53 protein-coding genes (2 of these 53 only partly in view) are annotated in these 57,671 nt (G+C 43.7%); 25 read left to right on the top strand and 28 right to left on the bottom strand.

Annotated features, from left to right (window positions below; translation table 11 throughout):
* Positions 1–102, bottom strand: the 5' portion of a protein-coding gene (locus tag ACE38W_RS16115; RefSeq protein WP_375832276.1) for an MbnP family protein. 717 nt of this gene lie to the left of the window's left edge; only the first 102 of its 819 coding nucleotides appear in the window; its start codon is at positions 100–102; its stop codon lies off the left edge, out of view.
* A 169-nt stretch (positions 103–271) separates the two neighbouring features.
* A complete protein-coding gene (locus ACE38W_RS16120; RefSeq protein ID WP_375832277.1) occupies positions 272–616 on the bottom strand; it encodes a hypothetical protein in 345 nt (114 codons plus the stop codon).
* 292 nt (positions 617–908) lie between these two features.
* Here ACE38W_RS16120 and ACE38W_RS16125 point away from each other — a divergent pair, with 292 nt between their 5' ends.
* Positions 909–2,531, top strand: coding sequence for an NADP-dependent glyceraldehyde-3-phosphate dehydrogenase (locus tag ACE38W_RS16125; RefSeq protein WP_375832278.1), 1,623 nt, complete (start codon positions 909–911; stop codon positions 2,529–2,531).
* A 133-nt stretch (positions 2,532–2,664) separates the two neighbouring features.
* On the opposite strand, the gene ACE38W_RS16130 is transcribed toward ACE38W_RS16125, so the two are convergent.
* A complete protein-coding gene (locus tag ACE38W_RS16130; protein WP_375832279.1) occupies positions 2,665–3,321 on the bottom strand; it encodes a DUF2306 domain-containing protein in 657 nt (218 codons plus the stop codon).
* Between the two features lie 129 nt (positions 3,322–3,450).
* Here ACE38W_RS16130 and ACE38W_RS16135 point away from each other — a divergent pair, with 129 nt between their 5' ends.
* The gene (locus ACE38W_RS16135) at positions 3,451–3,816 is read left to right on the top strand and encodes a winged helix-turn-helix transcriptional regulator (RefSeq protein WP_375832280.1); all 366 of its coding nucleotides are present in this window, start codon (positions 3,451–3,453) and stop codon (positions 3,814–3,816) included.
* A gap of 20 nt (positions 3,817–3,836) precedes the next feature.
* Here the strand turns inward: ACE38W_RS16135 and ACE38W_RS16140 are convergent, their stop codons facing one another.
* From ACE38W_RS16140 to ACE38W_RS16155, 4 genes are all read right to left on the bottom strand, one after another.
* The gene (locus ACE38W_RS16140) at positions 3,837–4,637 is read right to left on the bottom strand and encodes a helix-turn-helix transcriptional regulator (RefSeq protein ID WP_375832281.1); all 801 of its coding nucleotides are present in this window, start codon (positions 4,635–4,637) and stop codon (positions 3,837–3,839) included.
* Positions 4,638–4,893: 256 nt separating this feature from the next.
* Complete coding sequence (locus ACE38W_RS16145; RefSeq protein ID WP_375832282.1) at positions 4,894–6,309, bottom strand: aldehyde dehydrogenase family protein; 1,416 nt, start codon at positions 6,307–6,309, stop codon at positions 4,894–4,896.
* Between the two features lie 113 nt (positions 6,310–6,422).
* Positions 6,423–6,971, bottom strand: a complete 549-nt coding sequence (locus ACE38W_RS16150) for a serine O-acetyltransferase (RefSeq protein WP_375832283.1) — start codon at positions 6,969–6,971, stop codon at positions 6,423–6,425.
* Positions 6,972–7,161: 190 nt separating this feature from the next.
* Positions 7,162–9,336: a TonB-dependent receptor domain-containing protein gene (locus ACE38W_RS16155; RefSeq protein ID WP_375832284.1), complete on the bottom strand. Its 2,175-nt coding sequence runs from the start codon at positions 9,334–9,336 to the stop codon at positions 7,162–7,164.
* A gap of 140 nt (positions 9,337–9,476) precedes the next feature.
* Between ACE38W_RS16155 and ACE38W_RS16160 the strand changes: the two genes are divergently transcribed.
* Entirely contained in the window at positions 9,477–10,502 is a 1,026-nt protein-coding gene (locus ACE38W_RS16160; protein ID WP_375832285.1) for a sensor histidine kinase, read from the top strand.
* Positions 10,499–11,200 carry a LytR/AlgR family response regulator transcription factor gene (locus tag ACE38W_RS16165; RefSeq protein ID WP_375832286.1) on the top strand — a complete coding sequence of 234 codons (702 nt, stop codon included), beginning with the start codon at positions 10,499–10,501 and terminating at the stop codon, positions 11,198–11,200. The genes ACE38W_RS16160 and ACE38W_RS16165 overlap by 4 nt, the downstream gene beginning before the upstream one ends.
* 49 nt (positions 11,201–11,249) lie before the next feature.
* On the opposite strand, the gene ACE38W_RS16170 is transcribed toward ACE38W_RS16165, so the two are convergent.
* The 7 genes from ACE38W_RS16170 to ACE38W_RS16200 form a co-directional block, all read right to left on the bottom strand.
* Positions 11,250–11,621 (bottom strand): hypothetical protein, encoded by a 372-nt coding sequence (locus ACE38W_RS16170; protein WP_375832287.1) that lies wholly within the window; start codon positions 11,619–11,621, stop codon positions 11,250–11,252.
* A 243-nt stretch (positions 11,622–11,864) separates the two neighbouring features.
* Entirely contained in the window at positions 11,865–12,464 is a 600-nt protein-coding gene (locus ACE38W_RS16175) for an FMN-dependent NADH-azoreductase (protein ID WP_375832288.1), read from the bottom strand.
* A 177-nt stretch (positions 12,465–12,641) separates the two neighbouring features.
* Entirely contained in the window at positions 12,642–13,571 is a 930-nt protein-coding gene (locus ACE38W_RS16180) for a glycosyl hydrolase family 18 protein (protein ID WP_375832289.1), read from the bottom strand.
* 43 nt (positions 13,572–13,614) lie between these two features.
* Positions 13,615–15,246 (bottom strand): SusD/RagB family nutrient-binding outer membrane lipoprotein, encoded by a 1,632-nt coding sequence (locus tag ACE38W_RS16185; protein WP_375832290.1) that lies wholly within the window; start codon positions 15,244–15,246, stop codon positions 13,615–13,617.
* 39 nt (positions 15,247–15,285) lie between these two features.
* Positions 15,286–18,699, bottom strand: a complete 3,414-nt coding sequence (locus ACE38W_RS16190; RefSeq protein ID WP_375832291.1) for a SusC/RagA family TonB-linked outer membrane protein — start codon at positions 18,697–18,699, stop codon at positions 15,286–15,288.
* A gap of 190 nt (positions 18,700–18,889) precedes the next feature.
* Positions 18,890–20,077 carry a FecR family protein gene (locus tag ACE38W_RS16195; protein ID WP_375832292.1) on the bottom strand — a complete coding sequence of 396 codons (1,188 nt, stop codon included), beginning with the start codon at positions 20,075–20,077 and terminating at the stop codon, positions 18,890–18,892.
* Positions 20,078–20,186: 109 nt separating this feature from the next.
* Positions 20,187–20,735, bottom strand: a complete 549-nt coding sequence (locus tag ACE38W_RS16200) for an RNA polymerase sigma factor (protein WP_375832293.1) — start codon at positions 20,733–20,735, stop codon at positions 20,187–20,189.
* Positions 20,736–21,184: 449 nt separating this feature from the next.
* On the opposite strand from ACE38W_RS16200, the gene ACE38W_RS16205 reads away from it, so the two are divergent.
* The 5 genes from ACE38W_RS16205 to ACE38W_RS16225 are packed head-to-tail and all read left to right on the top strand — an operon-like array spanning position 21,185 to position 23,176.
* Positions 21,185–21,640, top strand: a complete 456-nt coding sequence (locus tag ACE38W_RS16205; protein ID WP_375832294.1) for a DUF6265 family protein — start codon at positions 21,185–21,187, stop codon at positions 21,638–21,640.
* 50 nt (positions 21,641–21,690) lie between these two features.
* A complete protein-coding gene (locus ACE38W_RS16210) occupies positions 21,691–21,924 on the top strand; it encodes a hypothetical protein (RefSeq protein WP_375832295.1) in 234 nt (77 codons plus the stop codon).
* A 59-nt stretch (positions 21,925–21,983) separates the two neighbouring features.
* The gene (locus ACE38W_RS16215) at positions 21,984–22,355 is read left to right on the top strand and encodes an ArsR/SmtB family transcription factor (protein ID WP_375832296.1); all 372 of its coding nucleotides are present in this window, start codon (positions 21,984–21,986) and stop codon (positions 22,353–22,355) included.
* Entirely contained in the window at positions 22,352–22,957 is a 606-nt protein-coding gene (gene merTP, locus ACE38W_RS16220; RefSeq protein ID WP_375832297.1) for a mercuric transport protein MerTP, read from the top strand. The genes ACE38W_RS16215 and merTP overlap by 4 nt, the downstream gene beginning before the upstream one ends.
* 3 nt (positions 22,958–22,960) lie before the next feature.
* The gene (locus ACE38W_RS16225; protein WP_375832298.1) at positions 22,961–23,176 is read left to right on the top strand and encodes a GDCCVxC domain-containing (seleno)protein; all 216 of its coding nucleotides are present in this window, start codon (positions 22,961–22,963) and stop codon (positions 23,174–23,176) included.
* 31 nt (positions 23,177–23,207) lie between these two features.
* Here ACE38W_RS16225 and ACE38W_RS16230 read toward each other — a convergent pair whose 3' ends face one another.
* Entirely contained in the window at positions 23,208–24,698 is a 1,491-nt protein-coding gene (locus ACE38W_RS16230; protein ID WP_375832299.1) for a S41 family peptidase, read from the bottom strand.
* A 180-nt stretch (positions 24,699–24,878) separates the two neighbouring features.
* Between ACE38W_RS16230 and ACE38W_RS16235 the strand changes: the two genes are divergently transcribed.
* Entirely contained in the window at positions 24,879–25,997 is a 1,119-nt protein-coding gene (locus ACE38W_RS16235) for an acyltransferase family protein (RefSeq protein ID WP_375832300.1), read from the top strand.
* Here the strand turns inward: ACE38W_RS16235 and ACE38W_RS16240 are convergent.
* The 3 genes from ACE38W_RS16240 to ACE38W_RS16250 all read right to left on the bottom strand — a co-directional run bounded on the left by ACE38W_RS16240 (position 25,981) and on the right by ACE38W_RS16250 (position 28,953).
* Positions 25,981–26,862, bottom strand: coding sequence for a helix-turn-helix domain-containing protein (locus tag ACE38W_RS16240; protein ID WP_375832301.1), 882 nt, complete (start codon positions 26,860–26,862; stop codon positions 25,981–25,983). The genes ACE38W_RS16235 and ACE38W_RS16240 overlap by 17 nt on opposite strands.
* A gap of 68 nt (positions 26,863–26,930) precedes the next feature.
* Positions 26,931–27,599: an ankyrin repeat domain-containing protein gene (locus tag ACE38W_RS16245; RefSeq protein ID WP_375832302.1), complete on the bottom strand. Its 669-nt coding sequence runs from the start codon at positions 27,597–27,599 to the stop codon at positions 26,931–26,933.
* Between the two features lie 22 nt (positions 27,600–27,621).
* Complete coding sequence (locus tag ACE38W_RS16250) at positions 27,622–28,953, bottom strand: amidohydrolase (RefSeq protein WP_375832303.1); 1,332 nt, start codon at positions 28,951–28,953, stop codon at positions 27,622–27,624.
* A gap of 122 nt (positions 28,954–29,075) precedes the next feature.
* On the opposite strand from ACE38W_RS16250, the gene ACE38W_RS16255 reads away from it, so the two are divergent.
* Complete coding sequence (locus ACE38W_RS16255) at positions 29,076–29,636, top strand: GNAT family N-acetyltransferase (RefSeq protein WP_375832304.1); 561 nt, start codon at positions 29,076–29,078, stop codon at positions 29,634–29,636.
* On the opposite strand, the gene ACE38W_RS16260 is transcribed toward ACE38W_RS16255, so the two are convergent.
* From ACE38W_RS16260 to ACE38W_RS16270, 3 genes are all read right to left on the bottom strand, one after another.
* Complete coding sequence (locus ACE38W_RS16260) at positions 29,637–30,305, bottom strand: sigma-70 family RNA polymerase sigma factor (protein ID WP_375832305.1); 669 nt, start codon at positions 30,303–30,305, stop codon at positions 29,637–29,639.
* A 280-nt stretch (positions 30,306–30,585) separates the two neighbouring features.
* The gene (locus ACE38W_RS16265) at positions 30,586–31,092 is read right to left on the bottom strand and encodes an RICIN domain-containing protein (protein WP_375832306.1); all 507 of its coding nucleotides are present in this window, start codon (positions 31,090–31,092) and stop codon (positions 30,586–30,588) included.
* A 74-nt stretch (positions 31,093–31,166) separates the two neighbouring features.
* Entirely contained in the window at positions 31,167–31,634 is a 468-nt protein-coding gene (locus ACE38W_RS16270) for a hypothetical protein (protein WP_375832307.1), read from the bottom strand.
* Between the two features lie 110 nt (positions 31,635–31,744).
* Between ACE38W_RS16270 and ACE38W_RS16275 the strand changes: the two genes are divergently transcribed.
* From ACE38W_RS16275 to ACE38W_RS16295, 5 genes are all read left to right on the top strand, one after another.
* The gene (locus ACE38W_RS16275) at positions 31,745–32,329 is read left to right on the top strand and encodes a Crp/Fnr family transcriptional regulator (protein WP_375832308.1); all 585 of its coding nucleotides are present in this window, start codon (positions 31,745–31,747) and stop codon (positions 32,327–32,329) included.
* A gap of 71 nt (positions 32,330–32,400) precedes the next feature.
* The gene (locus tag ACE38W_RS16280) at positions 32,401–32,955 is read left to right on the top strand and encodes a cysteine hydrolase family protein (RefSeq protein ID WP_375832309.1); all 555 of its coding nucleotides are present in this window, start codon (positions 32,401–32,403) and stop codon (positions 32,953–32,955) included.
* A gap of 110 nt (positions 32,956–33,065) precedes the next feature.
* Positions 33,066–34,598, top strand: a complete 1,533-nt coding sequence (locus ACE38W_RS16285) for a sulfatase (protein ID WP_375832310.1) — start codon at positions 33,066–33,068, stop codon at positions 34,596–34,598.
* A gap of 131 nt (positions 34,599–34,729) precedes the next feature.
* Positions 34,730–35,698, top strand: a complete 969-nt coding sequence (locus tag ACE38W_RS16290; protein ID WP_375832311.1) for a dimethylarginine dimethylaminohydrolase family protein — start codon at positions 34,730–34,732, stop codon at positions 35,696–35,698.
* Between the two features lie 198 nt (positions 35,699–35,896).
* Positions 35,897–37,519 carry a glycoside hydrolase 43 family protein gene (locus ACE38W_RS16295; RefSeq protein ID WP_375832312.1) on the top strand — a complete coding sequence of 541 codons (1,623 nt, stop codon included), beginning with the start codon at positions 35,897–35,899 and terminating at the stop codon, positions 37,517–37,519.
* Between the two features lie 51 nt (positions 37,520–37,570).
* Here the strand turns inward: ACE38W_RS16295 and ACE38W_RS16300 are convergent, their stop codons facing one another.
* Complete coding sequence (locus ACE38W_RS16300; RefSeq protein WP_375832313.1) at positions 37,571–39,016, bottom strand: sulfatase-like hydrolase/transferase; 1,446 nt, start codon at positions 39,014–39,016, stop codon at positions 37,571–37,573.
* 61 nt (positions 39,017–39,077) lie between these two features.
* On the bottom strand, positions 39,078–39,470 hold the full coding sequence (locus ACE38W_RS16305) for a winged helix-turn-helix transcriptional regulator (protein ID WP_375832314.1): 393 nt from the start codon (positions 39,468–39,470) through the stop codon (positions 39,078–39,080).
* A 91-nt stretch (positions 39,471–39,561) separates the two neighbouring features.
* On the opposite strand from ACE38W_RS16305, the gene ACE38W_RS16310 reads away from it, so the two are divergent.
* A complete protein-coding gene (locus tag ACE38W_RS16310; RefSeq protein ID WP_375832315.1) occupies positions 39,562–40,071 on the top strand; it encodes a dihydrofolate reductase family protein in 510 nt (169 codons plus the stop codon).
* Between the two features lie 42 nt (positions 40,072–40,113).
* Here ACE38W_RS16310 and ACE38W_RS16315 read toward each other — a convergent pair whose 3' ends face one another.
* Positions 40,114–40,524 carry a DUF1348 family protein gene (locus ACE38W_RS16315; RefSeq protein ID WP_375832316.1) on the bottom strand — a complete coding sequence of 137 codons (411 nt, stop codon included), beginning with the start codon at positions 40,522–40,524 and terminating at the stop codon, positions 40,114–40,116.
* Positions 40,525–40,536: 12 nt separating this feature from the next.
* The gene (locus tag ACE38W_RS16320; protein ID WP_375832317.1) at positions 40,537–41,061 is read right to left on the bottom strand and encodes a TetR/AcrR family transcriptional regulator; all 525 of its coding nucleotides are present in this window, start codon (positions 41,059–41,061) and stop codon (positions 40,537–40,539) included.
* Between the two features lie 206 nt (positions 41,062–41,267).
* Between ACE38W_RS16320 and ACE38W_RS16325 the strand changes: the two genes are divergently transcribed.
* From ACE38W_RS16325 to ACE38W_RS16360, 8 genes are all read left to right on the top strand, one after another.
* Positions 41,268–42,068: an alpha/beta fold hydrolase gene (locus ACE38W_RS16325; RefSeq protein ID WP_375832318.1), complete on the top strand. Its 801-nt coding sequence runs from the start codon at positions 41,268–41,270 to the stop codon at positions 42,066–42,068.
* A gap of 101 nt (positions 42,069–42,169) precedes the next feature.
* Complete coding sequence (locus ACE38W_RS16330; RefSeq protein WP_375832319.1) at positions 42,170–43,189, top strand: hypothetical protein; 1,020 nt, start codon at positions 42,170–42,172, stop codon at positions 43,187–43,189.
* Positions 43,190–43,369: 180 nt separating this feature from the next.
* Positions 43,370–43,984, top strand: a complete 615-nt coding sequence (locus ACE38W_RS16335; protein WP_375832320.1) for an RNA polymerase sigma factor — start codon at positions 43,370–43,372, stop codon at positions 43,982–43,984.
* A gap of 66 nt (positions 43,985–44,050) precedes the next feature.
* Complete coding sequence (locus tag ACE38W_RS16340) at positions 44,051–45,196, top strand: FecR family protein (RefSeq protein WP_375832321.1); 1,146 nt, start codon at positions 44,051–44,053, stop codon at positions 45,194–45,196.
* Positions 45,197–45,321: 125 nt separating this feature from the next.
* Positions 45,322–48,624: a TonB-dependent receptor gene (locus ACE38W_RS16345; protein ID WP_375832322.1), complete on the top strand. Its 3,303-nt coding sequence runs from the start codon at positions 45,322–45,324 to the stop codon at positions 48,622–48,624.
* 17 nt (positions 48,625–48,641) lie between these two features.
* Positions 48,642–50,099, top strand: coding sequence for a RagB/SusD family nutrient uptake outer membrane protein (locus ACE38W_RS16350; protein WP_375832323.1), 1,458 nt, complete (start codon positions 48,642–48,644; stop codon positions 50,097–50,099).
* Positions 50,099–50,641, top strand: coding sequence for a tyrosine-protein phosphatase (locus ACE38W_RS16355; RefSeq protein ID WP_375832324.1), 543 nt, complete (start codon positions 50,099–50,101; stop codon positions 50,639–50,641). Before ACE38W_RS16350 ends, ACE38W_RS16355 begins: the two co-directional genes overlap by 1 nt.
* A gap of 211 nt (positions 50,642–50,852) precedes the next feature.
* A complete protein-coding gene (locus ACE38W_RS16360; RefSeq protein WP_375832325.1) occupies positions 50,853–51,572 on the top strand; it encodes a DUF1028 domain-containing protein in 720 nt (239 codons plus the stop codon).
* Positions 51,573–52,115: 543 nt separating this feature from the next.
* On the opposite strand, the gene ACE38W_RS16365 is transcribed toward ACE38W_RS16360, so the two are convergent.
* From ACE38W_RS16365 to ACE38W_RS16375, 3 genes are all read right to left on the bottom strand, one after another.
* Positions 52,116–55,739 carry a cadherin domain-containing protein gene (locus tag ACE38W_RS16365; RefSeq protein WP_375832326.1) on the bottom strand — a complete coding sequence of 1,208 codons (3,624 nt, stop codon included), beginning with the start codon at positions 55,737–55,739 and terminating at the stop codon, positions 52,116–52,118.
* A 372-nt stretch (positions 55,740–56,111) separates the two neighbouring features.
* On the bottom strand, positions 56,112–56,960 hold the full coding sequence (locus tag ACE38W_RS16370; protein ID WP_375832327.1) for a class I SAM-dependent methyltransferase: 849 nt from the start codon (positions 56,958–56,960) through the stop codon (positions 56,112–56,114).
* 183 nt (positions 56,961–57,143) lie between these two features.
* Positions 57,144–57,671, bottom strand: partial view of a DUF6597 domain-containing transcriptional factor gene (locus tag ACE38W_RS16375; protein WP_375832328.1) — the 3' portion only. 261 nt of this gene lie beyond the right edge of the window; only the last 528 of its 789 coding nucleotides appear in the window; its start codon lies off the right edge, out of view; it ends in the stop codon at positions 57,144–57,146.

Below are 57,671 nucleotides of genomic sequence, written 5' to 3' on the forward strand. Positions count from 1 at the left end.
TGTGCTGCTGCTGGATGGCGCAGGTGCATCATCTTTACTGCAGGCGCTTAAAGCGAAGAGGGCGAATAAGGCAATCGAGGCAAATTTATTGATATGTTTCATGAGAGGTAATGTTGAATAGTAAAGGCAATAGCAAGCCCTTATCTGCAGTTGCATGCAGATTTCAATAGTTTGTAAATAGATTGTATGCGTTTAGTATGCGCTGAAATACAGCACAGGTAAATGTTTGCAGTAGATTATCTGCAAAAGATGAAATAATATAGGAAGCTGCTTAAGCAATAGGAGGGCGGAATACAGCGGAAGGCTGATCTATGGGGAAGCCTATTGATTGCGGATGATATGGTATATCTGGATGGATGTTAATGGCAGGTTGCAGGTGGAAGTCGGAAGGCAATACCATACAGTATTCCAGCTTATTTTCCAGTCTGCGTTCAGGATTTTCCTGGTCTTTACGTTCCTCTTCATGCATTTTTTTTGCAAGATGACATTTACCATTACAATGCATTTGCGGCTTGTTCCTGTTTTCGCAAAGATTGCTGGCAATATAATCCTGGTTGAGGTAGTAGTCGAGCAGCACAAAATAACGGCCTGACAGCTGGCAAAGCCAGACTATCATAAAAAGCGCTGTTATTAATAGTTTCCGCATGACTAGCTAAGTATTGCTACCAGTTTAATGATGACTCCTTACTACTTGTAAAGATAATGCTGATGGGTGTAAACGTAATTGATGGCGCAAATGTAGGATCATTATGATAAAAACCCTGAAATAAAAGCGGACAATAATTTTGATAAACGGGAATTTTCTGTGGTAGTGATCTGCTAGTCAAATATCTTCTCTATTGGCCTATCGATATATTCTATTTTGTTAATAAAACATTTTGTGTACTTTGTACAATAAATTTAATCACATGAGTTTTCAAGATGACCTAAAGCAACTTTTTGTTGAGGAGCAGGAGATACCGGAGGAGTTCCGGATTTCAGAGATCCATCAGCGTGAGTACCTGGTAAATGGTGAAATGAGGCAATGGGATGGCCCGGTGAGTGAAGTATATTCTCCGATTAACATCCCTGGCGCTGCGGGCTTGCAGCGCAAGCTGATAGGCACTTACCCGCTGGGTACCGAAAAGGAAGCCTTTGAAGCGCTGGATGCAGCCCTGGCGGCATATGACAACGGCCGTGGCGAATGGCCTACCATGCGTCTGGACGATCGTATCGACTGTTTATCGGTTTTTGCACGAAAGATGACCGAGCAACGTACGCTGATTGTTAAATTAATCATGTGGGAGATTGGAAAATCCTATGCAGACTCTATCAAGGAATTTGACCGTACCATCGAATACATAAATGCCACCATAGATGCGCTGAAAGAGATAGACCGTAGTTCTTCCCGCTTTGAGATCAGAGAAGGCACTATTGCACAGATCCGTCGCTCTCCGCTGGGAGTGGTGCTTTGTATGGGCCCATTCAACTATCCGTTGAATGAAACCTTCACTACCTTGATACCAGCATTGCTGATGGGTAATACCATCCTTTTCAAACCACCGAAACACGGCACCTTATTGCATTATCCTTTGCTGCGCGCCTTTATGGAATCATTCCCTAAAGGAGTTGTAAATACGATCTATGGCCGTGGCGCCGCAGTGATACCTGGTATCATGGCCACCGGCAAAATCAACGTGCTGGCCTTTATTGGTAGCAGCAAAGTAGCCAACGACCTGCGTAAACATCATCCTAAATTAAACCGCCTGCGCGCAGTATTGAGTCTGGATGCTAAAAACGCCGCTATCATCACTGAAAATGCAGATATACAAGTAGCGGTGAACGAGTGTATCCTCGGTGCATTATCGTATAATGGTCAACGTTGTACGGCCATCAAAATCCTTTTCGTGCACCGCGCTGTTGCCGATGAATTTAACGCCCGACTCAGCGAGGCTATTGGCAAAATGAAATATGGTATGCCTTGGGAAAAAGGTGTACAACTGACGCCAGTGGCGGAACCTGGCAAACCGGCATATATCCGCGAAGTGCTGGACGACGCCATTAAATATGGTGCAAGGATCGTAAATGAAAATGGTGGTGCTACCGCCGAATCATTTGTATTCCCGGCAGTTGTATATCCTGTAAATGACAAAATGAAACTTTACAGAGAAGAACAGTTTGGCCCGGTGATCCCTATTGTACCTTACGACGATGTGGAAGAAACGATCGCGTACCTGATAGAATCACCACATGGACAACAGGTGAGCATCTTCAGTAATGATCCGGAAGAAGTAGCGGCCCTCATCGATCCGCTGGTTAACCAGGTGAGTAGGGTAAATATCAATTGTCAATGTCAGCGTGGACCGGATGTATTTCCGTTCACAGGCCGCAAAGACAGTGCAGAAGGGACTTTATCAGTACACGATGCACTTCGTTCTTTCTCCATCCGTTCATTGGTAGCTACTAAAATGAATGATACCAATAAACAATTGCTGGAAGATATTTTGAAAGAGCATAGCAGCGATTTCCTTAGTACGAATTATATTTTCTAATAATTATAAGGAAGAGATGCAGTGATGCATCTCTTCCTTATTGAGCCACAGTGGCCTGCCTTGATGAGTATCCTTTCCTGCTGGTGGCCTATATTTTGTCTATATCTTGAAAAAAAACAGAACAGCAATCGTTTTATCTCGCGCTGGTCTTCTTCTTAAAACCGCTACTGCGGATAATTTCATAGGTATATAACGGTATCGCCCATCCCATCCAAAACAAAGGAACACTTACTTCTGCAAAGGTACCCAGCTGCTGCATGACAGGCAACCTGTTTGCAAATCCTGATATCAGGAAGGCAATAGTGACGATATAACTTCTGATCATCCACTCTTTGTGTAGTTTAAACTGTTTCCTGATAGCCGTCCAGAAGGCGATAAATGTAGCGCTGATCCACACCGCGGCCCATACCTGCAACGTGAACGCATAGGCCCAACTTAGGGCGTAAGCCGCTGTAGAAGCCAATACCAGCGCACAGATGCTACTTACTAATACTGCCAGCAAATAAATATAACCTACGCCTCTGTGCAGCAGAGGACTATAGTTCCTTAGTTTAGGCCAGAACTGTACAATGCCGCTGAGCAATGCTCCGCCACCACTGGTAATATGCGCAATAAGGAAGTAGCGCACCGGGAAATACCGGCCCAGCGCTTCCCGCGTCATAGCAAGGTATGGATCTGCAGGATGCATAAACAGCCAGGCCATGAAAAATACGCTAATCCATATAAGTAATGGGATAATATCGGTAAAGCTGAATTTGAACGGTTTCTTAAGAGTCATTTCTTTTTGCATAGCCAATCGGTTTTTGTCTGCACAAATGTCCTGCTATACCGTTAACCAGACAATAACCGAAAAAAGATTCGGTATGATTTGAAATGGCATTAAATAGGATATCGTACCTTTAATGCTAACCTAAACTGTATGTATACACGAAAAATTGAAATTGACCAGGAATGTGGCATCTTTATGGCGATGAAAGCGTTAGGAGGTAAGTGGAAACTATGTGTCCTGGATGCAGTAGCCAAGGGCATTTCCCGCCCAAGTGAAATAGCCCGCTTTATTCCTGATGCCTCTGCAAGAGTAATAGAAATGCAACTCGCAGAAATGTTGCAATATGGTCTTGTAGATAAGTTTACGGCAGATGTTTACCCGAAGAAAAGCGAATATAGACTAACCCCATTCGGCGAAAGTTTCTTGCCTATTCTCAATTCCATTGACAAATGGGGTATGGAGCACGCCGCCAGGCTCAGCGATCGTATGGCTGGTCAGGAACCTAATGCAGCATAGCAGTGCCGCTGCTTGCCAGCCTAGCTTTTAAGCAATTCCGTAGGACTATGCCCATATTGTTTTTTGAAGGCATAAGAGAAATGTGATAAATCTTCAAACCCAAGATCCAGATAAAAATCATTCGGGCGTTGCTGTTTTTTGGTGATGAGAAAATAGGCCTCCTGCAAGCGGCGATGCTGTAACCAGCTACGCGGCGAGGTATTGAAGATCTTTTGGAAGTCGCGCTTGAAAGTAGCCAGGCTACGCCCAGTAAGATACGCGAAGCGTTCCAGCTTTACATTGAAATGATAATTCTGCTGCATAAACTCTTCCAGATTGATTTTATGTGGGTCTGTAAAATCAAATAATACTCTTTTCAGATTTTTATCATAAGCAAATAATAACATCAACGCTTCTTTCTGTTTTATCTGCAACAGTTCTGGCGCTTTGTTTTCCAGCAGATCTTTGTACTGAAGTAATGACTCCATAAAAAAACGCAGGTGCTGCGCTCCTGATAAGTCAATGTATGCAGGTGTTTGCAGCTTTTCTTCCAGTACGTAATCTTCCTGGTCACGGGCTTGTTGGAGCAACTCATCGCTAAACCAGATAGACAACGACTTGTACTCTTCCTGTTCAAGCGGTTTTTTTATGAATTTAAGCAGATGATTTTTTCTTGCCAGATATACATCTCCCTTATGTAATATCTTACGTTCTGTACCATCGTTCAGTTCCATTTCTCCTGATATGACCATGGACAGGCTCTGGTGCTGTACAAATTGTTCACCTTCGCGGAATGCGTTGAAATGACAGGAGTAGTTGATATATTGATTGTTGTCAGCCATATGTTTTTTATTTCAGATTAGTGCCTGCGGCGCTTTTTGTTCCGCCTCCTGCGGGCACGCAAAGCATCGTAAGAAGCAAAGCAGCAAAGGTCTGCATTCTATGGTTTACCAAAAATAGACCCTTTAATTGGTAAAGATGTTATAATAAAGTATAGCTGAACTAATAAAGTACAAACAGCATAACACAGGTCTTTGCTGCTTTGCTTCTTATGTTGCTTTGCGAGAAAAGCGCCGAACGCGCCTCTCTACGGGATTTCTAAACCAGTATAGATTTAGGTTCCAGGTATTCTTCGAGGCCGAAGGCGCCGAATTCCCTACCCAGACCGGATTGTTTGAAACCGCCGAAAGGCGCCTGTGGATCATGTTTGAAACCGTTCACGCAAACCCTTCCTGCTTCAATTTGTGCGGCCACTTTTACAGCTCGACTTTCATCCGCAGAGGTAACGTAGGCTGCCAGACCGTAAGTGGTGTTGTTGGCGATGGCGATGGCGTCATCTTCGTTTTCATAAGGAATGATAGAGAGTACCGGTCCAAAAATTTCTTCTCTGGCAATACGCATATCATTGGAAACATTGGTGAAAATGGTAGCTTTTACGAAGTTGCCATTTTCGAGTCCTGCTGGTTTGCCAGGGCCTCCGGTTAGTAGTGTAGCGCCTTCTTCCATGCCGATTTTAATATAGTTCTGTACACGTTCGTACTGCTTTTCAGAAACCATAGGACCTACGTTGGTAGCATCATTGGTGGGATTACCCACTACTACGTTTTCAGCAGCGGCCTTGGCTAATTGGTTCACAATATCCAGTTTTGCTTTTGGTACGAGCAGTCGGGTAGGGGCTACGCAAGCCTGGCCGCTGTTCATATAAGCGCCAAAGACAGCCTGTGGAATGGCCTTTTCGAAGTCGGCATCCTCCAGGATGATGTTAGGAGATTTACCACCCAGTTCCAGTGTTACACGTTTGATAGTATCTACCGCTGTTTTAGCGATTTGTTTACCAGTAATAGTAGAACCAGTAAAGGAGATCTTAGCGATATCAGGATGTGTGGTAATGGCGGTGCCAACAACATTGCCTAGTCCGTTTACAACGTTAAACAAACCTTTTGGTAGTCCTGCTTCATGGATAATGGCAGTGAGTACTTGTGTTTGCAGTGCGCTCATTTCACTGGGTTTCACCACCACTGTGCAACCTGCCGCGATGGCGGTAGCCAGCTTACTGCAAATAAAACCATTGCTGGCGTTCCACGGTGTAATAATACCCACTACGCCAACAGGAGTCATTTGTACGAGTGTATTGCCTGCTTTGCGCTCAAATTCGAAATGTTGCAGCGTTTCGATCAGGCTATCGAAATTAGAGAGCGACATCATGGTGCTCATGGTACAGAACTGGCGCGTGCCGCCATATTCCTGTATCATTACCTCTGTCAGCTCCGTTGTATTTTTGCTGACAGCTTCCTTGAGCTGCTGGAGTAGCTGGATACGTTCTGCTATCGTTGATTTACGGAATGATTTAAATGCTGCCTTAGCGGCAGTTACTGCCCGCTCAACATCTGTTTCATCGCCTAGTGTCACCTGTCCGATCAGCTGATGATCGGTAGGGCTGATCAAATCAAAAACCTGTGTGCCATGTAATGTTACAAACTCGCCGTTGATGTAACCTTTATCTATACTTTTCATATTCTTTTGTTTTTACAGGTACAAAGTTCAGGTAGAAACAAAAAATCTGCTTTGTTGTATAGCTCAAATTTACTTTGTTATACGGCTCATTTTTTGACGGCAAGCAGTGTGTTTTAATTTAATATGTTATTGATATATCCTTCGCAGGGGTTGTCTTTGGGCACTACCTTACAAGGATTACCCATGACCAGCGAATATTCAGGAACATCTACATTGACATATGCATTAGGAGCGATCAGTACATTGGAGCCTATATTTATATTTCCTACAATCACGGCGCCGGTGCCTATCCATACATTATCACCAATGGTTGGGAAGCCTTTCAGCTTACCTCTGTTGGCCTGGCCAATAGTAACGTTGTGTGCGATGTTGCAGTTTTTGCCGATAGTAGCTTTTTCATTGATAACGATGGTGCCGAAATGCCCTATATAAAAGCCTTCACCGATCTGTGTGGCAGCGGGGATTTGTATGCCGAATTTGTAGGAATACTTTTTTCTCAGCATACTAAAGAATAATCTTTTCGGAGAGAATTTATTGCCTTCAGCAGCTTTCCGCATGACGTACATGTACCTGAAACCCGGAATGCGCAGGCCTTTGATGAATCCTTTGGTGCCTGATAATCCGCCGTAGCGGAAAAGGTCAGCTTTGATTTTTCTGTTCATGGTTTTTCAATGCCCTTTCGTTGGGGCGAGATGGTTAAGATATGGTATTGGTAAATATAGGATAATCTGTCTTGTTCTCCTATTTACATCCATCTTCTTCTCTTAAATTTAATTTTATTTTTATAAAGACAATCAGCTGGAATGCCTGTTATTACAGGTGCTCCAGCTGATAGCGGACAAAAGCATATCATTAATTCGCTCTGCTTCTTTCTTCCTCGTTACCGAAATTTCTCTGTTTAAACTGGAGGATATTATTACCCAGCTTATAGGTTAAAGCTACCCGGAAACCTCTGGTATCGCCATAGCTGCGCACTGTATTCTTTATGCCATTGGAATAGTAGGCTATCAGCGGCTTTTGCGCGTTGAGCAGGTCTTCGCCGGTGACGGTGATAGCCAGCTTTTTCTTAGCTACCAGGAATTTCATAGAAACATCCAGTATGTTGAGCGTGCCAATCTGGAAGATCTGGTAGCGGCCAGGCAGCTGCAATGCATAGTTCAGACTGAAGAAAACGGTTTTGGATTTGTTTAAGGTGAAATCATTATTCGTATAGATATACCCGTTATATCCATCAATGGAAGCAATGCTGCTAATCTTTGAATTCACACGCTGATAATTTACATTGAAACCGGTATAGCTGCTCCACCAACTCCATCTGTTAAAATTATAATAGCTGGAAATGCCTGTCTGGCTGGTGTTTGCATAGTTTAGCGGCGTTTGCCTTGTTACGTTGTTGCTGCTATCAATGAGCGAAAGTTCCTGGCTGAAATTGCTGACCGCGGAATGATACACGTTGACAGTCCAGCGTTGCTGCAACATATACGAAAACTCGAGGTTGTTGATATAGGAAGGTTGCAGGAACGGATTACCGGCGGAATAGAAATAAGGGCTGCTGCGCATCACAAAAGGATTCAGGTAGTCGAAGTCGGGACGACGTATACGGCGACTATAATTCACTGAAAAGGTATGCGCATCATTTGGTTGATAAGTAATATAAGCAGTAGGAAATAGTTGAATATAATGGTTGGTATTGGTTTGGTCCAGGTTTTGGGAGTAGCCGCTGGTTTGAGTGGCTTCCGCTCTTAGCCCTGCCTGGGTTTCCCATTGGCTGTTTATTTTTTTGCTGGCAGAAAAATAAACAGCTTGATTGTATTCTTTATAATTAAAAACATTGGACTGATCTTTATCTAAAATCGGGCTGCTGTTATGATGATCGTATACCACCAGGTCATTGTTGGTATTGGTATAGGAAAACTTGCCACCAAAGCTGATATTGGCCCATTTGTAAGGCAGCTCTGCATCTGTTTTGATGGAAAAGTTTTGCATCTTGTTGACATTGGCATTATTGGCCGCAAAGAAACTGCCTGGAATAATTCCTTTGTTAGGGTCTAATTCGTTACCGGAATAGAAACGGTTATCCTGTTTATTATAACTGAAATAGTCCACATCTGCGCTGAAAAGTTTTCCGCTGGAATCCGGTGTGAAGGCCTGATGCCAGTTAAGTGCATGCATAGTAGGCTTACTGTTGGCATTAGCATCCGTGGCAATATATCCGTTGACGTTAGTATCTGTCAAACGAGTGGTAAGTGGTTGATTGGCAGACTGGCGATTAGTAAAACTGCCTAGATATTTGAAACCGCTGCTCCACTGTTTATTTATTTTATAATCGATTCCCAAACTGGCGCTGGTAGCGTGGTTGGTAGATTTTGTTTTAACGACCTGCTGCCATAATTCTTTAGGATAAAAAATCTCCGCGGTGCTGTTGGTAAGCAGTTGCTGGCTACCGTTATTCAATGACGCCTGTAAGGCAAGTTTATTATGATTATAATCGAATACCCCCTGTAAGCTGCTACCACTATAGGTTTTCTGGATGTAAGCAGCTCCGATGCTGGCATTCCATGAATTGGCCCTGGCCTTTTTTAATTTAATATTTATCAGGCCATTATTACCTTCAGCCTCATATTTAGCTGGTGGAGTGGTAATGACTTCAATACTTTTGATATTATCAGCTGGAATAGATTTCAGGAAGATGACCAGATCTTCCTGGGACATGCGTTGCAAACGGTCATCTATCATCACCAATACCTCACCCTTACCGATTACAGCGATGTTATCCTGCTGTACCCTTATGCCTGGAGTGGCTTTCAGTGCATCCATGGCGTTGCCGCCGGCGGGCATGATAGCATTTTCTACATGAAATACCATCCTGTCCACTTTTTGTTCTATCATTTTTTTCCGGGAAGAAATAGTAATGCCTTTCAGCTCAGTGATTTTGGAAGGGAGTGTAGAATCAGCGCCAGCAGCTTGCTGCGCGTATGTATAAGAATAAGTAGCCAATGCCAGCAGTAACAGGATCGTTTGTTTCATGAGTTGCGAATTAAGTAGGACACAAAACTCAGGGGAATTAATGCCTTCTACCACTTTTATCGACAAACCCCGCCCGTTTTTCTACGAACCCGGTTTTCCATCTATTTGGAAATGAATAGCTTTGTAAAAAAAATAAACGTATGATATACCGGGGTACTTTAACAAAGAAGAAAGAAGCCATGATCCACTGCCTGTTCTGGCTGCTGGCGGCCTATTTTACCTTTGTGAAAAACCCTATACAGGCCAAGTTTATACTGCCTGACCTCTTTTACGCTACCTATCTGGTGGTATTTATATTGACCTTCTATTTTCATTACCTCATCGTGATGAAACGGGTATTTCAGAGCTTTAGCTGGGGTAGGCTGGGAGCGGGCATCCTGACATCCTATCTGTTCTTCACAGGTCTGCGCTGGCTGACGGAACAGGTAATCACAGGCTTCTTGTTTAACCGAATCAACTATACTAACCCGGCGTTTTTCAACTATATGCTTGATAACCTGCAATACAGCAGTATGCCAATTATCCTGAGTTCTTTCCTCTGGCTGGGAATCTATGTAGTGCGACTGCTGGAATACAACCGGGTGATCCTGGAAGAAAATAAGAACACAGAAATCAAATTTCTGAAAGCCCAGATTAATCCGCATTTTGTATTTAATACCCTAAATAATATTTATTCCATGGTTTATTTTCAGTCGGAGAAATCATTGCCTGCCATTGAAAAACTTAGTCAGATCATGCGTTTTACGACATATGAATCTCAAAAGGAGAAGATCCGGCTGGCAGAGGAAATTGAATATATCAAAGCATATATAGAACTGGAAGAGCTGCGGCACGCAGAGACAAGCTTTGTGAATTTTTCCAGTGAGATAAGTGATGAGTATATTGAGATACCTCCGTATATATTATCACCATTAGTGGAAAATGCCCTGAAGCACGGTGTCGCCTCTACGAAAAATCCTATCAACATACAGTTGCGGGCGAGCAAAACGGAATTGATATTCCGGATTGAAAATGAGATAGGCACACAGAAGAAAGACAAACTGGGAGGGATAGGCCTGGATAATTTGAAGAAACGCCTGCAAATTCACTATCCGCAAGGGTATGGGCTCCAGGTAAGCAATAATAACAATACATTCATTGCCGAATTAACTATTAACCTGAAATGAGGAAAAAGATCAACTGTATCATATTAGACGATGAGCCATTTGCGGTGAAGCTGATTGCAGACTATGCCTCCAAGGTGCCGGAGCTGAATGTTTTGTATGCAGACAGCGATGTGTTCAGAGCTATGGAGATATTGAAGAGCGAGGCCATAGACCTTGTTTTCCTGGATATACAAATGCCCCAGCTGACGGGAATTGAGCTGATGCAATTATTTAATCGTCAGCATAATTTTATCATAACGTCTGCCTATCCACAATATGCGCTGGATGCTTATCAGTTTCATGTGATAGACTTCTTACTGAAGCCAGTGACCTTTAACCGCTTTTATCAGGCAGTAGAGAAATATTTTCGTTGGCAGGAAACCTTCCAGCGGAATGCAGCCAGCACAGATGATTTCCTCTTTGTAAAAGCAGACCGCAAACATTATAAGATTGCAGCCGCTGATATTGTCTATATCGAAGGATTAAAAGATTATATCCGTATTCATACGGAAACAGAAAAAATTATGGTCCTGGAAAATATGAAGGATATCCTGGAAAAGCTTCCCCAGCAACAGTTTGTACGTATCCATCGCTCTTATATCATTCCACTCAATAAAATAAAAGTAATTGAAGGTAACCAGATACAACTAACCGATGGTACGTATCTGCCCATTGGAGAAACCTACCGTAAGCTGGTGAATGAGTGGGTACAACGGTAGGCAAGAGAACCGGCATCCTCCTGCTGGAAAAAGCCGGTCCGGCAAGTATTTAGATTGTCATATGAAAACCGCCGTTAGCAATGTCCACGCCAGTAACGGTATGCGTAGTGCCAATGGATGCGCCCAGGACTTGAATATAAGCTTTCACAACATCACCCACACTCACACTTAGTTTAGCAGTAGCAGTGGGTGGAACAGCAACATTCAATGTGCTGTTTACTTTTTGGCCCGTGTTGAGATTTTCTACCCAGGCCGTAACAGATGGAACACCTGGTGTAATCAGGCTAACCGTAATTGTTACTATTGTGGCGCGTTTGACAGCAGCACTTTTTGAGATCTTATTAGATGTAGAGAGTGAATGGCCGTTTCCTGGTGCGGTGATAAGAAGGCTTAAGGCGATGATGAGCATGATTTGTTTCATAAAATAATTATTAGAAGGTGAACAAAAGAATATAGATTGGATGGCAGTGGCTTCTGAAAGATATGCTTAATGGTTTTGATAGAAACTCCGTAAATACTGTACCTGCCATTATTTGAAAGCGTAAATTAACTTCGTCGGGTGCGGTTGGTTCTCATTAATAGGGAAGATTAAAATTATTTAATACAGCAATGCGCTGTCCCTACCTGATGTAAGCACAGCGCACTTTTGCATGGAAGCAAACAGTTATAAACCCGCTAATATCTTTTCATAATCAGCCTGGAAACCTGGGGCTACAGTGCCTTCTATCCTGAAGGTCTGCACTTCAGTGAGCCCTACATAGGCGTTGAACACGGCTTTAATATGGGACGCTATAAATTCGTTATCAGCTGGCCAGTCTGCCATCCTGCCGCCGGAGGCAATAGCCAGGTATATTTTTTTGCCATTCATTTTACATTTCCTAACCCAGTTTTCGTCGTAACCATAAGTGACGCCAAAGCGTACCAGCTGATCAATCCAGGATTTTAATAGGGCAGACATGCCCAGGTTATACATAGGAGTGCCAATTACGAGGATATCAGCATTGGAGACATCCTTTACCACGCTGTCTGCGTATTGGAGCAGGTGTCGTTCTGTTTCATCGACAGACAATGGATCTTTATAAAAAGCGCCGATCAAGTCACTGTGAAGGAAGGGGGGGAATGCCTCGGTAAGGTCTCTTTCTACGATGGTCCCGATTTCTTGCCGGGACTGCAAACGGGCTATGATGGCGGTACTGAGCCCTTTACTATAGGAGGCGTTTCCACGGGCGCTGGTGATAAGGTGTAATACTTGCTTCTTGGGCATGATATTGAGATTTATTACCATGACGATCGACTATTGTCAATAGGGACATTATTTATTACTTTTTTTGAGATGAAAAACAAAAAAAGGACGCCCCACCACTGGGACGTCCTTGTTGTATGTCACCCGCTATGTATGAAGGGTCAATGGTTATGCGCTGGTAACATTGTAAAGCAACGATTAAAGCGCGCTCAGGATAGCATCTGTATACGTTTTATTTACGTTGCCGGCAAACACCATGATACCTGCTTTATCAGGAGAAGGATGCCATTGTGCGAAGCTAACAGCCGTGGCCTGTGTATTATAATCGCGCGACATACCATCCATTACTTTGGCATTGCCCAGCGTGGCAGCCCAGTAATTGAAGCGGGTAGTGTTGTTGCTGAAATAGGCCATGTCCATCACAAAATTCATTTTGTTGGCGAGAGAAGTGTCCCTGAAAGCAGGGCCAGGAGCGCCACCGGAGTATACTGCACCGGTATAGATTTTGGAGGTGCTGGCAGAAGATTTAGGTCCGAAGTATTTGCCCAGTTCTTTGATCAGGTTCCGGTAATTGGTATTATCCGTAGCGCCATGTTCAACATCAAGAGAGATGCCATCGAGGCCTACGGTGTTCACGCAGGTGTTAATAAAGGATGCGAACTGCGTGTACGTATAAGCGGTGCCGTTATACGTAGTGAAAGGAGTAGTGGTGCTCCAGGAGGCAGCATCATCTACGTTCATCAATACTTTTACGCCACGTGCGCGCAGTGTCTGGATGTCGGCCAGGACCTGCTTTTTGTACTTGTAAATACTGTTGACCATCCATCCGCTGTTGTAGTTTACGGTATCTGCCAGTTCCCAGAGGGTACCTTCAAATACAACGACGATGTTGGCGCTGTCAGTGAAATTGAGTAGCGACATGTAGCCTTGTCCTACCGGTGTGGCGTCGAAAGCATAATACGCTACTTTGTTTTTGCCTGCGGCAGGCAGGGCGCTTGTCAGGAGCGGGCTAACCACAGCGGCGGCCTTGCCGTTGAGAGGTTGCAGCTGGCTCTCATTTTTGGAACAGGAGTTCAGGGCTACCAATGTTATCATGGATAGCGCCATTGCAATGTGCTGAATTCTCATAACGAGGATGTTTTTATGGTGAATTAATCGAGGGGGTATGCGATTAAGGCTTACTATCCCACCATAATTTTGTTCCACCATTGTCTGGCCCATTGAGCGTTTGTACTGCTCTATCATATCCAGGCTTGTTATTCGACTGATACTTGCTCGGAATTGGCAGCCTGCGGATAAATCCTTTGATCAGGCCTCCACTGTTGTTGACTACTACGGGGAACAATTTAGGGTAACCAGTTCTTCTGAATTCTGTCCAGGCTTCTTCTCCATCAGGATAGATAGCGATCCATTTTTGTGTGATTAACCGTTCTAACTTTTGTTCATAGGTACCAGCATCATCCCATTTGATGGTGATGGTGCTGAGAGAAGGGTCCTTTAGCGGAACATCATTAGCGCCGGCAGATTGCGCTTTGGGGTCCACATAAGGCGCTGCAGTAAAGGTATTGTCGTTCGCATAATCTGCAGATGATCCGGCGGCCCATTCTGCAAAAGAGATGGCAATACCTTTGTTATAATTATCACCTGCATTGCCTGCACCTGCCCAGCCATTGAGGGCGGCTTCGGCCATGAGGAACCAGGTTTCTGCTGCTCCCATCAGTTTTCCTTTCCCTGCTTTGGGGTCGAAATAATCGCCGGAAGCGGCTTTCGCCAATGGTATGGAATAACCGGAGTAGCGGGATTTGTCATCAATAGCAACGCCATTTCTTATGCCGATATATTTTCCTGCTACGGCAGGATCAGTGGCAGGAGCCACCATGTGCGTCAGGCGTGGGTCGTTATAGCCTAGCAAGTAACTTGTCAAAGGAGCCCCCGTGCGGATATCCGCCCATCCGATGATTTCATCCAATGGTGAACGTTGCCCGAAATCTACGATGGCATTCGCAGCATTGTCGGTGATAAGCCCACCATTAGCCGGATTCATGGCTTTTTCGCCCTGTGCCTGTGCGGTGGCTTTATCTGCATAAATAATTCTTATCGCTAACCTCAAACGCAGGGTATTTACCAGCTTTAACCAATTACCCGCATTACCACCATAGATAATATCCGCTTTTGTAAAGGCAGATAGTACCGTCTTTTGGCCTGTAGTAAAAGGTTTTAGCAAATTAGCCGCAGCATCAAGATCGGCAAAGAAAGCAGTATAGGCATCTTTCTGTGAGTCATAATCTACAGAGAGATCTGCATTTGCTTTTCCAAATTTTGTGTAGATGATAGGCCCGAATACATCAGACGTACGATGTAAAGCCAGCACCTTAATGGTTTTGGCCATGGCATCGGTAAAAGAGAAATCCACGCCCTGGTAGGTAGCTGTTAGTTTCTGGTAGTCGCTGAGCACCTGCAGCACCTTGTTATACGCAACATCGAGGATATCGCCATTCCAGCCATCCATCATGAAGTAGTTGGTATTATTGATACCGCCATTGAAAGGGGTAGGCGACATCATAAATCCGCTGTAGATATCAGCATTCAGATTTTGTTGTAACTGGTAATCGCCGGAAGCAGCTGGTACAATAAACTTCTGCGCATTCTGCAACGGCAATATAATCTGTTGGAAATCGGCCTTGAATACATCTTCTGTAATCCCTGCCGGGTTGGTATTCAGTGACTCGAAATTTTTTGTACAAGAGGATAACAGCATCGCAGTCATCATCACGCAACAGCTTTTATATAATGTGATTTTCATGTGAGTTCATTTTTAGGTAGAACAATTACATCTGCTCTTTTACAAGGTGGCTTTAATGCTGAAACCATAACTACGATAGGTAGGCAGTCCAAATACATCAACGCCCACACCACCAGGATTAACGGCAGCTACCTGCTCAGGATCAAATGGTGCTTTATTATAAAGGAAGAAGAGGTTATTACCGATAGCACTGAAGCGGATCTGTTTTACCAGCTTGTCCAGTTTCAGCGTATAGGACACAGAAAACTCTCTCAGGCGGATGGCAGTGGCATCATACATATAAGCTTCTGCAATAGGGCCTTTGCCTCCAATCGCTTTGTAATAGTCTTTTGCATCTACTACTGCGGTAACTGCCTTACCCGTTTGATCTACGGCATTCGGGATGGTTACCTTACCGCCATTATCACGGGCTTCACCTGTTCTTTTGCTAACGCCCATCTGGTCCAGCAAGGCCTCTGTAACGCTCAGCACTTTGCCCCCAAATTTTCCATCCAGCAGGAAGCCGATAGAGAAATCATGGATGTTGATGCTGTTATTCCAACCGATGATAGATTTAGGATTAGGATTGCCCAGGTATACGTTGTCGGCCGACATAGGCAAGTTATCTGTACCCACTACGATATGACCGGTTGCATCTCTCTTAAATCCGCGACCATAGATATCACCGAAAGAACCTCCCTGTACCAGGAACCCGGATCCTCCATTCAGCGCATACTTCTGATCTGCTGAAGGATTCGCCACTACAGAAGCATTAAACAGCTCTATCACCTTGTTTTGGTTATAAGAGTAGTTAACAGTTGTACTCCAGCTGAAGTTATGTGTTTTGACTGCGTTGAAAGTTAAGGCTACTTCCACACCAGTATTCTGGATATTACCACCGTTTACATCGGCAGTGGTACCTGCGCCAAGGCCTGGTGCCACAGCGATGTTCTGGAAGAACTGATTGGTGATATTGGATTTATAAGCAGTAACGTCCAAGGATAAACGATTTTTCAGAATGCTCCATTGCGTACCGATTTCCAGCGACCTATTCTGTTCTGGCTGTAAATAATAGCCAGCTACGTGTATCGGGTTACTGGTAGGAGGTGTGGAGATACCTGCATTGAAGGTATACAGCGGACGTGTTCTGAACGGATCGATGTCATTACCTACTACGGCATAGGATACACGTACTTTTGCATAGTCAATTAAATCAGGAAGATTAAAGATCCTGCTTAATACGGCGCTTACGCCACCAGAGTAGTAGTTGAAGCCTCTTTTAGCGGTAGGTGTATAGGCAAGGGTAGAAGACCAGTCATTTCTGTCGGTCAGGTTGATGAATATTTTATCCTTGTAGCCTAATTCTACGGCGCCAAACACTGATTGAATCTGACGGCGGATAGCGGTGTTCTGATTAACGGCCCTGGAAATATTACTCCAGTCTATTGCTGATTCCATAAACACATTAGGCACAGCCAGTGCGCCACGAACATTGGTAGTAGCGCCTTTCTGGTCCTGGATGGAACTACCGAGCGTTACGTTTAGCGCCAGGTCTGTATTCAGGTTTTTATTGGCCTGTAATACGAAGTCGCCATACAACGTCTGGTTATTGGTATGATTCACATTCAGCAAACCATTATCAGCAGCGATCGTGGTTTGTGTGGTAGCGTAGGTATTACGCTGGAAGTTATTCTGATAATTGTTATAGTTACCTCTTAGCTGTGCAGACAACCAGTTGTTGATGGTATATCGTAGGTTGAGGGCGGTGTAGAGGTTCCTGTTTTCGTTATCAGTAGGGTTGCGATATAGTACCCAGTATGGGTTCTGCTGGTAGTCCTGTCCGGTGAAACCTTTATCAGTATTGATATCCCACCAGTTCTGCGCCATGAGGTAGCGGCTACTGGAGAAAAACTCATAGTTCTTGTACTGATTGAAGTCGATCCCTCTTGGAAAAGCGTATAGCCCTGTCAGTGGGTTGAAGTAAACGCCTGGGTTGATACGGTTATGGGAGTTTTGAATGGAGCCCATGAAAGTACCGTCTACCGTGAGTTTATCGTTCAGGAATTTGCCAGATTCGCGGAAGGTGAGCGAGTTTTGTTTGAGGGTATTGGTAGGTACTATCCCTTTATTGTCGGTATTAGAATAGGAGAGATAGTTAGATGTTTTATCATTACCCCATGTCATGCCTACACTGTTGATCCAGGTCATGCCTGTCTGGAAGAAGTCCTTGATATAATTGGAATTAGGGACAGTGGCTCCTTTAGCGCCCCAGCTGTCTTCACTGCCGGGCGTGGTGGAGGTGGCGGGAGTTGTCTGCCCATAATTGAATTGTTCTTCAGGGAATTTATAAGCCTGATCGAAGGTCATGCTGCTAGCAACATCCACTTTAGAAATGCCCGCTCTGGCTTTTTTCGTCGTAATGAGAATAACGCCATTACTACCCTGACTACCGTAAAGAGAGGAGGCTGAGGGTCCTTTAAGGATGTTGATGCTTTCGATATCTTCGGGATTGATGGTGCTGAGGATATCGCCGCCGTCGGCGGTGGAATTATACCAGTCTGCACTGGCGCCACCGGTTGGGTTGATGAGGGGTAAGCCATCGATTACGTATAGTGGCTGGCTGTTACGCGTGGATTTTTCACCGCGGATAACGATACGCACGGAGCCTCCGGCTCCGCCGCCGGTACGGTTGATTTGTACGCCGGAAACCTTACCACTGAGACTATTGAGTACGTTGGTACTTTTTACGGTGTTCAGCTCCTGTGTGCCTAGTTGTTGTGTGGCATAGGTCAGGTTAGCACTTTTTTTACCAAGTCCCAAGGCCGTCACCACGAGTACTTCCCCTATCTGTCGGCTATCGCGCACGAGTGAGAGGCTCAATCCTTTATCAGTTCCATTCACCGCTACTGTTTTGGTTTCGTAGCCAATGAAGCTGATTTCGAGGAAGCCTGAATGATCTTTGAGGGCAATGGAGAATCGGCCGTTTTCATCTGTGGTGGTACCGGTAGTAGTGCCTTTCAGCTTAATACTGGCGCCTATCAGCGGTTGATTTCTATCGTCGCTGATACGCCCTGTTACTAAGTGAGTAGAATCTTGTTTATGTACCTGTTCATCTCTTTGTTTGATGATCAGGGTTTTCTCTACCAGCGAGTAGCTGAAGGGTATACCGGAAAAGCATTTCTGTAATACATCGTCTATGGTACTGTTGGTAACGCTGAAAGTTACAGCGCCTGTCTGGTCCAGGAGGGATTCATCACAAACCAGATAGTAACCGGTTTGTTTCCTGATCTCATTGAATACTTTCTTCAGCGGAGCATTTTCCACTGTGAGGGATAGGTGCTGAGAATATCCTGTGGCACTTACATGCAGACTGACAGCCAACATAAAAATAGCAGTCCACTTCATTAAGAGCAATATTTTGAACCTGCGGTGCCGGGCATAGGAGAGCCAGCTGCAAATGTTGATTTTTTGCATACATTTGTATGGTTGAGTTAAAATAAATAGTTGTTAACGAGTTTGTTTTAATACTTGACACAGACCAGGAATGTGAGCGCATTGCTGGTCTTTTTTTTAGAATAACATTGTTGAACTATCTACATGCGCAGTTAATTTTGGTGAATCAATAACGTGAATTACAAGTTTGGTTGCTGTGATTACAAGCGATTTAGTCTTTTGGCATTATAACAAGTCTTTTTCCTTCGAGGCGGCTAGATACGCCCATTCCTTTTAGTACGTTTAAAGCGCCTGATAGCGGGCCATTGCGGCTGATCATACCCATGAATTTCTGTTCGGGTAAGCTGCCTTCATAAACAATTTCAAGGTCATACCACCTGGCTAGTTGACGGGTAATGCTTTTCAGGTCGGCATGTTCAAAACTGAAGTATCCATTTTTCCATGCCAGCGCTTCTTCTTCATTTCCAGCGATGGCCATCAGCGTAGATTGATTGCGGTTATATCGTCCTTCTTCTCCGGGTTTCAGCAGTAGTGGTTTGTTGATGTTCCAAAGTTGAACGGCGCCCTGCAGCAGTGTAGTACGGATGTTGTCTTCATCAGGATAAGCCATCACATTGAATTTTGTGCCCAGTACTTTAATATCTATTTCGTTGACGGTCACATGAAAGGGTTGTCGGGCATTGTCGGCTACTTCAAAATAAGCTTCGCCTTTCAGGTCAACATTACGTTGTGGCTCTCTGAAGTCTGTTGGGAAATGTAGGGATGAACAGGAGTTGAGCCATACTTTAGAACCATCGGGTAATACGATCAGGAATTGCCCGCCGGGCGGAGTGGTGATCGTATTGAATTCTACCGGAGCGTTTGTTTTTCCGGAAACCTGGTAAACTATTCGTCCGGTACCATTTTTCTGTACAGTAAGCCCCGACTGGCTAAGGATGATCCCTTGCTTGCTCGAGTCCAGTATTACTTTTTGTCCGTTTGCCAGCGTGAGTATAGCCTTATCTCCGCCAGGAGCTACGTCGTTTTGCATGGCATTTGCCAGCTCGTCTTTATGATGATTAGACTTTACACTAAAGTAGTAGAGTGTAGCCGATACCGTTATAACCACAGCTACCGAAGCGACAGCCCACCATTTTCTCTTGGAGATATAGACAGGTTGCATTAAATGCTGTTCCGTGAAGGCGTGTTGCTGCACCTTTTCATAGATGGCTTTGCCCAGTGGATCAGTGTCGTCTGTTTCTGCAGGCAACTGTTCCCAGTCATGATCTAAATGCGCTTGCAGTAGCTCCCAATACTCGTTGGATGCCAGCAAAGCTTGTAGCTTTACTTTTTCTGCTGTGCTGATATTGCCAGCCAGGTACTTGTCCAGTAGCGTTTTAAATACTTGCTGTTGTTCCATAAACGTACATAGTCATCGGGCTTCTACATAATAAGACGCAAAAGAAAAGCAATAGGGGACAGGCAGGCTAAAATTTTTTTCTGGAGTGATGAGCGCAGGTAAAATTTATCTATTTATTTACTTCAAGATATTGACGGATAGATACTAATGCACGTACGATATGTTTCTTCACTGTTTCACGTACGATGCCGGTGCGGGAGGCAATCTGGTCGTAGGACAGGCCTTGTTCGCGGCTAAGTTTAAAAACCTGGCGCCGTTGTGGGGGCAGTTGCGCTATGGCTTTGGATATCATTTCGGCAGACTCTCTGGACACGGCCATGGTATGTGGCAGCTGACTATCATCTGCCTGAAGGTCTGTAGTAAGATCTAAAGCTAGAAGAGAAAGTTGGTTTTTACGGAGATAGGACACGACCTCATTACGCGCGACGACGCGGAGATAACTGTCCATATGTTGTACAGTGGCAATAGTGCTGCGTTTCAGCCATAATTTAATAAAAATGTTTTGTACAAGGTCTTCTGCTTCCTGGGGCTGTTTCAGATATGTTAGTGCTATCTTGTAAACCTTCTTCCAATATCTGTTATACAGTTCCCTGAAAGCATCCTGACTCCCCTGGGCTAACAATTCGCATAAATCTTCTTCAGATAACAAATTGTTCATTGCTCTTGCATTTGTATAAACTGAACAGTAATAAAGCTAATGAAAATGACGTAACAAAAAAAATTGCAACGCTCACAATCAGAAGAAATTAAAAATAAAATCTAAGGTAAAATATTAACTATTCTGCGTACCGTATATAACACGTAAATAGCATACTATGGCCTATTTTAAGCTGTTTTTAAGTTTTGGTATGCAGCCGGAATAATTAAACAGGTTATTCGTTCACGTTAGTATGGTTCGAATCGCAGGATTAATTGTCAGAATGATAATTATTCTAATTGGTTATCAATAAGATGAATTAAAATAAATTTTTTTAAAAAGTAATAATTTCGGTTTAGGTAAATGAATTTGATCATTGGGGAATGAGGATCATTTTTATAAATTATTAGTTCAGAATTCCGTGAAAAGAAAGCTATATTGCTGTTCATCGACCTATATTATTTTCCTGTATGAAACGATTAGCATTATTATGTATCCTGATAACCTTGAGCTGCCTTGCTTATAGTCAAACAGCAGAAAAGGATTTCAAGCAACTTCAATGGCTGCAAGGCAAATGGTTAAAAACCAATATGAAACCTGGTAAATCGGGATATGAGCAATGGAATAAGCTTAGCGATACATCCTGGCAGGGCATAGGCCTTAGTATGCGTGGACAAGACACTGCTTTTGTAGAAAAATTGAAGCTGGTGATAAAAGACCACCATATATATTATGTGGCTGATGTAGCAGAAAATAAAGAGCTAACCTGGTTCAAGATGACGCATATAGGGGCCAATGGATTTACCTGTGAAGACCCTACACATGATTTTCCTAAAAAGATTGTTTACGAGCGTATAGGCAAACAGCTGAAAGTAATCACTTCCGGTGATGGTAGGTCTATTGAGTTTTTCTTTGAGAAAGAATAGTATTACTGTATCCCTACCTAAAATAATGATGATGAAGCAATTACTACTGATTGCCCTTTTCATGGCTGGCTGCCTCCGCTGACTACGAGAAAACCTATATCTACACTATTGAACATGGTGAACTTATAAATATTGATACACTTAGTGATAAACGTATCTGGACATATGGTCCCGAGGTGATTTCCACCGCCGATAATCATCAGATTATATTTTTTACAAATCAGGAAGTAAAAGGTTATGTAGATATCTATGATGATAGGATCACCTTATTCCGCTATAAATAGTGTATTTAAGAGTTTGCTTAAATACGTAAATTGCTGTACTTTGCAGCAAATATCTCTGAATGAGCGAGAAAAATACTTGTATACGCGAGCAGGCAAACCCAATACAGATCAATGATTGCCGCCAGAAGGTGGCAGCCGGCGAAGCTGCATTTGCGCAACTCTCGGGCATACTGGCCCTGGCAGGCAATGAGGTACGCTTAAAAATATTATACCTCCTGGAAGAAGAAAAGGAACTCTGTCCCTGTGATCTCAGCGATATCCTCGGCATGACCATTCCCGCGATCTCGCAGCACCTCCGCAAGATGAAAGATGGAAACATCGTTCAAACCCGCAAGGAAGGACAAACGATATTCTATTCTATCAGAGCAGAGCATCACAAATTGCTGCGTCCCTTCTTTAAAATTATCGATCAGCTAAATGTAGCTTCATGAGCAGCGGAAAAAACAACAAAGCCTTGTTAGGCTCCGGCATACTCCTGGCGATAAGCTCTTCTCTGTGCTGTATAGCACCGCTGCTGGCTATTATTGGTGGAGCGGGAGGCGGTATGGCTGCTTTCAGTTGGGCGGCACCATTACGGCCTTACTTACTTGGCGCCACCGCCATAGTGCTGGGATTTGCATTTTACCAGGCCTACAAACCCAAGCCACAAGATCATTGTGGCTGTGAGGTGCCTGCAAAGCAAAGCTGGTTACAATCCAAAGCCTTCCTTTGGACCGTTGCCGCCATAGCTGTGCTGCTATCTACGTTTCCCTACTACGCTACCTATTTCAAGGTGAAACCAGTTATGGTAACCGTAGTTGTAAATAAGGCTGCACCACTAAAGCAAGTAGTACTTCATATTGAAGGCATGAGTTGTGAAGCCTGCGAAGGCCATGTAAACAACGCTTTGCAGCAAATGCATGGGGTCCGGCAAGTAAGTACTTCCTACGAAAAAGGTACTTCTACCGTCACTTTCGACAGCTTGCTGGTATCCTTCCAGCAAATGGCTGCTACCGTAGAAAATGAAACTGGTTATAAAGTCATTCAAAACTAAGCGATGTCCTGCACTGAGATTCAATTACATTCCCTACTGACTTGTCCGCATTGTGGATTTGAAAAAGATGAAATAATGCCTACTGATGCCTGCCAGTATTTTTATGTATGCACCAGCTGCCAACAGCGTATCCAGCCTAAAAGCGGCGACTGCTGCGTATATTGTAGCTATGGTACGGTGAAATGCCCACCCATGCAACAAGGAAATTGCTGCTGCTAAGGATTACAACTATCTGTGTTAGCTGGCCTGATTAATTTTGCGCATTTATTACGCGGACAGCCTCTTCCAGATCAACATCTCTTTTAGTAACAATATCCATCGGTGTGTAGTGAACAGCTTTGTCGGGTAATATGCCATGCCCATAAGTAGGGTGTTTTAGTACTGACACTACTCTCAGTAGTGGAAACTCGACCACTATTCGTGTATGCGGTAGGGTTAGATATTGTATGGTACCGCCACTGCAGCCTTCGGAGCCGCCCGCTGTTTCGCGACCGATAAAAGTGGCCTCAGGACAGTATTGACGTATAGCCGCTGCCGTATGTGCCCCGGAAGAAAAAGTGGCACCATCTATCAACACCACCAGACGACCATTATAGTGGTCGTCCGCATCCAATGCGGATTTGCGGAGCAGGTCTACAAAGCCCGACTGAAAGGCCATCTTATAATGCCCCTCTTTTTTTATCCCTAAAGGTTTAAAGCTTTCCTGGTAGCTCAGCGTTTTGGTGGAATCGAAATAGGGATTGAAGGCGGTATTGCCGGGATCAGGTACACGGGCCCATAGATCTCCCACCATCTGAAAAGGCTGTGCTGCGAGGTAGCTCAGCAACTTTGCAGCGATACGTATATCCCCGCCGGTATTATGTCGCAAATCAATGATCAGGTTCCTGATACCTTTCGTATGAATTTCCTGAAATGCCTTTTGGAAAAGAACCGTGTCTTCATACTGATAACTATGTACTTCAAAACATGCGATGGATGTATTCTTCAGGAATCGTAACGGTAGATATCCCGTATTGGAGGAAGTATTCCAGTCTTTGTAATTATCAATTTCCGCTGTTTTTACTGTGGTTAAAGCCGCTGTAGTAATTGTTTTTAAAACCCCACCGGTTGTTTTCAGTACAATGTGATAAGGCGGCTGCCAATGATAGTACTTATTGCAGGCATCTTCAAAACCATCATACTCGCTTAAAAACAATTCCTTGAAAGTTCGATTGTTGCCATCTGCGGCATATAAATCGCCACCATGCTTAATAATGGCAGGAACTTTTATATTGTTAATACTTATTATTTCGTCACCGGTATGAATCCCTTGGGCCTGGGTAGTAGTTATCCATACCTGCGTATCTTGTACTAATACCTGGAAGGGTAATTTTGGTAGTATGTCCGCGGCAGTGGGCTGGTAGCCTGCCGAGTTTCTCAATTGTGTATGTCCGCATTTCAAGGCGCTGATAAAAGGATATACCGCAGCTATGAACTCATTTTCTGATAAAGGCTTTGTAATGGAATGCAAGGTGGTATTATAAATGTTGTACAGACTATCGGGAGGAGTGTAAATACCATATGTCGGATGAAGGTTACTGACTGCTTTCCATAAAACTGCGAGGTCCTGTTTCATATCTGCAATGGCCAGCAATTGCGGGGTTTTAACCGTTTTGCTATTTTGCTGCGCATTTCCGGTGAAGCAGGAAAGTACCGTTATAATCAGTGATAACAGCATTTGCTTATGGGGAGTGATTCTCATGTCGTTAAAAAATGTTGTGAATAAAACATCCGGTCACAGCAATTTAACAAAATGCAGTCACCTGCAGAAAAGATAGTGATATTACTGCTAGAACCATTTTGCCAAAAAACTGCTTTATATTCCCCATAGCTTTGCATTCCCGCTGTGAATGCCTATTTTAACGGATCGATACACCTTCTTATGGAAAACAACCTGTTAAAATCGAGGCAGCATTTTGAGGCATTGGATGGATTGCGCGGACTGGCGGCTTTATCTATTGTAGTATTTCACTTATATGAATTTCTCGTTCCCGACTATACGAAAAGTCCTATCGGACATGGCTATCTTGCGGTAGACTTCTTTTTTTGTCTCTCAGGTTTTGTAATTGGTTATGCTTATGATGAGCGAGCGCCAAAACTAGGTAACAAGCTATTTTTTCTGAATCGCCTGATACGACTGCATCCTATGGTTATCTGGGGAGCAGTGATAGGCCTGTTGGGGTATATGTTCGATCCTTTCAACGGCGCGGCAAATGTGGCCGAAGCTGGAATGATAAAGGTCATATTGGCTTTTGTCTGTGCCTTGGTCATGCTCCCATTTCCATGGCTGCCCGGCCGTGGCGGTGGTCTGTTTCCCTATAATACACCGGCATGGTCCTTATTAATGGAATACTTCATTAATATCGTATATGCCTTAGTGTTAGTGAGGGTCTCCAGGCGAATTTTGTTAGTACTCCTTGCTGGAACAGCTGTATGGCTCATAGCGGTAGCCCGTTTCCGTGGCTGGATCATCACCGGATGGGACGCACCTACTTTCTTTGATGGCTTTGCGAGGGTGAGCTTTTCTTTCCTGGCAGGGCTAACAGTTTTCCGCTTTAACTTTATCATCCGAACAAAGCTCAACTTCGTGGTACTGGCGGCATTGCTGGTTGGTACATTCGTATTCCCGCATTATAATAATGACTGGATTACAGAGATGATCATCGTTATGCTGGTATTTCCGCTATTATTGGCCCTGGGCGCAGGTATGCAGGTAACAGGCTTCCTACAGCAGGTCTGTGTGTTTACAGGCAAGCTTTCTTACCCATTATATATGACGCATATCTGGGCGGTATGGTTATTCGGAAATTATCTCTTCATCGGCAAACCTACTCAGAAGGCCGCTTATATAGCGGCAGCAGTGGTATTTTTTGGAACTGTATTATTGGGATATCTGGTGCTGAGATTTTATGACGAGCCTGTAAGGCGTTGGCTCTCGGCCAGACTACAGGCAAAGCAACGCGTACTGGTAAAGCAGCCAGCGGCTACTTCAAATCTTTAAAAGCGGTGGGCGTCATGCCAGTATGGGCTTTGAAGAACTTAGCGAAGTTAGCATGATCATAAAAGCCTAAGTCGAACACAATTTCTTTTATCGTCATTTTAGAAGCCTTTAACAAGCGTTTAGCTTCCAGCAGCACCCGTTGCTGAATCAGGGAAGAAGCAGCCACATTCAGTTCCTTCTGGCTAATCATGTTCAGGTAGTTAGGGGAGATGTTGATCATATTTGCATAGAAGGCGACGGAACGCTGCTCCTTATAATGCTGGTCTATCAAACCCAGAAACCGCGATAGCAGCGGGTTAGTGTTATTGCTCTCAAAGTCCTTGAAAACTTTTGCAGCGGTCCTGCTGATCAATAAACCGATGGTATCACATCTGAGCTGTACCAGCTCCTGGAAAGGCGCTTGCTGTTCCAGTTCTTTTTGTATCTGTTGAAATTCGTATAGTAGTGTACGGTAGTCAGCCGCTGGAAGATCAATCACCGGGTGGCGCTGATAAAAAGCAGCAGAATAGCGCAGATAGGGAAGAAATGCCTCAAATGCTTCTCCGGCTATCATCAGCTGATAGCCGATGGTCTCTTTTTTAAATTTCCATTGATGTACCTGTTCTGGAAATACGAGATGCAGCTGCTGTTTGCCGATGTTATAGGGGATGAAGTCGATGCTAAGGCTTCCTTTTCCCTGTTCGAATAGGATGGCGATGAAGAAACTATGTTTATGGGCTTCTGCAATAGATCGTTCTCCATGGAGCTCATGAAATAGTATTGCCTGATTGCTGTTGCTACTATTACTGAATTCCTGGATGTTTAATATAGGAAAATGATCTTTCGATTGGTCCATTCGAAGGGCTATATCGTTTGCTGGCTCCATAACCGGAGCCAGGCTAAATTAGTGAAAAATATTCAGCCTGGCCCCTGTGACGGCACGATATAGTGGCACTATTTGCCTTCCAGTATTTTGACGATGGCGGTATAGCCTGATTTGCGGGCATGCTGTAATGGCGTCACGCCGTCTTTATCGGCAATATTGATATTGGTGCCCGCTGCCATTAAAATCTTCACTATTTCCTGGTATTTTTGGCTGCCATCACCGAGAATAATAGCTTCCAGCAGGCCTGTCCAACCCAAACGATTGATATGATCAATAGGGAAACCTTGGGTATTAGCCAGCAATCTCACTGTTTCAATATGACCTCTTTCACAGGCGGGTATGAGGGCCGAGCCATTGTAGCGGTTAAACACATCGAAGCGTGCGCCATGCTCCAGGAATAATTTCAGCATATCATTTTGTCCGGTAGCCCCGGCATAGAGGAAGGGACTGTCCTGGATATTATCCTGTAGGTTGACGTCAGCGTCATGCGTCACCAGTAGTTTAGCCATTTCATATTGTCGGCCATGCACAGCCAGCAATAATAAAGAATGTCCTTTGGCGTCCTGGGTGTTGACAGCAACGCCTTGCTGCAGTGCCTTTTCAACGGCTTGCAGCTGGTTATGTGTTACCTGGTCTATCAAAGTATCTGGTGTCTGTTGTTCCATATGATGAGTAGCCTGCGGTTTTCCGCAGTTTGATGATATTGATAACGTGAGTAGTAATAAGATTGTTTTCATACACGTTTCGTTTATTCAATGATTAGAAAACTATATTTCCCTGGTGTAGCAATGATTTCACTGGCGAAATTCTCGACACGGCTTCTGCGGAGCAGCTGGCCTGTACCAGTACGGCATTGGCAACATCATCCTTCTTAGGCCATTGCTGCTGACCTTTATCGGTCAGTGGCAATATGTTATAGGTGGCCAGTTTCAGGGCGCGGTTGAGATAGAACTCCGTAGAGTAGCCATAGAGCTGGGCCATGAGGTTAGCTTTCTGTAATACGCTCCCAGTGCCCCAGGTATTCCAGTGGTCGATGATGCTATCGTTGCCGGTACCTACTACCACACCATATTTGTATAATGTTGGAATAGGCATGATAAGGCCGCCAAAAGGAATGGCTGACATAATACCTATCTGTGCCTGCGCCAGTTTATCCGCAATTTCTTCCTGCCTGACTTTCTCAAGTTTTCCTAATATATAGCAATGACTGAGGAAGGTTTTGCCTTTCAGTACCGGATTTTCGTTTACCCGGTCTATCAGGTATTCTACTGTTTTCAGGCCAGACTCGCCGGATTCATGCAGATGTATGTCGATACCTTTATTATTATCCAGGGCTAGTTTCACGATGGTGTCCATAGGCTTGGCAATATCTCCATCCACAGTGTATGGGTCTACGCCGCCGATGAAATCGATATCCATTTTTGCCGCTTCGTTCATCCATGGTAGTGAGTCGGTATAAAAGAGGCCATGTTGCGGAAATGCTACCAGCTCTGCGCCGAAGCTGTTTTTCTTATTGTCAAGGGCTATTTGCAGGTGCTTGAGCGAATCTAGCTTGGAAGTAGGTTCTATGTTCACATGACTTCTGGCGAAGCCAGAACCGCAGGATTGCAGCAGTTCAATCATTTTCAGCGCATGATCGGTAGATGTTTTAAGCATCTCCGGTAGGATCTGTTGTTCCAGTGCTATCATACCTTTTACGCCATTGGTCCTTCTACGTGCAGCCTTCCATGGGCCACCATAGTTGGTTTTGTCGAGGTGTATATGCATGTCCTTAAAAGAAGGCAGCATCAACAAGCCTTTGGCGTCAATAGCTTTAGCCTGTGGATTGTTGGGCAGAATAGCGGAGAATTTACCATCGGTAATTTCTACCAGAAAGAGATCTGTTTTAGTAGCGACAACTTCATCGCCTTCATACTCGAAACCCGTCTCCAGCCGTACATTCTTCAGTCGGGTAGTAGTGCCTGCAAGTGCGCTGCTGACGCCACTTTCAGCATGCGCTGTCTGTGATAGCAAAGTAGGTGCGATCCCTAATCCGAGGGAAGTATAAACGGAGTTTCTGATAAAATCCTTTCTGGAAATATTTGTTGCCATGGCTGATTTGCTTTGTTTCAAAGATAACGCAACGCAAATGCGGACAGCAGTAAGGTTTATAACATTACAGGTATAATTTATAACAGATTCATGTTTACTGCTGTCAGAAACCAGGAAAAGGTATGTATTTTCGTGAGATGAATACTGTAGTAACCCTTTCCGGAAATAATGATGTTACGCTTAAAGCGCTTGCCCACAGCGACCTTGAAGAGATGGCCATATTGGCAAATAACCCTGCCGTAGCTGCGAACCTGCGCGATAGTTTTCCATCTCCTTACACTTTACAGGATGCCGAAATTTTTTATAATCTCATACAGGAAGGTAAGATCACCCATGTATGGGGTATCTATTATAAAGATAAAATTGCTGGCGTTATCACGCTTAAGCTGCAGGAAGATATTCATCGCCATTCCGCTGAAATTGGCTACTGGCTTGGTGCGCCATTTCATGGTAAGGGCATCATGTCTGAGGCGGTATCCTTACTGACAGACTATGCATTTACCGGGTTACACCTGGTACGCATTTTTGCCGGCACTTTTGATTATAACAAAGCTTCCCAAAAGGTGTTGGAAAAAAGCGGTTACCATTTGGAGTCCGTGAAAAAGAAGGCTGCCATTAAGAATGGTGTGATACTTGATGAGTATATGATGGTAAAGTTGAATCCTGAAGTGGATACAGAATAATTACCTTCCGTTATTGGAAATGCCCAATTGCTGCATCACATAACTAACGATACGATTGCATCTTGATAGATGAATACTGTATACATGGTTTTTCATATATCCCTGCAAACGTTGTCGGAGCAATGCTTTTGCCCTATTTAGCCGGACTTTCACATTTATCTCCTCTATGGCTAACATCTCGGCGGTTTCTCTTACCGTCATATCTTCTATTTCCCTTAACACAAACACTAACCTGTATTGCTCCGGTAGCGCTGTAATTTCGCGCTCCAATATAAATCCTAAATCTTTGTTGGCCAAATCCTTTTCAGGCGTTTTCATAGTAGTATAGTTGTGATTAAAGTCGATACCCGACTGAATGTGACCGGACTTACATTGCTGTTCCTGGCACTGATTAAACATAATACGACTTAACCAGGTTGCAAACTCCGACCGGTTTTCGAATCTGGATAAATTTTGATAAGCATTGATATAGGAGGTTTGCATAGCATCCTGCGTGTCAGCGGGGTGTGCTAAAATGGACATACCAATTCTATATAATCTTTGGTTGTATTTACGGATGAGTATTTCGAAGAGCTGTTTTTCTCCCGCCTGGACCCGTTCAATAATTGCCGCGTCGGTATTCGTGGTTGAAATGATGAGTGATGGTTGTTTCATTGCAATTGTTTGCATGCGCTTTGTGATTAGAGAACAACCAAAACAAAAGGTTACAACTTTTTCGAAATATTTTTTTAAAAAAGGAATCCTGTAACCTTTTAAAGCCTCATTTCTCTAAGCTTATAACAAAACAGACGACCATGGCTACTCTAAAACAAATGCAGTCCGCCTTGCGGCTTAGTTCCTATTGTAGGCCGCCTGGACAAATTCACCAATCTGTTGACACATTGGGCCGATTATGTAGATAGCAACCGTTGGTTGATACCGTCGGCCCCCAAATCTTTTATGAAAGTGATTACATGTCTGGATGTTGGGCTTTCAACGTCCAGTGTTGCAGATTACCGGGAATTTTATTAGCAAGTTTAACCGGCGCATTTATGCGTCCTTTATTATCAGCAGGGGTGATATATAAATCCGTTCCCTTAAGCCGAATTAAATATTGTGCATTACCAGCAGAAAGGAATTCATATTGCTGGGTTTCCTGATTTGCATTAACTGGCTGTTCTTCCAGCTGGCTGCCAGCCACAGGAGTAAGGTTGGCAGGCTGAAATGTTTTACCAGAATATAAATTCGTCAGCTGATATGCATTGTTATCTACCTGTTTAAAATCCCAGGTAACGCATTTCCAGTTAACAGGAGAATAAGCTACAATGGATGTTCCGTTTTGGGTGTCGGCATCCTTGATGCGGAGATATATACCCGTTTCAACATTGGCGATCGCATAGGTGCCCTTTATCGTTTGTGAAAAACAGGATGATGACCAGATGATGTTCAGTAGTGTTATTATAGTGATGGTTTTCATAAAAGTAAATTACGTTTATGAAATTAGGAATCCTATCTAAGATTTCAAAAATATAAATATGATACTTTAGCTGCTCAATAGACATGTAGGATTACTACCTCCTGCTTGTTAAACAGAAAACGATCACCTGCTTTTTTATTGAATAACAGTTTAGCCAATGGAGATAATGGCGAGAGAAAAAATACCTGTTGATCGTCAACCAGCTGCTTGCCTAATCCGGCGGCAATGAAGAAATATTGTTGTTCGCATTGTACCAGTGCGCCGGTTTGCGCGGAAGTATAGGAAATGTCTGTCTTTACAGATTTCAACAGTGCCAGCTCTTTCATGTTTTCTGCCTGTTGCCGGGCATACATATCTTTTTCCAGGTGGCCCATGGCCCTGCTGGTTTCGTATTTGTCGCCGGCAGAGCTCTTGCTTTCGTTGTTGGCCGCTTCCTGTGCATTATCAATAGCAGCTTGCGCTACTGCAATACGCTCTTCTATAATGCGTTGTCCTAGCTGCTTTAGGCTGTTCTTAAAGGATATCATCTCCGCTGCCATCATATTTTTTAATTTATAGGGAGATCAAATTACGTAAAAATATCTTTGGAGAAATACCTTTGCTGGTTGGATATATGAAAAGTCATAATTTAGCCGGATAGTGATTGTTACACATGACGGACATAGCATTACTAAGACAGCACGTTGCAAAATATATTCAGCTCTCTGCGGAAGAATTTGAGTTGTTTATCACGGATTTTCACCCTAAGAAGATCAGCCGTAAGGCTTTCCTGCTAAGGGAAGGAGAGATTTGTAAGTATGAGGCTTTTGTTACCAAAGGTTGTTTTCGTATATACTATCGCGATGAAAAGGGAGATGCGCAGATCCTGTATTTCGCTGCAGAAACGTGGTGGGCAACGGATATAGACAGTTTTATCAATCAGCAGCCATCCATTCTGAATATAGAAGCGCTGGAGGATTGTGAGGTGATGGCGATCAATAAAGCTGATAAAGACAAGCTGTATGAGGTCTTGCCCAAAGTGGAGAAGATGTTTCGTATTATGAACCAGAAGTCGCTGGTGACTTTTCAGCGAAGGGTGATTTCCTCTTTGGGGAAAAGCGCCGAGATGCGTTACCTGGAATTTATTGAAAAATATCCTGCGTTGGAGCAACGCCTGACGCAGCAGCAGCTGGCGGCCTATCTTGGCATATCGCACGAATTTTTAAGTAAGATTAGGAAACGTCTTTCCCGTAAGTAGAACGGTTTTTTGAACTAGTTCAATTTTTAGGGAGATCAGGGGAGATAATTTGCAGTCATAAAATAGATTTTATGAAAACAGCACTCCTGATCATTGATGTACAGAACGATTATTTTGATGGTGGCGCCCATACACTGGTGAATCCTATGCCTGCTGCGGAACAGGCCAGCCGCGTATTGGCCGCTGCAAGGTCCAGGCAGATGCCGGTGGTGCATATACAGCACATTGCCATCAACGAAGGGGCCGATTTCTTTCTGCCCGATACCAACGGCGCCGCTATTCATCCACTGGTGAGGCCAGCAGCCAGTGAAGCGGTTATCATTAAACATTATCCAAATAGTTTCAGAGAAACCCAATTGCTGGAATACCTACGTGCTAACGAGGTATCCACGCTGGTTATCTGTGGTATGATGACAGATGTATGTGTAGACGCTACCGTTAGAGCCGCTATGGATGCTGGCTTTACGACAACCGTTATTGGAAATGCCTGCGCTACCCGCGACCGGGAACTCTATGGTAATACGGTGGCTGCAGCCACCGTGCAAGAAGCCTATCTGGCTGGGATGACCGCCCTTGGCGGACTCTATGCACAGGTGATTACTGCCGCGGAGTTTACAAAAAACTAATCTTAATGTTACTGTTTTGAGCATAAGCTCCTGGCATAATTGCCAGGAGCTTATATTGCTTGCAGAATATAAAAAAAGACCCTATTTTTCGGCCAATAAAACAGTAAACAATGAGACTACGAAATTGGATGACTGTGATATTTTCCCTGGCAGTTTCCTCCACTGTATGGGCACAGCAAAGACCCAATGTGATCATTATCGTTTCGGATGATCACGCGTACCAGGCCATCAGTGCGTATGGCAATAAACTGGTCAAAACGCCGGGCATCGACAGAATCGCCAATGAGGGCACCCGTTTCGATCGTGCCTATGTCACCAATTCTATTTGCGGGCCAAGCAGGGCGGTGATACTGACCGGAAAATATTCTCATAAAAACGGATTTAAAGATAACGACCATTCCCGCTTCGATGGCTCTCAGAACTCTTTCATTAAAGAACTGACCAAAAGTGGCTATCAAACCGCCTGGATAGGTAAGTGGCACCTGGAAACAAAGCCGCAAGGTTTCAGCTTCTGGGAAATATTGCCGGGACAAGGACAATATTACAATCCTGATTTTCTGCAAATGGACAGCTCTAAAACGAGGCTCCGTGGCTATGCTACCAATATCATAGAAGACCTTGCAGAAAACTGGCTGGATAAGCGTGATACCACAAAACCTTTTTGCCTGGTTATCGGTCATAAAGCCACCCACCGCGAATGGCTCCCCGATACCACCGATCTCGGAAGATATGATCATATCCAGTTTCCACTGCCATCTAACTTCTATGACGACTATAACGGCAGAAAAGCCGCTGCTGTACAGGATATGACCATCGCCAAAACGATGACTATGGGTTACGACCTGAAAATGTTTGAATCTGATGAAGAAGAAAACAAAGATGGCAACATCAATCGCATGGACCCTGCACAAAGAGCGCGCTTCGATGCCTATTACAAAGCAATCCAAAAGGATCTGCAAGCACAGCACCTCTCTGGTAATAGCCTTACAGAATGGAAATACCAGCGCTACATGCGTGATTACCTCAGCACAGCAGCCGCATTGGACCGTAACATCAACCGCACCCTCGACTACCTCGACAAGCACCAGCTAACGAAAAATACGATCGTCATTTATCTGTCTGACCAGGGCTTCTATCTCGGAGAACATGGCTGGTTTGATAAACGCTGGATGTATGAAGAATCGTTCAGAACGCCTATGCTGATGCGTTATCCGGGAGTCTTAAAGCCAGGAACTGTCAACAAGGACTTTGTAATGAACCTGGATATTGCCCCTACGGTGCTGGAAGCCGCTGGCGTAAAAATTCCGTCAGATATGCAGGGCGAGTCTATGCTGCCATTGCTGAAACATACAAAGCAGAAGGGAAGAGATGCGATGTATTATCATTACTATGAAAATACGGTTCATCAGGTATCTCCGCAATTTGGAATCAAAACACAGCGCTATAAACTGATACGGTATTATGAAAGAGTAGAAGGATGGGAGTTGTTTGATTTGGATACAGATAAGTCGGAGATGAATAACCTGTATGGCAAGAAAGGCTATGAGGCAATAACAGCACAGCTTAAAAAACAGCTCTCGGCTTTGATTGCGAAGTATGAGGATACAGAAGCCGCAGCGTTGATGAAAATAGAGGTGAAATAACAATAACGACTATACGTAATGATAGGAAAGCCTGCTGGAAATATTTCAGCAGGCTTTTGCTTTTGAACCACTACATGCAGGCCCGGTAAACATTTCAGGAGTTTCTGTTGTAATAAGTAAAAAATGCAGGTATGATTTACGTAGAAAACGAGTATGCGACGTTGAAAAAAGTAGTGCTGGCCCAATCGGAGTTTGGTTATGCCAGGAAGATAAAGGAAGATGACCTGCGTTTTTTGCAGGAGGCATCTATTGCAGATATAGAAGAACATCGTGGAAAGGATTTCAGGGAAGCTCACCCGGAGAAGCAGCAGCGGTGGGAGCAGGAGCGTACAGAATTGAAGCAGGTACTGGAAAAATATGGCGTTACCGTGCTGCGTCCAAGGAAGCTGACACCCGCAGAGAAGCATGCTGCTGGCGATGATGGTTATGCTAATTTTTTTGTGCGCGATCCATTTTTTACTATTGGCAACTGCGTTATAGAAGGGTCCATGCGGTTTCTACATCGCAGAAGAGAAGTTTTGCCAGTACGTAGTATCATGCAGGAAGAAGTATATCCGCAAGACTGCTTTTATGTTGCCACACCGCAGCCGGCGGTGGCCTTACCAGATGACCTGACACTGGGCGAAGGCCCTTTCCTGGAAGGCGGAGATGTCATCGTACTGGGAGATACCATCCTGGTGGGCAATTCAGGCCTAGCCTCTAATGTTGCCGGCGCAGAATGGCTGAAGAAGTTCATGGGGAAGTTTGGCTATAAAGTAGAAATGGTACGATTAGTACCTACTATACTTCACCTGGATTGCGCCCTCGGACTTATCCGCAATGGGCTCATGGTGATTTGTGATGATGCCTTTGTGGACGGGCCTCCTGCGATATTCAATGATTGGAAGAAAATACATGTAGACATGGAAGCCGCTACCAGCCTTGCTACTAACGGATTGCCTGTTTCTCCGGAAGTATATATCACTGATCCGGCTTTTTCTTATATAGGTGAACAGGTGGCCGCGTACGGCATACACGTAGCATATGTTGATTTCCGCATCAGCAGGAGCTTTGGCGGCTCTTTTCGTTGTAGTACGCAACCGTTGCTGAGAAAGGGTTGAGGAGTAAATGTAAATAATGTATTGCTATCTACCTGAAGTATAAAATTATTGTACGATAACGGAAATACCTGAATTAAATTATTAACTTGTATGCTTTAAACAGTGAACATCAGCCGGTAAAGGAGGACGGGCGTCCAATAGGTGGAGCCCTTCCCATTCAATGCCATACCGCGTTTGAAAATGAAAGCATACTTCCACATGAAAAAAACAGGATTACTAAACATCCGGCAAAACAGTAAGTATAAAATCTGCTGCTTACTCATCTTCATTTTTACCTGCACTATGCAATTAAAAGCCCAGGAAACTAATGTCTGGTCGCCAGACAATGGCAATGGCACTTTCACCAATCCCTTGATGTGGGGCGATTGGCCAGATCCGGATGTTATCAGGGTTGGCGATTATTTCTACCTGATTTCTACGAGCATGCACTATGTGCCTGGTAGTCCAATTGCAAGGTCGCAAGACCTTGTCAACTGGGAAATTGCTGGCTATGCCATTGATCATTATACGGAAGATCCCAAATTTGATATGAATGGAGGTACCTTATATCTCAATGGCTCCTGGGCAAATACAATCCGTTATAACAATGGAAAATTCTATGTAGGATTCTGTACACCTAATGGCTGGGGCAGAGATAAAGGAAATTTTTCAATTTGTACAGCAACAACTGTAAATGGCCCCTGGGAGCGTACCATCTTCCCTAATTTCTTCTACGATCCAGGCTTGTTTTTTGACGATAACGGTAAGGTATATGTGGTACATGGACAAAAGAAACTCTATATCACTGAGCTGAACAAAGATGTTAAATCTGCCATTGGCCCAGATATAAAAATATGGGAGAGAGGTTTTAAAAATGCGGATACTATAGATGGTGGATTCGGCATGGAAGGCTCTCATATGTATAAAATCAATGGTAAATACTATATCACTTGTCCTGCTGGTGGTACGGAAGGCTGGCAGGTTTGTTTGCGGTCCGACAGCATCTATGGCCCTTATGAGTATAAGGTCATACTTCATGATGATAGTTCTTATCCTCCAAATGGTTTACATCAGGGAGGAATGGTGCAGCTGAAGAATGGAGACTGGTGGTTTATCATTATGCAGGACCGTGGCCCGATTGGCAGGGTACCGAATCTTGTGCCAGTAAAATGGGTAGATGGCTGGCCGATGTTAGGTGACGGTAAAAAAGATGTAATCACCTATGCCAAACCTAATGTGGGCAAAGTATTTAAAAAGATGAGCCCTGCTACCTCAGATGAGTTTAATCAAAAAAAATTAGGCCTTCAATGGCAATGGAACCATAACCCCGATAATGCGAAATGGTCGCTGACGGAGCATGCAGGTTACCTGCGTTTAAAAGCCTCTAGGGCTGATTCGCTGAAAGTGGCGAGGAATACGCTTACGCAGCGTGTCCAAGGGCCAGGTTGTGAAGGTACAGTTGAAATAACACTCAAAGGACTTAAGAACGGCAATGTTGCCGGCTTTGGTATTTTTCAGTTCCCATATGCATATGTGGCAGTAGAAATGAAAGATAATAAGCGAAGCATCATCATGTGTAATGATGAAAAAATAATTGAAAGTATAGATGATATTAAGGCAGAAAAGATTTGGATCAGATCAAGGGTGACCGATAGAGATTTTATCGCAAAATTCTACTACAGCCTTGATGGAAAAGAGTTTTATGCAATTGGAAATGACCTGAAGATGCAGCTGGGGCTGGATTGGACGGCAAACAGATTTGCACTATTTAATTATAGCAAAATCCCGGAAGGTATTGATGGCTATGCCGACTTTAATTGGTTCCACTTTACAAATAAATAGAAAAGACCTGCGCCTGGCGCAGGTCTTTTTGCTTAATTATAACCAATATATTTACGGATTAATCTTCAGCGCATCTGTCCATTTTAGTTTTTGCGGATAACCCCATCCTGGCTTAGAAGGATTGCAGAAGTCGTTGTAGAAAGCCATCTCCTTATACAATTGCTGGCGCATAGTGAGCACCTGTTGTTTATAGCGAGGCTCATTTGCAAGGTTATGCATTTCCAAAGGATCTTTATGTAAGTCGAATAATTGCTCCGGATGTTCTCCATTCACATTATATAAAATATACTTCATACTATCGATGGTAATGGCGCGTTGCAAATTAGCGTAAGTGGTAAACAATACATTTCTTCCTTTGAAACTATTACTGCTAAAGGCTTTGGTGAGTGATTGTCCTTCTACGCTTTTAGGAATGGGTAGGTGGTTCATTTCGCAGAGTGTCGGGAAAACGTCTGTGAGATAGCAATAGGCGTCCACACGTTTGTTTGCCGGGATGCCAGGACCCGCCATGATCAAAGGTACCCGCATGGAATGATCGTAGAGATTTTGTTTGCCTAACAGCCCATGCTGACCAACGGCAAGGCCGTTATCACCGGCAAAGATGATGATGGTATTTTCCAGCTGACCACTTTTCCGCAGTGCTGTTATGACGCGTCCAATTTCATGATCCACTTCTGTGATCATGGCGTAGTATTTCGCTATCTCCATTTTTACGCTGTCGCGATTACGTGGGGAGCCGAGTAGTACTTCATCCCTTACCGTCATTTCTCCGTTATCAAAAGGATGCTTTGCCAAAAAATTGGCTGGCAGCGATATTTTAGCGATATCGTATTTATTAAGATATTCTGCTGGTGGCGTGCGTGGATCATGTGGCGCAGTAAAAGCAACGTACATGAGGAATGGCGCGGTATGCTGCTGTTGCAGGTACTGTATCGCTGCATCTGCATACATCACGGAAGAGAATTTTTCACCGTGAAAGCGTTGCTTATAGGCGCCAGTACTATCATAATGTGTTAGCATAGGGGAGATGTGGCCACCATCTTTTTCGGTATGCATGCCACCGAAGAAAATATTTTCTCCGCTGCCAAAGGATCTGTTGAAGGAGGCATAATCGCTGTGCCACTTGCCGGTTTCGAAGGTTTGGTAGCCGTTGGCACGGAAATATTCAGGAAAAGTGCTATCAGTAGCAGGGATCAGGCCACCATCCTGATGAACATGAAATACGGATTTGCTGGTGAGTAGCATGGCCCGACTTGGCGCACAAACAGCGCCGCCTAAAGAGCCCATGATATGCGCCTGAGTGAAGCAGGTGCCCGCATGTAGCAGCTGGTCCATATTAGGTGTAATGATATCAGGATTGTTCAGTGCATGAATGGTGCTAAAACGCTGGTCGTCGGTAAATAGTACCAATACATTATAGCGTTTGGATTGTGCCTGCAGTCCTGTTGCCAGACTGAGCAGGCCTAAAATGGTCAGCAATGATTTTCGTATATGCATAAGAGGTTGTTGATACAACTAACTTAAGCCACGCCGTTGAATGAATTTGATAGTATCTTATCTAAACGTGATAGGATAAAGCGTCTGCACTTTGAACTCCATTGTTTTTGATCAGGCTTCTGTGTTTTGCCCCAAATGCCAGCAAGGCGTTGAAGACATCCCTTGTTTCGTAGGCATGCTCCGTGAGGGCATAAGAAACGGTGATAGGCTTGGTATTATTGACAGTTCTCGTGACGAGGAAATTCTCTTCCAGCTGTTGCAATTCTTTGGTGAGCACTTTCGGGGAGATATTCAGCATTACCTCTTGCAAGTCTTTAAAGCGCATTTCACCGTAAAAGGATAGGTTCTGTAGTATGCATAATTTCCACTTGCCTCCCAGCAATTCTATCGCATCACTTAATGCAAGTGATCTTTCCCTGCTTTCATTTTTTTCGCAACGTCGTACCAATGTCATCGTAGGTATAATTTATTACTTTCCTGAAGGTAAGTGATAGTGACGGGAAAATAAAGAGTAAATAGCTTTGCTTCGAAATAAAACAGTTACAATGCGTGTATCATTAATAGCGAATATTGCAGCAAACGGAAAGGTATTATTATCGGAAAATATCCGGTATCAGGCGCCGCAGACGGCCATGGGTATTTTTATGGAAGTAGCTGCCAGGGCGGGCAACCTGGTACTTGGTAAGAAAACATTTGAAATGTTGCAACAGGTGATTGGAAATGTGAAAGCAGCTTTTCCAGGTATAGAACTCCTGCTGATAGCTGGTTCCAGTATCCCTGACACAGGGGTTCACGTTGTAGGCAGCCACGAAGAAGCGATTAGCTACCTGACTGCAAAAGGATATCAGGAAATTGCCGTAGGTGGTGGTACCATCACTTATAATGCGTTTCTCGACAATGACCTGGTAACCGATATCTATTTTAATATCCACCCGGTTATTGTAGGCAACGGTGGGGTGTTAGGCGCAGATAATGAGCTGGCTACCAGATTTAAATTAGTGTCGAGTAAGGAGATAGGAGACAATATTGTGCAGCTGCATTACGACAAGGCATAGTGGCAATGCATTGGGGGCAGGATTTGTCCCCAATGCATCTTATTATAGATATCTGTCTTCTTCCTTAATTTCCAGATCATTAATACTCGCATACCTTTTCGCCATTAATCCATTTTCATCAAACTCCCAGTTTTCGTTGCCATAAGCCCGGAACCATTGGCCAGACTGGTTTCTGTATTCATATTCGAATCGCACCGCGATCCTGTTATCGTGGTGCGACCAATATTCTTTTTTCAGCTTATAATCCAATTCGTTCTCCCATTTGGCAGTAAGGAATTTTACTATTTCTTCGCGGCCGTTAATAAACAAATGCCGGTTCCTCCATTCGCTATCCACGGTATAAGCGAGGGATACTTTCTGGGGATCTTTGCTGTTCCAGGCATCTTCTGCCATCTGGATTTTTTGCCTGGCCGTTTCTAAGGTGAAAGGTGGCAGCGGATGTTTCTGTTGCATACTGCGGAAGAATTAAAATAGTTTTTGTAAAATTTCTTTTGATTTTTCTACGAGGTCGTTAGATTTAAACAACTGGCTTTCAATAATGGAGCTCTCAAACAGCAAGTATATATGTGCTGCCAAAAGCTTGTTGTTAATCATTTGTTGGAAGAAGTTTCTCAGGTCTTGTTTATGCGCCTGGATAACCGCCAGTATCTGATCCTGGTCTTTTGAAATCTCTGATAATATATTTAAGAAACTGCAACCTCTGAAGTTTTCTTTTTCATTCATGTAGATGATAAAGTCGAAGGCCGCCAATACTTTCTTTTTGGTGTTTTTAGCCGTGGTAATATAAGCGGTAAGTGCTGCAAACCAGTATTCATGGCGGGTGTCCAAAAATGCCACACATAATTCATCTTTTGACTTGAAGTGCTGGTAAAAACTAGCTTTGGCTACATTGGCCTCCGCAATTATCTGATTGATCCCCGTGCTGTTAAACCCTTGCTGATGAAAGAGTGTGGTGGCGGTATGCAATATCCTTTCCCTGGGAGCATTCATGTTTTTGCTTTTATGGGACAAAGGTAGGGATTATAAAATGAACAGACAAGTCTGTCTGTTTTTTTCTGCAAAAAGCTATAAAAGGGGTACTTTGTACTATTCCAGGCAGCACACCAAGAAAAGTACTTAAGAAACCTTGTTTTATACCTTTTCTTGCTTGGCCGTAGTAGCTAATTTTGTCATCATCAATTAAAAACATACAAATCATGACAACAACAATAGAACAATACTTTACAACAGAAGACGGCGTTAAGATTGCTTATCGTATTGACGGAGAAAACAATAAACCAGTACTGGTACTGGCAAATTCAATTGCCACCAGTTATCATATGTGGGATGTACAGATCCCTGTGTTTACAGAAAATTTCAGGGTATTGAGATTTGATACCAGGGGCAACGGTGCTTCTGACGCGCCGGCAGGAGATTATTCCATCAACAGGTTTGCAGGAGATGTAATCGAATTGCTTGATTTTCTGCATATAGAAAAGGTACATTTCCTGGGACTCTCCCTGGGCGGCTTTATAGGTCAATACCTCGCGATTAATTTTCCGGAAAGGATAGATAAATTGATCTTAGCCAATACCTCCTCTTATCTTGGGCCACAGACAGGCTTTAATAACAATATCAAAGCTTTGCGCGCCGGCGCCGACATGGCAGGCTTTGCAGAAATGTTTATCAATAACTGGTTTCCTAAAGACATCATTGCTTCACAACCTGAACTGATCGCCGAATTTTCCGATGAAATTAAAAGGATGCCACAACAGGGCCTGGCAGGTTCCTTTGCCGCTGTACGAGATGGTGACTTACGCAAAACTGTTGCACTGATACAGCAACCAACACTTATCATCGGTGGAATAAATGATACCGTTACTATTCCTGAACATAGTGAGCTATTGGCAGCCACCATACCAGCTTCCAAGCTGGCACTACTTGCCGCAGTTCATCTTTCTAATATTGAAAAGAAAGAAGAATTTAATCAACTGGTACTGGATTTTCTTGCTAACTAAATCAGGCACTAGCTGAGGAAGAACGTGAATTTACTTGCGACAGAAACAGAAAAATAATACATTCGGCAACGGATGTATTATTTTTTTTAATATACTGGAAGATGAGTAACCCAACAAGAATATATAGAAAACAACTGATAGAAGGCTTTTCCATACCTGCTATTATACATAATGCAAGCTATTATTTTACCGACCTGGATGTATATGCTGATGGCAGAGTGCAATGCTGGAATTTTGAAGACCTGGAACATTTCAAGAACGACGTCAAAAGGGGATGGGTATCTTTAAGTATTCCTGAAGGGGATCAGATCTCCATATATGGTTTGGGATGCTGGACAATTTCGAACGGTAACTGGTGCTATACGCAGGAAACATTTATCGATTATGTGTTGTCCTTAATAAAGGAATTAAACCCAAATCTGGAGAATATCTACCAATATAAACCACGTGTAGTCAACGGCGTTACCATTGGGGAGTCTGGTCAAGGGACGATATACAAAACAAAGTCGAACATTCCTCCTGATCCATTTGAAGAAAGAATATCGGGAGACAGCATGAATGTATTTTACAGGGCAAATGATAGCTGGTATCTGGCAAAAACAATTGTATTTCCAGACAATACCATTACCTTGACTAGATTGGAAACACCCGTAGATATTAGCTTCCAGGAGTTTGAAGCATTGATAGATAAAGGAATCATCCAATCAGAAATCCCTTCAGGTACTAAAGTGATGATTCATGGCCTCGGAAGTTTTATCATTGGAGAGGCGCATTACACTACGGAAATAGCCGAAATACTGCTGGAGATACAAGACGCTGCAAGGAAGCTCAGAAATGAACCCACCACCTTGGATATCTGCATAAATGCCTACCAGCAATACCTGGATAACCCTACAGCTGCGAACAAAGCACTACTCAAAACAAGCTATGAAAACGTGCCAGATCATCAAAAAATGTATGTAGGTGATATGGATACCAAAGATATAGCCGTACGTATGATTATCTATGGTGATGAGGAAATTGAAAACTGGTCGCACTACCAGGTTGCAACGTCAATGGGAGAATCGCTGCCATCAATAGTAGTACCTAAAACAAAAGATAATATCGAAGACGGAGAATAAACTCCGACTGATATTTGAATTATTCTCATGTCTGAAATATAAAGTTATCTAGCTGATTATTGATGCACGCTAAGTCAGTGGCTATTCATAGGGGTTGCATACAAATACCTCTCTAAATGCTATGGAATGCTAATTTTATTTATAATTTTGGCAACACAACAAAATTAACTTGCTGTTTTAATGGGTCAGACAGGATTATTTAAAGTTGAAGGGACGGACCAATTACAGGAGCATATATTGCTGCAGCAATCTGCCGATGGCGATTCACAGGCTTTCGAGATGTTGTATACGCGTTATCTTCCGAAACTATATCATTATATTTTTCGTTTTACAAGCTTGCCGGAGGAAGACATCATGGACATATGCCAGGATTTGTTTCTCAAGCTTTGGGACAGAAAAGAGCTATTGATCACTATCAGATCGCTGGATGTATACCTGAAAAGATCAGGAAGGAATGCGCTCATTGACCGTATGAAGCATGGTCAGTTTAAGGTGAATCTTCACGAACAATATAGCCAGTCTAAAGAGCAGCACCGCGCCACCACAGAAGAATTATTACAATTTTCAGAATATAGCCAGCTTGCCCAGCAGGCCATCAGCCAACTGTCGCCCAGAAAACAGGAAATATTTCGTCTGCGAATGGAGCAGGATATGTCTTTAGATGAAATTGCCAATTTGCTGAACATTTCAAAATCAAGGGTAAAGCAGTCCATATACGAAGCCAAAGATGATATCCGGCTGTTCCTGAAACAGCGTGGAGCGCTGTTTCTCATCCTGTTTTTTCTTCACTACTAAAAAATAATTCGCACTACCAGTGCTTTCCTTTTTGGGGATCGTCTTTTAATAAAGACTATATAAGTCATGACCATAATAGAGGTAAAAAAATTAATACCGGTGTTAGTGAAAGGGCAGCAGCAGGAATCGGAGCAGCAGGCTTTTGAGGCCTGGCTGCTTACTGCCTCCAGGGAGGAGTTGAGCGAGGTGATGGACCTTTATTATGATGCCCTGGATGGAGAAGATGTCATTTCCTTCATGCCCGCCGACTTCCCAACCAGGATGCAAACACGTATGCGCGCTATATTGCCCGTGCATCTGCCAAAGAAAAAGAAAGTTCAATATTTACGTTGGGCCGCTGCCGTAGTACTGTTTCTATCGGCTGGTATTGCCCTGGCGCTGCTGACAAGAAAGCCTGCGTCTACCATTGCCGGTAATATCATCCGGCCAGGTTCCGACAAAGCCATACTTACGCTCGCCGACGGCAGCACCATCGAATTGGGTAATCATAACAGTGACAGTGTCATTAAAACGGGTGTGCAGGTAATTCAGCTGGACAGCTCAGTTATCAGCTATGCCAATGCCACAGGCGATCAACGATCATTTAATACATTGACCACGCCCAGAGGGGCGCAGTTTCAGGTTGTACTGCCTGATGGCAGCCATGTATGGCTAAACGCCGTTTCCTCCTTAAAGTACCCTGTGACTTTCAGTAACCAACACAGAACGGTAGAACTCACAGGGCAGGCCTACTTCGATGTGGCACCATCGACTACACCATTTATCGTTAAAACAGGTAATACCGCCATACAGGTACTGGGTACAGGTTTCGACGTAATGGCCTATGAAGAGGAAGGACCAGTGAAAACTACGCTTATAAAAGGAAGTATTGCCGTTCAAACAGGCAATAGCCGAAAACAGCTGCAACCAGGCGAACAAGTAACCTACGATGAAAAAACAAAAGACTTAATTAGCTCGCATCCTTCTATAGAAGAAGTGATTGCATGGAAGGAGGGGGAATTCAGATTCAATGGCGTTAGTATCATCGCCATTATGCGCCAACTATCACGCTGGTATGATGTAGAAATAAAATACGAAGGACCATTACCAACCACCGCTTTCAGCGGCACTTTATCCAGAAAAGAAAACGTAAATCAGATACTATATGCATTGGAAGCTACCGAAGCCGCACACTTTACTATCGAAGGAAACACCATCGTAGTAAGAAAATAATGTGCTTCAGTCTTGCTGAAAAAAACCGGAAGTAATTGGACCTACTTCCGGCAACAGTTTCAGGAATGGCTGATATAAAAGTTGCTTAGACTCATTTTATCGTAAACCCAAAACCAATCAAAAGTATGAATCTACTTTTAAACGGCAAAGCCATGCCGTTACCTGTACCACTAAAGCTGCTCATGATCATGAAATGGACTGCTGTTTTTCTCCTTATTGCGGCCATACACGTAAGCGCAAAAGGCTATTCACAGAAGGTGACGATCGCCTCTCCGTCTATCAAACTGCAAGCGATTTTCAAAGATATTCGAAAACAAACCGGCCTGGCTTTCGTTTATGATAAAGCCCTCCTGGATAAAACATATCCGGTGTCTATCCAGGCATATAATAAGGAGTTTGCCGATGTACTGGCAGAATGCCTCAACGCACAAGGGCTTACCTTTGAAGTTAACAGCAACATCATTGTTGTTAAGAAGATGCCGCCAGCAGGTAATGCTGTTATCAAGAACCTCACCAACGCAGTACTGGGCCAGGTAGATATACAAGGCCATATCACTGGCCCCGAGGGCGAATCCGTTATAGGAGCAACTGTACGCCTGAAAGGCACGCAAAAGGCCACCATCACCAATGCAGATGGTAACTTCACACTCAATGGTATTAAAGATGGTTCCTATACGCTTGAAGTCAGCTCTATTGGATATGAAAACTATTCCAAAATTATTACTGTGGGTAATGAGACCCTGAAATTCAATGTCACACTCGGCAAAAGTATTTCCGGCCTGAATGACGTGGTAGTAGTAGCCTACGGCACGCAGCGTAAAGGCACCTTTACTGGTTCTGTTAGCACGCTCAATACCAAACAGCTGGAAGGCTCTCCCAGAGCAACGATAGAAGATAATCTTCAAGGAAATGTGAGTGGGGTAGTGGTATCCCAGGGTTCCGGTCAGCCAGGATCTGCTCCCAACGTGCGTATCCGTGGTGTGGGTTCCATCAATGCAGGAAGTGCGCCGTTATATGTCGTAGATGGGATACCGTTAAACAGCGTAGACCTCAATAGTTTCAATGCGAATGATATCGCCAGCATGACGGTGCTTAAAGACGCTGCGGCGGCCTCGCTGTATGGTTCCCGTGCAGCCAATGGTGTTATCATCATCACCACAAAAAAAGGAGCTGCGGGTAAAACCAGCTTTGTTGCCACCGCGCAAACTGGTTTCACTAATGTGATCAACTCCAAGGATGATAAACCGCTTAATACTACCGAACAGCTGGAACTCTACCGCGAAAGTTGGGTGAATGCAGGGAAAGATATCAATCTCTTTGTTCCTGAATTAGTAAAACAAGGCATCGACACCACCGTGAATACCAACTGGTTCAAAGAACTGACAAGAACAGGCCAATACCAGCAATTCAACCTCTCTGCCAGCGGCGGTACAGAAAAAACTACCTATTTTCTTTCTGGAGGATACTATAATGTTAAATCGCCGTTGCTGAATAGCGCCTTCAAACGCTATAACTTCAATGCGAAGATTAATGCACAAGCGACAGAGCGACTGTCATTACAAGCCGGCGTTCTCGCTACTGTCACCAAACAGGATGGCGTCAGCAATGATGGTAGCAATGCCAATCCTGTCAGGGCCTACAAGAGATATGAACCATGGCTGCGTGTATACCTTCCCGATGGCTCCTATGACCTGAGCTATTCCAACAACTACAATCCGGTGGCCTTTACCAAAGAAAACAAACATCCGAGCGACCGATACGATCTCCTGGGAAATATCGGACTGAAATATAAAATTTTACCGGGGCTGACATTTGAAAACCAAAACAGTATTGATTTTGAATACGGAGAAGATTTGTCATGGAATAAAGCTGGTATAGGTACTGCCCGTTCAAATGGCGGTAGTGCAGATTATGGCACCCAACGTGCCATTAGTCTGGTAAGCACAAATATCCTGCGCTATATGCACGACTGGGGCTACAACCATTTCGAAGCTTTCGCCGGCTATGAAGCACAGTCCGTGCAGTCCTCAGATGTGGGGCTTTCTAAATCAAATTTTATCCCTAATACTACTACACTGAGTAATGCGGCAGTATTGAGCGATGGTTATAATACCGCCACCAGCAACTCTTTGACGGGGTTGTTCTCTAATGTTACCTATAATTATCATTCCAAATATTTCTTGTCGGCCTCCCTGCGCAGAGATGGTTCTTCCAGGTTTGGACAGGATAAAATGTTTGGTAACTTCTGGTCTGTTGGTGCCTCCTGGAATGTGATGTCGGAATCTTTTATGAAAGATGTTGACCTGATTTCTCAATTACGTCTGCGTGCCAGCTATGGTAAAAATGGTAATCAAAGTATCGCTGATTTCGCGTCCAGAGGCTTGTATACCAACACTGCCAGCTATAATAACAGCCCGGGTTATTACCTGACACAGTACGGCAACAATAACCTTACCTGGGAAAAAAACAGCCCACTGAATATTGGCCTCGATTTCGGCATCTTAAAAGATCGTATACAGGGTTCCGTTGAATACTACAATCGCGTTACCTCCGCGTTATTACTTGATATGCCGGTATCTGCTACCAACGGCATTACCAGCATCACCAAAAATGTTGGCGCTGTACGCAATAGCGGTATAGAATTAGAACTGAATACCTTCAATATCGCCTCCAAATCTAAAGGTGGTTTCAATTGGAATACCAGAGCTACTTTTTCCACCCTGAACAACAAAATTACCAAACTGGTAAGCACGATGGTGAGCAGCCCTTATATCAGAGAGCAAGGCGGCGATTACTATCAATTCTATATGGTAGGATTTGCAGGCGCCAACCCTGATAATGGAGAAGCACTGTTTTATACTGACGCTAGCAGGACGACTACCACTAACGACTATACGAAAGCTGTCAGATTCAAACAAGGTTCAGCACTCGCTAAATTCGTAGCCGGCATGACCAACACGTTTGAGTATAAACGCTTTACTTTCAGCTTCCAGCTGTATGGTAGCTTCGGCAATAAAATCTATGATAACTGGGGTACCAGCACCTATACGGATGGTGGCTCTACCTTCGGCCCTACGGCAGCGCTGAACCGCTATTATTACGATAATCGCTGGACAGCCAAAGGCCAGACAGGCAAGTTGCCTAAGGTGGTTTATAAAGGTACTGCACCAAGTAGCTCCGATAGGTTCCTTTATGACGGTACGTATATTCGTTTACGTGATATCACACTGGCATACGACCTGCCTGCAAGCATAATGCAACGGATGAAAATGAGTTCTACCAGAATATATGCCAGGGCCACTAATCCATACACATGGGTAAAAGATAATCGCCTGACCTTTGATCCGGAAGTAGGTATTGAAGGCCAGACAGACCAGAACGCGCCCATTTATCGTACCATCGTATTTGGTGTGGATTTCAGATTCTAATTAAAACGTAATCACTCATGAAGAAGATATTTTTTAAATCATATATTATCGCCGCAATAGGTGCTGCCATCTTTACCAGCAGCTGTAGTAAAGATTTTCTCGATAAACAACCACAGCAGAACACCGATTTAAACAGCACCTTTGTGGATATGGCCTCTGGTCGTGCGAGTCTGAATGGTATCTACTCCTTAATGAAAGGCGTTAGCTATTACGGACGTACGCTTTATGTAACCGCCGACCTGATGGCGGACAATGCCTATCTCAGTTCCAGCAACTCTAAGCGTTACCTCCAATTTGACAGCTATACCACCAATTCAACGAATGGTGACGCTACTGGCATGTGGAACACCTTGTATCAGGTAGTGGTGAATGCGAATCTTATGCTACAGGCAGGCAACAAATTGCAAGTAGGTGCTTCAGATAGTACCGAGAAAGCGCAGATCATGGGAGAGGCTTATGCCGTACGTGCCCTGGCGTATTTTGACCTAATGAAATTATTTGCACAGCCATATAACTTTACGGCGGATCAAAGCCATCTGGGAGTGCCGTTGGTAATAGAAACTACTGCCGATGCCGGCGCCATCATCTCTCCGGCTAGAGATCAGGCCAGTAAAGTGTATGCACAGATTGAGGCCGACCTGGTAAAAGCTATTGGATTGATCCCAACTACCCCTGTCGGCTATACGCTGAGTGGCAATAAAGGACGTATCTCCCTGTATGCAGCCAAGGCCATTTTGTCAAGATTATATTTATATGAAGGGAAATGGGCGGATGCCGAAAAACTGGCAACAGACATTATCACCGATAATAAGTATACACTGCTGGCGAAAGATAAACTGGCAACGGATTTTCAGCTGGAGAACAACAGCGAAACAATTTTTGAGATCCTCTACCTGACCACGGATAACCTGGGCACCGATGCCATGGTGAATTTCTGTTTGCAGGGTGGTAGCTATGGAGATATGTTGGCTACTGACGATTTGTATAATCAGTACGATGCTACTGATGTACGCAGAAGCTTTGTGGTAAAGGGCAAACGCAGTGGTGCAGAAAATCCTGCCATTCTCATCAACAAATATCAGAACAAAAGTACTTACCTCGAAGGGATGAAAGTAGTGCGACTGGCAGAAGTATATCTGACAAGAGCAGAAGCGCGCAACAAACAAGGCAAAGATGCGTTGGCAGCCGCAGATGTGGATGTGGTGCGTACCCGTGCACTGGGAACGGTTGCTGCTACTACAGCCACTGGCGATGCTTTGCTGACTGTCATCAAAAATGAACGCCGTAAGGAATTATGTTTCGAAGGTCATCGTTTGTTTGATCTTACCCGTTGGAAGCAGACGTTCACCAAATACAAAACAGGTGGTGCTACTATCAGCATCGGCTATCCGAATACCAAGACAATCATGCCAATACCATTGAATGAAATCAATGCTAATCCAAATATCGCTGGTCAACAAAATCCTGATTATTGATGAAAAAGTTAGTTTTTACATTCGCTATACTTTTGTTTGTCAAGGCCGCAATTGCACAACAGTTACCAGTTTGGGCACAGAAGCAGACCATTGGAAATGTAGGTAATCTGTACAAGGTGAGCGACAGCGTGTATAGGTCGGCACAACCTGATAGTAGTGGGTTTGCAGCATTGCATGCCTCCGGAGTAGCCAGTGTTCTCAATCTGAGGTCACATCACAACGACGCTAAAGCGAGCAGCCAGTCGGGCTTGAAGCTGTATGCTGTAGAAATGGAAGCCAGCCAGGTTGATAATGCATCTATCATTGCAGCATTAAAAATATTGCGGCAATCTCCTAAACCAATATTGATACATTGTCAGCATGGCAGCGACCGTACCGGCGTGGTGTCGGCTATGTATCGCATTGTCATCCAAGGCTGGAGTAAGGAAGAAGCCATTAAAGAAATGGAACAAGGCGGTTTTGGGTTTCATCAACAATATCAGAATATACCTGAATACATCCGTCAGGCAGATATTGAAAAGATACGTAAAGCAATTCAATAACGAACCATTTATGGGCAAACCAAGAGGCCTCCTGCTGCCAGGAGGCCTCTTTTGCTTTTGTTGAAATTTTTCCTGTAATCTCATTCCCTGAAAGACTACGATGATACATAAATTCACCATAAATTGGTAAATTGTATTGCTTAGTATAATAAGTCGCTACTTCTCAATAATATACTAACTTAGTATCAGACCCCTTTTAAATATTTATTGTATGAAAAAGTATTTACCATTCATACTCCTCCTACTCATCATGCAGTTTGGCAGTATTGCTGTTTTTGCTACTTGGTCAATCATCATTGTTGATCCTAAAACAAAAGAAATAGGCATTGCTGGCGCCTCTTGTACGGGCAGTGTTTATGGTATTGGCGGTATTATTCCAGGAAAAGGAGCAGTGGTTGTGCAGGCAATGAGTAATAAATTGGCTAAGATAGCTGGCTTGCAAATGGTAATAGATCATAGGTCGCCACAAGAAATCATTGACTCTCTGAGGAGCGAAATGTTTTATCCGGAAGATCAGCAATATGGTGTGGTATGTTTATATAAACAAGATGAGGTAAAAGTCTATTCAGGAAAGAATATTCCTGCTTTCAATGGTGCGCTTACGGCACCAGGTATATCGGTACAGGGAAACACTTTAAGCGATGCCTCAGAAATTCAACGGATCATGGATGCGGTCATAGCTGCACGAAAACGCGGATTAGGTATCGCTGATCAATTGATGATAGCCCTGGAAGCGGGGAGTGAAGCAGGTGGCGACAGGCGTTGTGGGGCGCAGAAAGCTTCCAGCGCATTTATTACAGTTTGCAAACCTGCTGATGATATGAATAGCCCTTCAATGAATATCATTGTTAATAATATGCCACAAGGCGGTCCCAATGCGGTGGTTGAGCTTCGAAAGAAGTACAATAAAGCAATGGCGAAAAATACTTGAAACTGAGTTAGTGGAATAATTTTGTAGGAAGAACAATGCCAAACCCAGCTTTGGCATTGTTCCTGGAATAATTAGTAATTAACAATCGCGTGTAAGCTTGCAATTAGGGCAAGTTGTTTGTGCCAATGAGGTCAGGCATACGTTTGCTTTTGAAGCGCTTAAAGCTGCCACTTTAATTTTGGTTAACTGTAGTCTTTTAGGGGTTGTTTGCTTTTTCATGGTGGATTAATTGAATAGTTATTCCTCTCCTGTCTTTAGCCAATGTGGCTATGCCATGGAGCGGTTGTTCAGCATGGAAAATTACAGGTATTGTGAATCAGCATAAGTTAGGCCATGCGGGGTGCTTGAATCGTCGGGGAGGAGCAATGAAACAGGAAGTAAGTTACAAAACCATTAAGGAGTCCTCACAGCAGTGTTTGAATCTTGCAAAAAATGTTGTACTAAAAACAAGGTAGACGTCTTCCTTGATAATCTACCAATAAAAAAACCAACTGATAAAGGTGATATCAGTTGGTTTTTTATTGGATATTATTTTTTTGAAAATCAACGATTTTGAATAATCGAGATATATCCTTTATATAACTGTGGCTTTCCTTCGCTAACAACTTCAAAAATATAGTAGTAAGTGCCTTCTGCAAGCAGCGAACCATTTACTTTCCCATCCCATTGGTTATCATAATTTTTGCGAGAGTAGACTATTCTGCCGGCTCTGTCGAAGACCTTTAATTCGTTGTTCGTATAGGCGGCAATGTTACGAATGCGGAAGAAATCGTTGATGCCGTCGCCGTTAGGTGTCAGGATATTGGTAGCATCCATTTTAAACGCCTGGTTTACAGTGAGGGTGAGCGCTCCCGTGCTTTCACAACCATTATTATCTGTTACAGTTACCTGGTAAGTATTGTTTGCATCTGCTATGATGGAGAGTACAGGGGTATGCTGTCCATTGATCATGCCTATGGTATTAGACCACTCATAAACGACGCCCCCAGTGGCTGTAAGCTGTAGTTGCGTGCCTTTGTCGACTGTGAGGCCCTGGCTGCTGGTAATAGCGACGGCAGGTAAAGCGTTGATGCGAAGCGCGAAAGTAGTACTGACTTCATCAATACCGCCATTAGCTGTGCCGCCATTGTCTTTAATTTTAACCGTCAATAGGGCGGTACCAGTTACCTGTGGCTTCATGGTAAGCAGAAGGGCAGCAGTGCCATTCCCATTGTCTTTTATGCTAAGTACATTAAAGTAAGGTTGATCTGCTGTTACAGAAAGTTGAACTGTCTGGTTTTTATCTTCACCTGCGCTGATGCCGGTAAGCATAATCTGTTGGGTTGCTGGATCATAACAGAAAGATTGATCCGCCACAGGATTGATGCCTGGGATTTCATTGACATCAATGATAGTTATCAGGAACGGTAATTCAAAGGTAAGTCCGTTGTTATCGGTAACGCGCACACGAACTTTATACTGACTTTTGTTTTCGTAGTTGTATGATGCCGCAGATTTTAATTGGTAGCCACTAATCATGAATTGTGCGTTATCATCGCTTCCGTTGCCAGCAACTAAAGCATAAGTAAAGCTGCTGCCAGCATCCGGGTCAGTAGCACTGAAACTACCTATCACCTTGCCTGCAGGTTGATTTTCCGGAATACTGTTATTGCTGATTGTAAGATTGGTGGGTGCTTCGTTTACATCTGTAACATTTATAATAAAGACATTTTCCAGCGATAACCCTCCATTATCGGTAACGCGTATACGAACAGTGTATTGTGATTTTGTTTCGAAGTCGAAGCTGGCAGCAGCCTGTAATTGATTGCCGATGATCGTAAATGTGCTATTGTCATCGCTACCAGTGCCTGTTACCAGCGAATAGGTAAAACTACTATTCGCATCCGGATCTGTGGTGCTGAAACTGCCAATCACCGTACCCGCTGGCTGATTTTCCGGAATACTGTTGTTGCTGATTGTAAGATTGGTGGGTGCTTCGTTTACGTCTGTAACATTAATAATAAAGACATTTTCCAGCGATAATCCTCCATTATCGGTTACGCGTACACGAATGGTGTATTGTGATTTCGTTTCGAAGTCGAAGCTGGTTGCGGCTTGTAAATTGTTGCCTGAAATCGTGAATGCGTTATTATCATCGCTTCCGTTGCCAGCAACTAAGGCGTAAGTGAAGCTGCTGCCTGCATCCGGGTCTGCTGTGCTGAAACTGCCTAGCACCACTCCTGCGGGCTGATTTTCCGGAATACTGTTGTTGCTGATTGTAAGATTGGTGGGTGCTTCGTTTATATCTGTAACATTTATAATAAAGATATTTTCCAGCGATAATCCTCCATTATCGGTTACGCGTACACGAATGGTATATTGTGATTTCGTTTCGAAGTCGAAGCTGGCTGCGGCTTGCAAGTTGTTTCCGGAAATCGTGAATGCGTTATTGTCGTTGCTTCCATTGCCAGCTACGAGTGTGTAAGTAAAGCTGCTGCCTGCATCTGGGTCCGTAGCGCTGAAACTGCCTATCACCGTGCCCGTTGGCTTATTTTCAGCAATGCTGTTATTGCTGAGTGTAAGAGCGGTGGGTGGTTCCATTTTGTCAATAACTGAAATAGTGAAGATTTTCTCGAAAGTTGCGCCTTTGCTATCGGTTACGCGTACACGAATACTGTATTGCGATTTAGTCTCATAATCAAAGCTAATGGCAGATTGCAATTGGTTACCATTGATAACAAAAGCATTATTGTCAATACTGCCTATGCCGGCGACCAGCGTATAGGTAAAAATATCGTTTATGTCCGGGTCTGTAGCGCTGAAAGAGCCAATGGTATTACCTATAGTGTTGTTCTCTCCAACACTCGAGAACGACAGATTAATGTCAGAAGGAGCGGTATTGGTAGACAATAAATGAATGGCTACGTCTTGCGGCGCACTGGTGTTGAGATCATCTGTAACAGTGACCCTAATATAGCAGGTGGTCCCAAAAACAGTACTTAAAGCATTGTCATTTACAGTGATCTGGCCAGTAGTAGCATTTATCTTAAAATCCGGGATACCATTACTATTTTGGTCTGAGTTGGTGGAAATAATCCAATTGTTGAGAATACCTGATGCGTCGTTGGCGTTTACCATGGCTACACTTGTTCCAACTGCACTGAATTCCGGTATGTTAAATTGCTGATTGGCAAGAATAACAGGGGCGATATTGTCATAGGAGAGTGTCAGTACAGTAGTTAGCAGGTTGGGATTTCCAGCGAGATCTGTTACCTGGCCGCCTGGAATGGAAATAGTTACAGGATTAGCCAGAGGATTAGCAAGAAAGGAATAAGTTTTACCCGGGAAAGCTCCTGCCAGGTTGCTGACAGTCCCGTTACTTGCAACGATATCAGCCAGACTGAAATCTGTCACTGGCTCTGAAAAATATACTGTCAGTGTGGTGGGGCTGTTTATTCTCAGTTTAGGTGATGTTATTACAGCGGTGGGTTTTGTTACATCATATAGTACTTCCAATCTGTTGGAGAATAGAAACGTATTAGTGAATACATCATGTAATGTATTGTCTGGGATAAAGACCTGGACAGGGCCTTCAGCTGTTGGCACAATATTAAAAATGAAGTCATTAGGATTGGCACTGGCAGGATCATCCCCTAATGAATTGATCGTGCCATTTACAACCGTTATCTTCGATTGAAACAGGTCAGCGGATGTCCTGTCTAAATGTAGTTTTACCACAAATGATCCGTTTACATTGCTTTTAGCAGTTTGCAGCAATGCAGCAGGCCTGGTGACATCATAGGCTACAGACAAAGTGTTGGAGGCCGTATTTCCATTGCCAATGGTATCTGTAACCACATTTGCCGGCACCGAGATCGTAACGGGAGTGCCACTTATTAAAGGTGCTACCGTTATTCTGTAGCTACTGTCTGAAGTTTGGATGAGATTAGCAAGGGCTCCATTACTAAAAGAGATATTGGAGATGCTGAGCAAACTTACCACCTTGCTAAAAGTGATATTTACCGTAAAAATCGTATTGACGCTGGTAAACTCAGAGGTTACGGTGGCTGCAGGCGGAACTTCTGCCACTGTCTCGGAGCGGTGGCTGCTTGTTTTCGCATTAGCCATCACCATATTGGACATGCCAGATAGAAGTATTATCAGTCCCGCAATAATATGCAATTGCATGAATTGGTTGCATCTCTTCGATGTAATTAAAAGCTGTTGCATCATAGGTTCGAAAGCATATCCACCTCCAAGGAAGGCAGTTATTGAAATGAATTTTAAAGGAATAGCGTTGTACTGCCTCCAGGCTGCACGCTGCACGTTGGGGGTTTGTCTCAGGATTGGTTAAATACTGGTATATCCTTCATTATAATTGAATATTTCATAGGATATAAGGTAAAAATAATAAAATGCATGTTATTTTCCGGGAAATGTTATAGAAACTGCGTATAGGCGGTGGGGTTAATAGTGCCGATAGAAAATGCGGTTTTTGTAAAAACAAAAAAGCGCCTATACGAAGTAGACGCTTTTAATATTGTTAAAAGGATTATTCGTTTATATCGTTGCCACCAGCAATATTTCTCCGCTAGCGGGAAAAAGATCATCAGTACGGTCTTTAAAATACAGGTCACCCATGTCTTTCGTTGAAATTGTTTGGATCTCTTTGAAACCGATATCCGCTGCCATCTGCCTGATCTCTTCGGTTGAATAGAAGCTGACAAAAGGTGTCCCTGCCGCCGCGGCGCCTTTAATGGCCATTTCCATAAGTGGCTGGTCTTCTGCGTCGAGCAAGGCTAGTGGTAGATAAAAGGCAATGGCAATAGTGGAGCCCTCCGCCAGCGAAGTTAGTTTCCGTAGTGTGTCCAAAATCGCCTCTTTGGTAAGATATAGGGTAACGCCAATGCAGGAAACAAATGTTTGCTGACGGATGTCGAAACCAGCATGAAGCAGCTCTTCCCACCAAGAAGACGTTTCAAAGTTTACCGGTACAAAATGCAGGCTGGCAGGAATTTCAAAACCATTTTCGAGCAGTTTTTCTTTTTTCCAGGCTAAAGTATCCGGTTGATCAATTTCGTATATGCTTAACCGGGAGATCGCCGTTTTGTTTCTTTGAGCAAAACTATCCAGCCCGGCACCCAGTAATACATATTGCTGCACACCTTTTTCGGTTTGTGCTTTTGCCAGATCTTCGATGAAGCGTGAACGGGCAACAATTGAAGCCCTTAGTCGTTTGGTGTACTTCATATCAGGGCGTTCCTGCCAGTCATCTGTAGGCGCTATGAGTTGCAATCCCACCGTATCCTCCAGTATATGCGGTTTATCATCCACCAGTACATGCAAAGCTCGCCATAATGCGGTTCTTACTGCGGTGTTATCAGGTTGAGGAATTTTTCTTGTTTCCATTTTCTTTTTTATAGAAATTAATATTATCTGTCAACACCGTTGAATAGAATTGTTTGGCCCTGTTGAAGTCTGAAGTATATCTCCCACCAATTAATGACATTTTTAATGTTATTCTGATTTATATTACTCGGTAAAGCTACCTGCTGATAATTTCAAAAAATTGTAAAAACCCGACAGCCGTGATTATTTCCAGTCCGGAAAATTGGGAAATTGCTGATGCAAATTTTGTAGAAATGCTTTGGGTGTAGTGCCTGCAAAAAATTTAAAATCACGAATAAAGTGTGATTGATCGAAATAATTTTCCAGGTAGGCGATTTCTGTCAAAGTGGTATTGCGCGTGTTTCGCAGCATTTTCAATGTGGCCTGGAATCGGCAGATTCTCGCATATAATTTGGGAGAGATGCCTACATGATGTTTGAATAGGCGTTCTAAAGATCGTTCGGATATTTGTAAAGCCTCTTGTAGTTGCCTTAATGTCTTGCCTTGCTCCAATTGCAGGAGTGCATGTTGGATATTGGCATTTTCCGGATGATGTCCGTCAGTGAGCTGTAGAAAGCACTGTTCCAGCACAGCAATTTTCTGCGATAGAACGGGTGTATTTAAAAGTTGATCGTTGATTGTATTTTTGATGAGATCGTTGACGGCTATATGTTTTTCCGTTAGTTCACTGGCAGCTATGCCGAAAACCGATGATAGTGCTGTAGGTTGAAA

The organism is Chitinophaga sp. Hz27 (assembly GCF_042263525.1).
Classification (GTDB): domain Bacteria; phylum Bacteroidota; class Bacteroidia; order Chitinophagales; family Chitinophagaceae; genus Chitinophaga.

What these genes read in the sequence shown, in the direction of transcription:
- ACE38W_RS16120 (WP_375832277.1), bottom strand. Translation starts at nt 616, where the DNA reads ATGATAGTCTGGCTTTGCCAGCTGTCAGGCCGTTATTTTGTGCTGCTC.
- ACE38W_RS16125 (WP_375832278.1), top strand. Translation starts at nt 909, where the DNA reads ATGAGTTTTCAAGATGACCTAAAGCAACTTTTTGTTGAGGAGCAGGAG.
- ACE38W_RS16130 (WP_375832279.1), bottom strand. Translation starts at nt 3,321, where the DNA reads ATGCAAAAAGAAATGACTCTTAAGAAACCGTTCAAATTCAGCTTTACC.
- ACE38W_RS16135 (WP_375832280.1), top strand. Translation starts at nt 3,451, where the DNA reads ATGTATACACGAAAAATTGAAATTGACCAGGAATGTGGCATCTTTATG.
- ACE38W_RS16140 (WP_375832281.1), bottom strand. Translation starts at nt 4,637, where the DNA reads ATGGCTGACAACAATCAATATATCAACTACTCCTGTCATTTCAACGCA.
- ACE38W_RS16145 (WP_375832282.1), bottom strand. Translation starts at nt 6,309, where the DNA reads ATGAAAAGTATAGATAAAGGTTACATCAACGGCGAGTTTGTAACATTA.
- ACE38W_RS16150 (WP_375832283.1), bottom strand. Translation starts at nt 6,971, where the DNA reads ATGAACAGAAAAATCAAAGCTGACCTTTTCCGCTACGGCGGATTATCA.
- ACE38W_RS16155 (WP_375832284.1), bottom strand. Translation starts at nt 9,336, where the DNA reads ATGAAACAAACGATCCTGTTACTGCTGGCATTGGCTACTTATTCTTAT.
- ACE38W_RS16160 (WP_375832285.1), top strand. Translation starts at nt 9,477, where the DNA reads ATGATATACCGGGGTACTTTAACAAAGAAGAAAGAAGCCATGATCCAC.
- ACE38W_RS16165 (WP_375832286.1), top strand. Translation starts at nt 10,499, where the DNA reads ATGAGGAAAAAGATCAACTGTATCATATTAGACGATGAGCCATTTGCG.
- ACE38W_RS16170 (WP_375832287.1), bottom strand. Translation starts at nt 11,621, where the DNA reads ATGAAACAAATCATGCTCATCATCGCCTTAAGCCTTCTTATCACCGCA.
- ACE38W_RS16175 (WP_375832288.1), bottom strand. Translation starts at nt 12,464, where the DNA reads ATGCCCAAGAAGCAAGTATTACACCTTATCACCAGCGCCCGTGGAAAC.
- ACE38W_RS16180 (WP_375832289.1), bottom strand. Translation starts at nt 13,571, where the DNA reads ATGAGAATTCAGCACATTGCAATGGCGCTATCCATGATAACATTGGTA.
- ACE38W_RS16185 (WP_375832290.1), bottom strand. Translation starts at nt 15,246, where the DNA reads ATGAAAATCACATTATATAAAAGCTGTTGCGTGATGATGACTGCGATG.
- ACE38W_RS16190 (WP_375832291.1), bottom strand. Translation starts at nt 18,699, where the DNA reads ATGCAAAAAATCAACATTTGCAGCTGGCTCTCCTATGCCCGGCACCGC.
- ACE38W_RS16195 (WP_375832292.1), bottom strand. Translation starts at nt 20,077, where the DNA reads ATGGAACAACAGCAAGTATTTAAAACGCTACTGGACAAGTACCTGGCT.
- ACE38W_RS16200 (WP_375832293.1), bottom strand. Translation starts at nt 20,735, where the DNA reads ATGAACAATTTGTTATCTGAAGAAGATTTATGCGAATTGTTAGCCCAG.
- ACE38W_RS16205 (WP_375832294.1), top strand. Translation starts at nt 21,185, where the DNA reads ATGAAACGATTAGCATTATTATGTATCCTGATAACCTTGAGCTGCCTT.
- ACE38W_RS16215 (WP_375832296.1), top strand. Translation starts at nt 21,984, where the DNA reads ATGAGCGAGAAAAATACTTGTATACGCGAGCAGGCAAACCCAATACAG.
- merTP (WP_375832297.1), top strand. Translation starts at nt 22,352, where the DNA reads ATGAGCAGCGGAAAAAACAACAAAGCCTTGTTAGGCTCCGGCATACTC.
- ACE38W_RS16225 (WP_375832298.1), top strand. Translation starts at nt 22,961, where the DNA reads ATGTCCTGCACTGAGATTCAATTACATTCCCTACTGACTTGTCCGCAT.
- ACE38W_RS16230 (WP_375832299.1), bottom strand. Translation starts at nt 24,698, where the DNA reads ATGAGAATCACTCCCCATAAGCAAATGCTGTTATCACTGATTATAACG.
- ACE38W_RS16235 (WP_375832300.1), top strand. Translation starts at nt 24,879, where the DNA reads ATGGAAAACAACCTGTTAAAATCGAGGCAGCATTTTGAGGCATTGGAT.
- ACE38W_RS16240 (WP_375832301.1), bottom strand. Translation starts at nt 26,862, where the DNA reads ATGGAGCCAGCAAACGATATAGCCCTTCGAATGGACCAATCGAAAGAT.
- ACE38W_RS16245 (WP_375832302.1), bottom strand. Translation starts at nt 27,599, where the DNA reads ATGAAAACAATCTTATTACTACTCACGTTATCAATATCATCAAACTGC.
- ACE38W_RS16250 (WP_375832303.1), bottom strand. Translation starts at nt 28,953, where the DNA reads ATGGCAACAAATATTTCCAGAAAGGATTTTATCAGAAACTCCGTTTAT.
- ACE38W_RS16255 (WP_375832304.1), top strand. Translation starts at nt 29,076, where the DNA reads ATGTATTTTCGTGAGATGAATACTGTAGTAACCCTTTCCGGAAATAAT.
- ACE38W_RS16260 (WP_375832305.1), bottom strand. Translation starts at nt 30,305, where the DNA reads ATGCAAACAATTGCAATGAAACAACCATCACTCATCATTTCAACCACG.
- ACE38W_RS16265 (WP_375832306.1), bottom strand. Translation starts at nt 31,092, where the DNA reads ATGAAAACCATCACTATAATAACACTACTGAACATCATCTGGTCATCA.
- ACE38W_RS16270 (WP_375832307.1), bottom strand. Translation starts at nt 31,634, where the DNA reads ATGATGGCAGCGGAGATGATATCCTTTAAGAACAGCCTAAAGCAGCTA.
- ACE38W_RS16275 (WP_375832308.1), top strand. Translation starts at nt 31,745, where the DNA reads ATGACGGACATAGCATTACTAAGACAGCACGTTGCAAAATATATTCAG.
- ACE38W_RS16280 (WP_375832309.1), top strand. Translation starts at nt 32,401, where the DNA reads ATGAAAACAGCACTCCTGATCATTGATGTACAGAACGATTATTTTGAT.
- ACE38W_RS16285 (WP_375832310.1), top strand. Translation starts at nt 33,066, where the DNA reads ATGAGACTACGAAATTGGATGACTGTGATATTTTCCCTGGCAGTTTCC.
- ACE38W_RS16290 (WP_375832311.1), top strand. Translation starts at nt 34,730, where the DNA reads ATGATTTACGTAGAAAACGAGTATGCGACGTTGAAAAAAGTAGTGCTG.
- ACE38W_RS16295 (WP_375832312.1), top strand. Translation starts at nt 35,897, where the DNA reads ATGAAAAAAACAGGATTACTAAACATCCGGCAAAACAGTAAGTATAAA.
- ACE38W_RS16300 (WP_375832313.1), bottom strand. Translation starts at nt 39,016, where the DNA reads ATGCATATACGAAAATCATTGCTGACCATTTTAGGCCTGCTCAGTCTG.
- ACE38W_RS16305 (WP_375832314.1), bottom strand. Translation starts at nt 39,470, where the DNA reads ATGACATTGGTACGACGTTGCGAAAAAAATGAAAGCAGGGAAAGATCA.
- ACE38W_RS16310 (WP_375832315.1), top strand. Translation starts at nt 39,562, where the DNA reads ATGCGTGTATCATTAATAGCGAATATTGCAGCAAACGGAAAGGTATTA.
- ACE38W_RS16315 (WP_375832316.1), bottom strand. Translation starts at nt 40,524, where the DNA reads ATGCAACAGAAACATCCGCTGCCACCTTTCACCTTAGAAACGGCCAGG.
- ACE38W_RS16320 (WP_375832317.1), bottom strand. Translation starts at nt 41,061, where the DNA reads ATGAATGCTCCCAGGGAAAGGATATTGCATACCGCCACCACACTCTTT.
- ACE38W_RS16325 (WP_375832318.1), top strand. Translation starts at nt 41,268, where the DNA reads ATGACAACAACAATAGAACAATACTTTACAACAGAAGACGGCGTTAAG.
- ACE38W_RS16330 (WP_375832319.1), top strand. Translation starts at nt 42,170, where the DNA reads ATGAGTAACCCAACAAGAATATATAGAAAACAACTGATAGAAGGCTTT.
- ACE38W_RS16335 (WP_375832320.1), top strand. Translation starts at nt 43,370, where the DNA reads ATGGGTCAGACAGGATTATTTAAAGTTGAAGGGACGGACCAATTACAG.
- ACE38W_RS16340 (WP_375832321.1), top strand. Translation starts at nt 44,051, where the DNA reads ATGACCATAATAGAGGTAAAAAAATTAATACCGGTGTTAGTGAAAGGG.
- ACE38W_RS16345 (WP_375832322.1), top strand. Translation starts at nt 45,322, where the DNA reads ATGAATCTACTTTTAAACGGCAAAGCCATGCCGTTACCTGTACCACTA.
- ACE38W_RS16350 (WP_375832323.1), top strand. Translation starts at nt 48,642, where the DNA reads ATGAAGAAGATATTTTTTAAATCATATATTATCGCCGCAATAGGTGCT.
- ACE38W_RS16355 (WP_375832324.1), top strand. Translation starts at nt 50,099, where the DNA reads ATGAAAAAGTTAGTTTTTACATTCGCTATACTTTTGTTTGTCAAGGCC.
- ACE38W_RS16360 (WP_375832325.1), top strand. Translation starts at nt 50,853, where the DNA reads ATGAAAAAGTATTTACCATTCATACTCCTCCTACTCATCATGCAGTTT.
- ACE38W_RS16365 (WP_375832326.1), bottom strand. Translation starts at nt 55,739, where the DNA reads ATGCAATTGCATATTATTGCGGGACTGATAATACTTCTATCTGGCATG.
- ACE38W_RS16370 (WP_375832327.1), bottom strand. Translation starts at nt 56,960, where the DNA reads ATGGAAACAAGAAAAATTCCTCAACCTGATAACACCGCAGTAAGAACC.